Below are 57,010 nucleotides of genomic sequence, written 5' to 3'. Positions count from 1 at the left end.
CGCGGCTGAATAGGCGGCCACTGGCCGTCCGGCGACTGCGGGTGCGTGGTGGTCGACCACGCCGTTCCCCGGGCCCCTTTCGGGGCGCTCGTCAGCAGCTCTTCTTCGGAGATGCCGTCGGTTCGGGTGCCGTCAGGGCCGCCAGTGCCTGGTCCGCCGCCGCGGGTGAGGTAAGGCCCTTGAAGGCGTCGCCGATGATCAGGTCCACGGCGGCGCCCTTGCGGCCGGCGGCGGTGCGCTGTTCGGCCCCGGCGAGGTGGGTGCCGAGCACCGCCAGTGAGGTGTTCCGGGCCTCGGGCGGGCCGAGGAGCATCCCGGCGTTCTTGACCTTCTTGTCGAACTCCTTGGTCGCGTTGCCCACGTCGCCGATCTTGAAGCCGCGTCTTTTCAGTGCGTCCGCGGTGTCCTTGGCCAGCCCGGTGCGCTGGGTGGCGTTGTAGACGTTCACGGTGATGTCGCCGGGCCTGGGCAGGGCCCTGACCCGGGCCGCCGGTGCGGCCTTGGTCTTGCGGCACTCGGTCTTGGCGGCTGCCACCGTGCCCTTCTTGCCGCCGGTGAAGACGTCGATGAGCTGCAGGGTGCCCCAGCCGAGCAGGCCGAGCACGGCGGCGGACGCCACCACGGCGGCCACGAGCCTGCCGTGCCGGCGCGGCGGACGCATCCGAGGGTATTTGTCCCCCGTGATCCGGTACTGGCCGCCCATGCCCGGGGGAGTCAGCATGCTCATGGGCGCAGCGTAGTGCGCCTGAGCGGCGATGCCTATTAGATGATCAGTAGACGCCGCTCAGCGGAACCCGAAAGGGTCAAGGGCCAACGGCCCTGTCGCGCCGGGTCAGTCGAGTTCGAGCACGCGTGCGTGCAGCACCTGGCGCTGCTGGAGGGCGGCGCGGACCGCGCGGTGCAGCCCGTCCTCCAGGTAGAGGTCGCCCTGCCACTTCACGACGTGCGCGAAGAGGTCGCCGTAGAACGTCGAGTCCTCCGCCAGCAGGGTTTCCAGGTCGAGCTGCTGCTTGGTGGTCACGAGCTGATCGAGGCGGACCGGGCGCGGCGCGACGTCCGCCCACTGCCGGGTGCTTTCCCGGCCGTGGTCGGGGTACGGCCGGCCGTTTCCGATGCGCTTGAAGATCACACGGAAAGCCTACCGGTCAAGACGTTCCGGGCGCAGCCATGGCGGCGGAGTGTGCCGCTTGAAAAGATGCCGCGAAAGGGTCATAGGGGTGGCTATCGTCCGCTGCGGTGCGCCGGAACAAGGACGCGGCCGATTTCCTCCGTTCGGCCGAGGACGGCCGGCGGAGGCGGTGGCCCGCCTCCGCCGGCGCCGCTTCAGCGGCCCGGTTGCCCGGGCGGCCGCTGCGGTTCCTCCTTCTGCTCCGGTCTGGGTGCCGTCGCACGTCTGGCCTCCGCGCGCAGCAGGGCGCGCAGGACGGCGTAGGGATCCATGGGCATGGCTGTGCTCCTTGCGTCGAGCCGACCGACCTGTCGTGGGGGACGCGGGTCTGTCAGCAGCGCAGGACCACCGTGCGCGGCAGGGACGAGGGGTACGCCACCCGTGGCGCGGCGGGGCGCGTCCGGGCCGTCGGCCGGACGGGTGCCGGGTCGGCGAGGGGAGCCGGGCGCTCGGGCACGTCGGCCCGGTGGACGGCACGGGCGGGTGGGCGTACGAGGATGTCGAAGACGTCGTGCTCGAAGGTCTCGGCCGACACGCCCAGCGCGGGGGCCGCCTGTACCTGTGCATGGACGCCGGGCACCCACAGGGCGAGGAGCAGCACGAGCACCCGCAGCCAGGTCCGGCTGCGGGGACGGCTTGCGGTCCTGCTCACAGCAGGTGTCTCCCCGGGGCGACAGCGGAACGCAGCATGCGGGGCGCGAGATCCGCCCGCTCGGCGTAGGAACGGGGCGCGCGGTTGACGCCCGTGTCGCGGCGTCCGTGCCCCCGGATCACAGGTCCGTCCGGGATCACAGCGTCTGCGGGACCGCCTTGGCCCGGCCCCGGATGCGGAACGCGGTGACGATCTCGGTGATCCCCACGACGACCAGCCAGATGCCGCCGACCAGGGTCAGCACACCGACCGACCGGAACGGCGAGTCGATCAGCACGATTCCGGCGATGAAGGTGATGACCCCGAGGAAGATCTGCCAGCCCCGGGCGGGCATCCGGGAGTCGTGCAGGGCGGCCAGGGTCTGGGTGATCCCGCGGATCAGCCAGCCGATGCCGATCCACAGGGCGAGCAGCAGGATCGACTGCATGGGCCCGCGGAAGCAGAACAGGCCGAGCAGGATCGACAGGGCGCCGCTGATGAAGGCCAGTACGCGCAGCGAGGTCGTCTTGTGCGTGCCGAACGCGGAGGCCAGCTGGAAGATGCCGCTGATCACGAGGTAGACGCCGAAGAGCACGCCGGCGACGAGCAGGGAGGCACCGGGCCAGATGAGGACCAGGATGCCGAGGATCAGCGAGGCGATCCCGGTGACCAGGACCACCTGCCAGGCGGCCCGGGACAGGGCGTGCAGAGGGCCCTCGAACGGCGGCTCGGGCTCATGGCGGGCGTGCGGCCCGCCGGGCGGCTGTGCGGCGTGGGCGCGCTGGTCGTCGTACTCACGGCCCCACTCGGGGCCGCTGTTGGGTGCTTCGGTCATGGTCCATGCTTGGACCGGCGGGGCGGGAGCTGCCAGCAGAGAGGGGCTGGTCGGGTGACGTCCGAGAGGTTTACGCGTCCCGGACGTCCTGCGTGCCGGAGGCCTTCGCCGCCCTTGCCGCCGCCTTCATCTCCTGCTTGTGCGCGCGGACCTTCGCCAGTGACTCGGGTCCGGTGATGTCGGCGACGGAGCGGAAGGACTTGGGCTCGCCGTACGCGCCCGCGGCCTCCCGCCAGCCCTTCGGGGTGACCCCGAGCTGCTTGCCGAGCAGCGCGAGGAAGATCTGTGCCTTCTGCTTGCCGAACCCCGGCAGTGCCTCCAGCCGCTTCAGCAGCTCGGCACCGCTGCCGGCGTCCCGCCAGACCGCCTCGGCGTCCCCGTCGTGGTGCTCGACGAGGTACTGGCACAGCTGCTGGATGCGCTTGGCCATCGAGCCGGGGTAGCGGTGCACGGCCGGTTTCTCGGCGAGCAGCGCGGCGAAGGCCTCCGGGTCCATCGCGGCGATGTCGTGCGCGTCGAGATCCCCGCCGGTTCCGGCGCCGAGCCGGTCGGCGATGGTCCGGGGTCCCTTGAACGCCCACTCCATGGGGATCTGCTGGTCCAGCAGCATCCCGGTCAGCGCGGCGAGTGGACTGCGCCCGAGGAGCGCGTCCGCCTCGGGATCCTGGGCGAGGTGCAGCGTGACGTCCATGCGTCGATCATGCCTCGCCCGGGATCCGTCCGCCGCCGGGCAGCCCGCTACCGGGTCATCGCGGTGCTGGGCAGCGCGGCCCCGAGGCCGGAGGCACTGTCGGTCGTGCGGACAGTGAGGCCGGCGCTCTTGCCGGAGATGGCGGCCGAGCCGTTCGTCACCGGTCCGCCTGCCGACCCGCGGGCGATCCACACCAGGCCGTCGGTGTTCTCACCGGGCGTGCCGACGACGACCTCGGCCTCGCCGTCCTTGTTGAGGTCGGCGAGGTGGACGGCCCAGCCGAAGTGATCCTTCGTCTCGGCGGTGCCGGGGACGCCCGCCGTGTTCTGGGTGTAGGCGGTGGCCTCGGCGCCGGTGAGCCCGGCGGCGGAACCGCGCAGCAGAACGGCCTCACCGGCCCACTTGGCCGAGCCGACGGTCTTCCACGGCACGCCGACGAGCACGTCGGCGTACTTGTCGCCGTTGACGTCGCCGACGCTGAGCGACGAGCCGAACTGGCCGCCGTCCTTGCCGACGCCGGGGACGCCCGGCGTGTCCTGGTGGATGGCGACGGGCTGCTGGTCGGCGGTGATGCCGTGCGCGCCGCCGTACAGGACCTGGATCTCGCCGCCGCTGTGGGCGCCGTGCGGGTCCTGGGTGAAGTGGGTGTCGTACTGGATGCCAGTGACGAGGTCGCCGTAGCCGTCGCCGTTGACGTCGCCGACCTGCCCGTTCCAGCCGTGGGCGAGCGGCAGCCGGGTCATCGGTGCGGCCGGATCGTCCTGGCCGACGGAGAGGGGCCCGCTGTAGGCCTGGACCGGGCCGGGCAGCGAGAACAGCTCGGCCTTGCCGTCGCCGTCGACGTCACCCATGACCACACTGTGGTTTTCGCCCTTGCCGAGGTAGCCGGAGACGGGCTTCCCGCTGCGGGTGAAGGGCCCGGTGTAGGTGACGCTCTGGCAGTTGCTGCCGACGGACAGCTCGGGGGCGCCGTCGCCGTTCATGTCCCCGGTGGCGAGCGACCGCCCGAAGAGGCAGTACGTCCGGTCCGGGCCGTAGCCGGCGGGCGGAGCGATGTCGGCGCCGCCCTTGAGGCCGCTCGGGCCGCCCCAGATCACCGTCACGGTGCCGCGCAAGCCCTGCTGCAGGCCGAAGTCCTCGCGCGGGGTGCCGACGATCAGGTCCGCATACCCGTCCCGGTCCAGGTCGGCGGTGGTGACGGTCTGGCCGAAGCGGTCGTTCTTCTCCGGGGCCCCCGGAATCCCGGCCGTGGCCGGGGTGATGACCTGACGGTGGGCCGTGCTCACGCCCGAGGCCGAGCCGTACAGCACGACGACCGCGCCGGCCTTCAGCACGCCGCCGCTCGCGGCGTCGGGCGCACCGATGACCAGGTCCCGGTACCCGTCCCCGTTGAAGTCGTCCTGGACGGCGGCGGTGTTGGCCCCCTTGTAGGGCGTGGCGGCGGCGGACGCCACCGGGGTCAGCGGAACGGCGGCGACGGCGGCCAGCACGGTGCCCGCGGTCAGAACTCTTCGCACGAAATCTCCCCCACTAGTAACGGACGTCCCACTCGACCCATGAAGTACTCGAATGGTTGTCCGCCTGCGGAAGCGAACCTCGGCCGGGGTCGGCCATGCATCGCGTACGATTCCTTCCCGCAAGGAACTTAGGCAAGGCTTACCTAAAACAAAGGGGGGCTCCCTGGTGACCACCGAGACCTACCGCGACGCCTGGGGCATCCCCCACCTGCGCGCCTCCAGCGCCCGTGAACTGGCCCATGCCCAGGGCCGGGTGACCGCACTGGACCGCGCCTGGCAGCTGGAGGTCGAACGCCACCGGTCCCAGGGCACCTCCGCCTCCTTCCTCGGCGCCGGCGCCCTGTCCTGGGACGTCCTCGCCCGCCGGGCCCGGCTCGACGACACCGCCCGCCGGTGCTTCGCCGCGCTGGACCGCCGGGACCCCGAAACGGCCGACTGGGTCCGCGCATACGTCGACGGCGTCAATGCGGGCCTGCCCGAAGGCGCCCGCCGCGCCTGCGAGTTCGGCCGCACCGGCCTCGCCCCCGGCCGCTGGCAGCCCTGGACCCCGCTCGGCGTCTGGCTCGCCACCCACCTCCTCTTCGCCGGCTTCCCGGCCAAGCTCTGGCGCGAGCAGGCGATACGGCACCTCGGCCCCGACGCCGTCCGCCTGTTCGCCACCGACGGCCCCGGCACCGCCGGCAGCAACGGCTGGCTCGTCACCGGCGCCCGCACTGCCTCCGGCCACGCCCTGATCGCCGGCGACCCGCACCGTTTCATCGAGGACCCCGGCGTCTACCAGCAGATCCGCCTGGCCTGCCCCGAGTTCGACGTCATCGGCCTTGCCGTGCCCGGCGTCCCCGGCATCGCCCACTTCGGTCACACCGGCACGGTCGCCTGGGCCATCACCAACGCCATGGCCGACTACCAGGACCTGTACCGAGAACGCCTGCGCCGCACGGGCACCGGCGTCCAGGCCCTCGGCCCGGACGGCCGCTGGCACCGGGCCACGCGGCACACGGAGACGGTCGACATCGCGGGCGAACCGCCGATCGCGATCGAGGTGATCGAGACGGACCGGGGGCCGGTGATCATCGGGGGGCCGGAGGGGCTGGAAGCGGGTCTCACGTCGACACGGCCGTACACCCCGCAGGCCGCCGACGTCGAGAACTCCCCACAGGGGCCAACCGCGCCCGACCACGAAGGCAGTACGGGTGCTGCCGGTGGGAACGCAATCCGAGCCGAGGACGAAGCCGAGGCGGGATCCCCTCGCGCCGAAGCGCCGCAGGCACTCGCTCTCCGCTGCCCGCCGCGCGTCACCGCAGACCTCGGCTTCAGCGCCCTCCTGCCCCTCCTCCGCGCCCGCACCGTCGAAGACGTCGACCGTGCCCTCGACGCCTGGGCCGAGCCCGTCAACGTCGTACAGGCCGCGGACACCCGGGGCGGCACCCTGCACCGCGTCGCCGGCCGCGTCCCCGTGCGCGCCCGGGCCAACCGCCTCCACCCCGTCCCCGCCTGGCACCCCGGCCACGAATGGCACGGCTGGCACGAGACGCCGTACGCGCCCGTGCCGGACGGCATCGCGGTGATGGCCAACCAGCGCGGCCCCGCCACCCCCCTCGGCGTCGAGTTCGCCCCACCGCACCGCGCCGACCGCATCCGCGCCCTCCTCGACGCGCACCGCACCTGGACCGCCGACGGCATGCCCGCGATCCACACCGACACCCATCTGGCCTCCGCCGCGCCCCTGCTGGACCATCTCTCCGCCCTCGCCGGCCTCAGCCCCGCAGCGGCCCGCCTGCGTGCCCGCCTGCTCGCCTGGAACCGCCGCATGGACGCCGACAGCACCGACGCGGCCGCCTACGCCGCCGTACGCTCCGCGGTCGTACGCCGTCTCGCCGCCCACCCGGTGTTCGCCCCGCTCGCCGAGCCCCCGGCCTACCCGGAGGTCCTGCTCCCCTGGCTGGCCCTCGTCCCGCGCATCGGATACGCCCTGGAACACCTGCTGCGCGCCAGGGAGTTGTACGGCATCGACCGCCCGGCGACCGTCCGTGCGGCCCTGGAGGAGGTGGCCGCCGCACAGCCGGCCGGCACCTGGTCCACGACCCACCGCCTCGCCCCCTGGCGCGCACTCCCGCAAGCGCCGGAGGACCCCGGACCCGGGCTCGCCGGTGACCACGACTGCGTGCTCTGCACCTCCGCCGTACCCGGTCTCACCGACCGCGCGGCCCGTGGCCCGGCCGCCCGGTACGTCTGGGACCTGGCCGACCGCGCGGGCAGCCGCTGGGTGGTCCCCTTCGGCGCCGACGGCGTCCCCGGCGCCCCCCACCACCGTGACCAACTCCCCCTGTGGCTCAAGGGGGAACTGGCCCCCGTCGTCACCGACTGGACCCTGCTGACCCTGCTGGAACGCACCGAGGAAACCCATGACTGACCGCTTCGAGGAAGCCTTCGCCCAGCACGTCGACGGCTTCGGCACCATCCGCGTCCGTCCCCTCGACCCGGCGTGCGACGCGGACGTGATCCACGGCTGGGTGAGCGAGGAACGCGCCGCCTTCTGGGGCATGAACGGCCTCACCCGGGACCAGGTCGCCGACGTCTACACCCACATGGCCGGCCTCGACACCCACCACGCCCACCTCGTCACCAAGGACGGCACACCGGCGGCTCTGCTCCAGACGTACGAGCCGGCCGCGGACCGGGTCGGCGAGTGCTACGACGTCCTCCCCGGCGACCTCGGCGTCCATGTGCTCCTCGGCCCCGCCGGCCCCGACGGCCGCCGTCCCGGCTGGACCGCCGCCCTGCTGCACGTGATGACGGCCTACGCGCTGTGCGTCCTGGACCGGCGCCGGCTCGTGGTCGACCCGGACGTACGCAACACCAAGGCGATCGCCCGCTTCGAACGCCAGGGATTCGTGTGCGGCCCCGTGGTCGTCCTGCCCGAGGTGGACGTCCCCGACGTGTACCTGCCCGAGAAGCACGCCCAACTCGCCTTCCTGGAACGGGCGGTGGCCTTTCCGGAAGGCTAACCTTGCCCGCGTGACGACGACGCCCGAAGAGCTGATCGCCCACTACGGCCTCGAACCCATCCCCCGCGAGGGCGGCCTGTTCCGCCGCACCTGGCAGGGGCCGGAGGGGACCGACGGCCGTCCCGCGGGCTCGGCCATCGTCGCCCTGCTCACCTCGGACGACTTCTGCGCCCTGCACCGCCTGCCCACCGACGAGATCTGGCACTTCTACCTCGGCGACCCGCTGCATCTCCTGCTGCTCGCCCCCGACGGCACCACCCGCACCGAAACCCTCGGCCCCGCCCCGCTGTCGGGGCAGCACGTCCAGCTGACCGTGCCGGCCGGCACCTGGATGGGCGCACGGGTGGCGCCGGCCGGCGCATGGTCGTTCTTCGGCTGCACGATGGCCCCGGGATTCACCTACGCGGACTACGAACACGGCGACGCGGCCGAGCTCACGGCGCGTTACCCGGCCGAGGCCGCCCGGATCACGGAACTGTGCCGTCCATGAGCCTGCTCGACGGACAGACCGTCCTGGTGACCGGCGCGGGCGGCGGCATCGGCCGCGCCATCGCGCTGCGCTTCGCCGAGGAGGGCGCGGCGGTGGCCCTTCACTGCCGTACGGCGGTGGACGCGGCCGGGGAAGTGGCGGCCCGGATCCGGGAATCGGGCGGCGAGGCCGTCGTACTCCAGGCGGATCTGACGGACGACGACGCCTGCCACCGCCTCGTCCGGGAGGTGACGGACTGGTCCGGCGGCCGGCTGACCGCCCTCGTCAACAACGCGGCCGTCCAGCCCGTCCAGCCCCTGCCCGGTATGACGGCGGACGAGTGGCGCACGGTCGTCGACACCGACCTCACCAGCGTCTTCTCCTGCACCCAGGCCGCCGCCGCGCACCTGCGCGCACACGGCGGCGGCACCATCACGCACATCGCCTCCATCGAGGCCGCCCGCCCCGCCCCCGGCCACGCCCACTACAGCGCGGCCAAGGCGGCGGTCGTCATGCACGCCCGCGCGGCCGCCCTGGAGTACGGGCCCGACGGCATCCGTGTCAACAGCGTCTCGCCCGGCCTGATCGACCGGGAGGGCCTGGCGGAGTCCTGGCCGGACGGCGTACGCCGCTGGCTGGCCGCCGCCCCCACCGGCCGCCTCGGCCGTCCCCGGGACGTGGCCGACGCGTGCGTGTTCCTGGCCTCGCCGCTCGCGAGCTGGATCACCGGCCACGACCTGACCGTGGACGGCGGTGTCTCGGCCCGCCCGACGTGGTGAGCACTCCGGCCGGTCTCTGCGTACTCGTAGGCAGGGCACGCGGCGAGGCGTGTTCACCCGAGGGCTGTGGCGAGGCCTGCTCGCACGAGGGCATGCGGTGACGGAGGGGACGAGGTGCGCTTGCGCGACCGACACCGGCGGTGGCCACGACGGCTGACCCTGCTCTGCGCGGGCCTGCTGTTCCTCCTGCTCGGCACGGCCGCCCCCGCGTCGGCGCACGCGGCCCTGCGCACGAGCGACCCCGGCGACGGCAGCGTCGTACGTACGGCCCCCCGGCACGTCACCCTGACCTTCACCGAGTCGGTCGGCCTGCTCACCGACTCCTTCCGGGTCTACGACCCCCGCAACCACCGGGTGCGCACGGGCCCCGCCGGCCACGCCCCGGGCCGCTCGGACACGGCCCGCGTCTCCCTGCCCGCCCACCTCGCCACCGGCACCTACACGGTCGCCTGGCGGGTGGTGTCGGCGGACAGCCACCCGGTGTCCGGCGCGCTCACCTTCTCGGTCGGCAAGCGCACGGCGACGACCGTGAGCGCGGTCCCCGACGCCACGGAGAACCCCGCCACGGCGGCCCTGTACAACATCGCCCGCTGGCTCGCCTACCTCTGCCTGGCCCTCCTCCTCGGCACCACCGCGTTCGTCGCGTACTGCCGCCCGCCCGTCGCGGCCCCGCTGCGCACCCCCGCCCTGGCCGCCGCCTGGACCCTCCTCGCCTCGACGGCCGTCCTGTTCGTCCTGCGCACCCCCTACGAGGAAGGCACCTCCCCCGCGCAGGCCCTCTCCCTGCGCGCCCTCGCGCACGCGGCCACGACCCGCCCCGGCGCACTCCTGCTCGCCCGGCTGGCGCTGCTGCTCCTGGCGGCAGCCGCCGTGGCCCTGCTCAGGGCCCGCCGCAGAAGGCTTCCCCGCCGCGCCACCCTCGCCGTGGCCGCGGCCCTGTCCCTGCCCCTCGTCCTGACCTGGTCGGCGGCCGAGCACGCCTCCGCGGGCCTGCAAGTCCCGCCGGCGATCACCTCCGCCACCCTTCACCTGCTGGCCATGGCGGCCTGGCTGGGCGGCCTGGCCGCGCTGCTGAGGATGCTGCAGCGCACCCCCGCCCTCCCGGCCTCGGTCCCGGCCCGCTTCTCGCGCCTGGCCTTCGCCTCGGTGACGGTCCTGGTCCTGACCGGTGTCTACCAGTCCTGGCGGGGCCTCGGTTCCTGGCAGGCGCTCACGGACACGACGTACGGGCGCACCCTGCTGGCCAAACTGGCGGCGGTCACCGCGCTGCTGCTGGCGGCGGCCTGCTCCCGCACCTGGACAGCCCGCCTGACGCAGGCCCGGGCCGGCAAGGCGGCACCCGCCGCCCGCGTCCCCGAACCGGCCACGGGTCCCCCGCTCCCGCCGGAACCCCCCGCCCCGCCCCCGCAGCTCCCCTTCCACCTCCTGCGCCGCTCGGTACTGGCGGAGGCGGCCGTCGGCGTGGTGGTGCTGGCCCTGACGACGCTCCTGACGAGCACGGTGCCGGGCCGGACGGCCACCGAGGCCGCGGAGACCGCGGAGACGGCGGCACCGGCGAGCGGCATCCCGACGGCCTCCGTCACCACGGTCCCCTTCGATGTCGGCACCCCCGGCGGCCACGGCAAGGTCCAGGTCACCCTGGACCCGGGCCGGGTGGGCCGCACCTCCGTCCAGGCGGTGGTCTACGGCCCCGACGGCGGCCTGTCCTCGGTCCCCGAACTGCGGGTCACCTTCACCCTGGCCGGACGGCGGATCGGCCCCCTGGACACCAGGGTCACCGACCGGGGCGGTTACTGGGCCTCCGACTCCTTCGACCTGCCCCTGCCGGGGACCTGGACGATGAAGGTGACGGTACGGGTGTCGGACGTGGACCAGGTGACGGTGCCGGTACCGGTGCGGGTGCCGCGATAGACCAAAACCTCCACCCGAATTGGTAAAGGAATTGATAGGTTCGCTGGTGCGGCGCTTGATCGGTCGTCGCACGGGCTGACGGGTGTCAGGGGGGAACACATGGCGTGGGAAGAGTGGGAGAGGGCCAAGGCTGCGACAGCGCAGGGCGGCGGCGCCCGGATGCAGCTGAACCAGGCCGGGCTCGGAGGATCCGATGACGCGGATCTCGTCGTGCACCAGGACGACTTGGGGGCCGTGGGCCACGAGGCGTTCGTTCTCCATGGTGAGCTGAGCAAGAAGGCCGACATCGCCGCGGCCGGCGCCGGCCGTCACGCGTCCGGATCCACCATGCAGGCGGCTGCCGAACTGAAGAGCAGCCACCTCGGGCTCGGTTCGGAACTGGAGACGACCGTCGAGATCTGGACCTCCCAGGTGAAGCACGTGCTGCAGGCGTGTGCGCACATCTCCAACCACCTCGACTACAGCAAGAAGCTGCACGCGCGGGACGACGCCCGGATCGCCGCCGACATCAGTGGACGTAACGGACCGGTGCCCGTCTCGGTGCTGAGCGAGTACTTCAAGTAGGGCAGGTAGGAGAGGACATGGGGGACTTCACCTACTCGGATCTCATGGCTCTGGACCTCGGCAAGCTGGGCACGGCGGTGTCCGACTGGAAGTCGATGGCCGAGGGCCTGGCCGAACTGGCCACCGACACGCGGGACGGCATGCTCAAGAAGTCCGAAGGGGCTCGCTGGAAGGGTGTCAACGCGGACGTCACAAGGGAGTTCGTACGCAAGACGGCCAAGGAGATCGCCGATCTCCAGTCGGAGGCGGAGAGCATCGCCGCCGTGCTCGCGGACACCCACGCGGAGCTGACGACGTACCAGAAGCAGGCGAAGAGCCTCACCGACGCGGCGCGCAAGGGCAACCCCGCCCACGACCCCCCGGACCCCCCTCTCTTCGTCACGGACGGGCCGGGCGGCACGGTCCGCGTGATGGAGGCGATGTGCACACCCAAGGGCCCGAACCAGCGCACCAAGGACTACATCCAGTGGTATGCCGACACGCTCACCGGAATCGTCCAGCACGCCGCCGAGGTCGACGCCGCGGCGGTACGGGCGCTGCGCAAGAGCCACGGCAACGACCCGTACAACGCCGGGCACGCCAAGTACACCTCCCTCGACGAGGAGCAGCTGCCCCGCGCCGAGGAACTCGCCGCGCTGGGCGGTGACGCCGACGCGAAACAACGCGCCGAGCTGAAACGCCTGTGGGGGTCGCTGAGCCCCGAGGCGCGGGCCCGCCTCTGGCTCGCGAAGAAGGACGACCTCATGGCGGCCGGCATCCTGAGCCCGACCATGCCGCAGGTCGCGGCCGACGCCGGGGCGGGGGCGCACGGATCGGAGTCACCCGGATTCGACGAGTGGGCCACCAAGCGAAAGATGGAACTGCTCGCCGAGGGCGCCGACTGGAAGGGCATGACGGACGCCTCCCGCAACATGGCCCACTACCTCGGCAACAGCGGCTCCCCGATGGTCCTGCCCGTGGACAAGATGATGGCGGACGTCCCGGAGTTCAAGACGTACGTCGACGACATCGTCCGGCACCACCAGAACGGCTGGCGCCAGCAGGCCCTGCAGCAGTTCCGGGAGAACGGCGGCAAACCGGTCGCCATCCCGGTGGAGGCGAAGCTGCCCGACGGCTTCTACTTCAGCAAGGACATCAACGAGAACTGGTTCTACGCGGTGGGCGGCGCCAACACCAACGTCACCGGCGTCGTGACGGCCGTACCGGATGCGCACGGCAACCCGAAGATCTCCGTCGACTACCAGGCGAACGTCTGGGACCGCTACAACTGGGACGAGGGCAAGGGCGTCAACGTGGGCCCGATGAAGATCCCCGACGGCCAGATGGCCAAGCTCCACCGGGTGGGACTCGCCCAGGAGTACGACATGGCGGGGAGCAGCAGCACGCACCACTACGATCTCGGCTCCTCGCAGCCCAACCAGTCCCCGCCGCCGGGCCCCGACGAAAGCAGGGACGGACGCACGGACCCGGGCCGGGAGCAACAGCAGGGCCGTACGACGCACAGGTCACCCGGGAGGACGGCCGGCCGATGAACGACGCCCACGACAACACAGGCGGCCACCGCCGGACGCGCGCCGCCGGGGCGGCCCTCGGCACGCTGGCCCTGCTGGGCGCCCTGACGGCGACAGGCTGCTCCGTACCCGACTCCAGTACCGGCCCGGCCGGTGACCGCGCCGCCCGGCAGACCGCGGACGACAGGTGGGTCGAGGGCGTCACGCCGGGGTGGATGAGCGGGCACATGGGCGTCGACATCCCGGCGGCGGCCCAGGACGCGCGGGCCGGCTATCAGGTGACCTCCCGCTTCGACACTGGTGTGCTCACCTTCACACTGACCAGGTCCCAGGCACGGGCCTTCCTGGCCGCCTATCCGCCGGCCGGCGAACTGCTGGAGCCCACGGCCGCCGTGACCGACGTGCGGACCCACGACTTCAGACACCTGGGTGTGCCGGAGCCGGAGTCGTTCAAGAAGGGCATGCGCTACGGCTCCGTCTGCCCCGGCGCCGACCCCAAGCCCACCGCGAGCCCGGACCCGCTCGCCGATCCGTACGGCACCTCGGACACCGGCTGCGTCAGCCTCTACGCCCACGACTACGCCCCGGACCGCACCCGCATCTACCTCCGCGACCACTACGAGCCGGGCATCAGCCCCCTCCCGACAACCCCACCCACTTCCTCCCCGAGCCGCTGACCCCTCCCCACCGGTCGCGGGTTCGGGAAGGGCCTGCTCGGACAGACATACATACGCCGAAGGGCCGGACCGCTGCTGCGGTCCGGCCCTTCGGGCTGGCGGAGGATACGAGATTCGAACTCGTGAGGGGTTGCCCCCAACACGCTTTCCAAGCGTGCGCCCTAGGCCTCTAGGCGAATCCTCCGCCGGAAACATTACATGACCGAGGGGAGTGCTCGCGAACCCGTTCCCGCAGGCCCGCATCCGTTACAGCCCACGGGCCGCGATCGGGTACTGTGGGCGCAGCCCCTCACGCGGCGCTATCTGACTGAACTCCCCCAGGGCCGGAAGGCAGCAAGGGTAGGTCGGCTCTGGCGGGTGCGTGGGGGGCCCTTGCGTTCCCGGGGCGTCCGCGGCCGGGGCCGGTTGTCAGTGAGCGCCTATAACCTCGTATGCGTGTCGTCTCTCGCGCTGTACCGCCGCTATCGCCCGGAGACCTTTGCCGAGGTCATCGGGCAGGAGCATGTCACCGACCCGCTGCAGCAGGCGCTGCGGAACAACCGGGTCAATCACGCGTACCTGTTCAGCGGTCCGCGCGGCTGCGGCAAGACGACCAGCGCGCGGATCCTCGCCCGCTGTCTGAACTGTGAGCAAGGTCCCACGCCGACGCCCTGCGGGGAGTGCCAGTCGTGCCGGGACCTGGCCAGGAACGGGCCCGGCTCGATCGACGTCATCGAGATCGACGCCGCTTCCCACGGTGGTGTGGACGACGCCCGTGAGCTGCGTGAGAAAGCCTTCTTCGGCCCCGCGGGCAGCCGGTACAAGATCTACATCATCGACGAGGCCCACATGGTCACGTCGGCCGGCTTCAACGCGCTGCTGAAGGTCGTGGAGGAGCCGCCGGAGCATCTGAAGTTCATCTTCGCCACCACCGAGCCCGAGAAGGTCATCGGCACCATCCGGTCCCGGACCCATCACTACCCCTTCCGGCTGGTCCCGCCCGGCACCCTGCGGGACTACCTGGCCGAGGTGTGCCAGAAGGAGAACATCCCGGTCGAGGAGGGCGTCCTCCCGCTCGTCGTGCGCGCCGGCGCCGGTTCCGTGCGTGACTCCATGTCCGTCATGGACCAGCTGCTCGCCGGCGCCGGAGCGGAGGGTGTGACGTATGCCATGGCCACCTCCCTCCTCGGCTACACCGACGGCTCGCTGCTCGACTCCGTCGTCGAGGCCTTCGCCACCGGCGACGGGGCCGCCGCCTTCGAGGTCGTGGACCGCGTCATCGAGGGCGGCAACGACCCGCGGCGCTTCGTCGCCGACCTGCTGGAGCGGCTGCGGGACCTGGTGATCCTCGCCGCCGTTCCGGACGCCGTGGACAAGGGGCTCCTCGACGCCCCCGCCGACGTCCTGGAGCGGATGCAGGCCCAGGCCTCCACCTTCGGCGCCGCCGAGCTGAGCCGCGCCGCCGACCTCGTCAACGAGGGCCTGACGGAGATGCGCGGTGCCACCTCGCCCCGCCTCCAGCTGGAACTGATCTGCGCCCGCGTGCTGCTCCCCGCCGCCTACGGAGACCAGCGGTCCGTGATGGCCCGCCTCGACCGTCTCGAACGCGGCGTCCACTTCTCGGGCGGCACCGGTGCGCCCGCCATGGGGTACGTGCCCGGGCCCGAGGCCCACGCCGCCGGTGCCCCGGCATCGCCCGCCGGTGCTCCGGTATCGCCCGCGAGCGCCCCCGTGCCGCCCGGCGGCGGCCCCGCGGCGGCCCGCGCGGCGGTGCGCGCGGCCAACGGTCCGGGGGCCGGGGGGCCGGGCGTGGGCGGATCCGTCCCGGCCGGTCCGGGCGCAGGTGGTCCTGGTGTCGCTGGTCCGGGTGCCGGTGGTCCGGAGGCCGCTGGTCCTGGCGTCCCTGGTCACGGTGCCGGTGGCCCGGGCGTTGACGGTCCCGGCTCCGGCGTCGGTGGTCCGGCTCCGGCCGCCCCCGCACCCACAGCCCCCGCCCCGGCAGCGCCGACCCCGGCCACCCCCACGACGGCCCCCGGCCCCACCCCCACCGACCAGGCCCCGGTACGGCCGTCCGACTCCCCTGGTGCGCCCGCTGCCTTCCCGGCCCCGGCCGGTGCTTCCACCCCGTCCCCCGCCGCTCCCGGCGCCTGGCCCACTGCCGCTGCTGCCGGCAGCGGTCGGCGCCCCGGTGGCTGGCCCACGGCCGCGGCACCGGCGGGCGGTCAGCAGGGTGGGCAGCAGGGCCGGCCGGCTCCCGGCCAGGCACCCGCTGCGCCGCAGCACCAGGCGGGCGGCGCCGCGCAGACGGCCCCCGCGGCTCCGGCGGCACCCGCACCGGCTCCGGCAGCAGCTCCCGCGGCCGGCGGCCTCGATCCGCGTGTGCTCTGGCCGAACATCCTGGAGGCCGTCAAGAACCGCCGCCGCTTCACCTGGATCCTGCTCAGCCAGAACGCCCAGGTGACCGGTTTCGACGGCACCACCCTGCAACTCGGCTTCGTCAACGCCGGCGCCCGGGACAACTTCGCCGGCAGCGGCAGCGAGGACGTGTTGCGGGCGGCGCTGGCCGAGCAGTTCCACGTGCAGTGGAAGATCGAGGCGGTCGTCGACCCGTCCGGCGGCGGATCCGCACCCCAGTCCGCCGGCGGCTTCGGCGGCGGAGGCGGTTACGGCGGCGCTTCGGCCGGGAGTGGCGGTTACGGCGCCCCCGCCTCGCCCCGCCCTGCTCCCCAGCCGGCCCCGCAGCCGTCCGCACCCGCGCGGTCCGGCCCCGCTGCCGTTCCTGCCGCACCCGCCCCGCGGCCCACGGCCGCCCCGGAGCCGCCGCCGGTCTCCCTGGAGGACGACATTCCGGAGGACGACGACCCGGACCTCGACGAGTCGGCACTCTCCGGCCACGAACTGATCGTCAAGGAGCTGGGGGCGACGGTGGTGGAGGAGTTCTCCAACGAATAGGCCGGACCGGCTACGAATGGGCCGGACCGGACGAATGGGCTGGGTCGGCAACGAACAGGCAGGACCGGCGCGGGCCCTTTGGAGGAAAGTCCAACAAACCCGGGCCCCGGTCTTCGGCAACCTTGCCATTAGGCTGACCCCGTGAAGGTCCTCGTCATCGGCAGCGGCGCCCGCGAACACGCCCTGTGCCGCTCCCTGTCCCTCGACCCCGACGTCACCGCGCTGCACTGCGCCCCCGGCAACGCCGGCATCGCGGAGGTCGCCGAGCTGCACCCGGTCGACGCGCTCGACGGCAAGGCGGTCGCCGAGCTGGCCGCCGGCCTCGGTGCCGACCTGGTCGTCGTCGGCCCGGAGGCCCCGTTGGTCGCCGGTGTGGCCGACGCCGTCCGTGCGGCCGGCATCCCGGTGTTCGGTCCGTCGAAGGAAGCCGCGCAGCTGGAGGGCTCCAAGGCCTTCGCCAAGGACGTCATGGCGGCGGCCGGGGTGCCGACCGCCCGTTCCTACGTGTGCACGACGGCCGATGAGGTCGCCGAGGCCCTGGACGCCTTCGGCGCCCCCTACGTCGTCAAGGACGACGGCCTCGCCGCCGGCAAGGGCGTCGTCGTCACCGATGACCTGGACGCCGCCAAGGCCCACGCCGCCGCCTGTGAACGCGTGGTCATCGAGGAGTTCCTCGACGGCCCCGAGGTGTCCCTCTTCGCGATCACCGACGGCGTGACGGTCGTACCGCTCCAGCCCGCCCAGGACTTCAAGCGCGCCCTGGACGGCGACGAGGGTCCGAACACCGGTGGCATGGGCGCCTACTCGCCGCTGCCGTGGGCCGAGCCGAAGCTGGTCGACGAGGTGCTGCAGACGGTCCTGCAGCCGACCGTGGACGAGCTGCACCGCCGCGGCACCCCGTTCTCCGGCCTTCTCTACGCGGGCCTGGCGATCACCAGCCGCGGTGTCCGGGTCATCGAGTTCAACGCCCGCTTCGGCGACCCGGAGACCCAGGTGGTGCTGGCCCGGCTGAGGACCCCGCTGGCCGGGCTGCTGATGGCCGCCGCCACCGGCAACCTCGCCGATCTGCCGCCCCTGCGCTGGAGCGAGGACGCGGCCGTCACCGTCGTCGTCGCCTCGCACAACTACCCCGGCACCCCCCGCACCGGCGACCCGATCACCGGTCTGGACGAGGTGGCCGCCGAGGACGCCCCGCACGCGTACGTCCTGCACGCCGGGACGAAGCGGGACGGCGACGCCGTGGTCAGTGCGGGCGGGCGCGTGCTGTCCGTCACCGCCACCGGCAAGGACCTGACCGAGGCGCGCGAGCGGGCGTACCGGGCGGTGGGCCGGATCCGTCTGGAGGGCTCCCAGCACCGCACCGACATCGCCGCGAAGGCGGCGCGGGCAAGCGCCTGACCCGCCCCCCTGCCGCCGGCACGACACCCAGGCCCCGGATTTCCGAATCCGGGGCCTGATCTTTGCTGTCTGTCACCCACCTCTGACCAAAGCCATTCCATCGAGTGAGCAATCGCCCATACGGCTGACGGGGGCCGGGGCCCCAACTAGGGTGCCGCGCAAGCGTTCCGGCACTTGGCCCACCGGCATTGCGATGTCAGTGGCGGGTGCCACAGTGGGGGAGTGAGCACCACCAGATCGGCACGGCATCGGCAGCGAGGGGGTGAGGTCGGCACGTGACCGGAATCGGTGCGGAGGCGGGCGCGCAGGCCGCGCGTTCCCGGGCCCTCGCCGTACTGCGGGTCCGGGGCCGCGCGCTGGGCGTGGCCCTGCTGCCCGCGGCTGCCGCGGTGATCCTGCTGACCGGCGTGTCCACCGGCCACTTCGTCGGCCGGGGCTGGGACGCCGCGCGCTGGGCCGTGGGCGTCCTCGCCGTGCTGGTGCTGCTGGCCGCCGTCGGCATCGCGCTGGTCGTGGCCCGGGCGCGTCCCGCAGTCAGCCCGACGGTGCCCATCCCGGAGCAGTCCGCCCCGGACCTGTACCGGTTGGTGCGCGACCTCGCCGACCGCCTGGACGTCCCGGCCCCCTCGGCCATAGCGCTCACCCCGGACTGCGACAGCTGGCTGGAGGACCGCACACACGCGGCCCACGGCCCGCCCCCGCGTCCCGCGCCCGACGAGATAGCGGGCCCGGGCCGCCGCCGGGCCCCCGTCGCGCCGGTGCTCGTCATCGGCTCCCCGTTTCTGTGGTGGATGCGCGTCGGGGAGCTGCGCGCGGTCCTCGCCCCGGTCATCGCGGGTACGGGCCCTTCGGCGCACCCGGACATAGCGGCCGCCCGGCGCTTCGTGCGCGGTCTGGACGCCGCGGTCGCGGTCGCCTCCGCACCGGGCCGCTGCCTGGTGGCCCGGGGGGTGTGCGCGGCCCTCGGCGGGGTGGCCCGGCTGCTGCTGCGCGGCTGCCGGGAGCACGCGACGCAGATGGAGCGCGGGGTCGCCGCGGCGGCGGCCGAGCGGGCCCAGGCCGTCGACTACGGCCTGAGGATCGTCGCCCAGGAGCAGGTCGGCCTCGCCTACGCCGGCTGGGACCGGCTGCTGACCCGGGTCGCACTGCCCGCCTGGCGGATGGGCCGCTGGCCCTCCGGGCTGGACGCGGGCGTGGTCGCCGCGCTCACCGAGCTGTCCCGGCGGGACCGCCTGGCCGAGGGCTTCACCTCCCGGCTCGGCGAGCGCCCCGCCTGCGACCTGCTGGAAGAGCCCGGCGCGGTGGACGAGGCCGCCTCGCTGCTCGCCGCGCGGCTGTTCCACGGCGGTCCCGCGGAGTCCGGTCCGGACTGGGCGCCGGTGGACTGGCAGGCGTACCCGGAGGAGGTCGTGGACCGCACCTGGCGTGCCGACGCGGCCCGTCTGCACCGCGTCCTGGACTCCCTCGGCGTCCGCGCCTCGCTCGACCCCGCGACCCCCGACCCCGGCGGCCCCACCCTGGCCCGCGTCCTGGACCACCTGACCGTGCCCGCCACAGAGGCGGCAGCCCCCCGAACCCCCCACAGCAACCCGCGAGCCGCCAAGGGCGAGCACGGCCCCCTGGGGCCGCCGGCCCCGGTGACCGACCCGTACGCCGCCGAGGGCGAGCGCGGTTCCCCCGGGCCGCCGGCCCCGGCGCCCGACCCGTACGCCGCCGACGGTGAGCACGGCTCCCTGGAGTCATCCGCCCCGGCGCCCGACCCGCGAGCCGCCGAGGGCGAGCACGCCCCCCTGGAGTCATCCGCCCCGGCGAGCTACCCGTACGCCGCCGAGGGCGAGCACGACCCCCTGGAGCCGCCCGCCCCGGCGCCCGACCCGCACATCCCCGACGGCGAGCACCCCCCACAGGCGCCGCACGTGCCCGATGGCGAAAGCCGCGGGGGTGGGATGCGGATCCCCGCCGAAGGTGAGGGCGAGGCGCCGCAGGGGGAGCGGAGCGCCGCCCTTGCCGCCGGTCTGAGCGCCGCGCTGGCCCGTGAGGAGCACGGGGTGCCCGGGGGCGCGACAGCCACCGGCCGGAGCCCCGAGAGCGCCCTGTGGGACGACGGCGGGCTGCCGCTGTTCCCGCTGCAGCCCCCGCGCACCGCCCGCGACCTGCTCACCGACCACGTCACGGCGATGGTGTGCTGCGCGGCCATCGACACCGCCGGCGCGGTCCCCGCCCTGGACTGGCTGGACGGCCCCTCCCTGCTGCTCGGCGGTGAGCGGGCCGCCGACCTCACGACCAGGGTGCTCAGCCTGGTCGAAGAGGGAGACCCGGGCCCGCTGCGCGATTGGCTGGCCGCTTCCGGCATACGCCCCGAGAAGCCCGTTCGGCTCGTCTGACGGAAGCCCTGTCTTCCAGTTCAGGTCAATTCGCAACGAGTAGTGACCGAGCCCGTGCGTTATGTGATGTGCTGGGAGCGACCACGCACCTGGCAAAGGCGTGCGACATACGACAGCACGGCCGAGCCCGGGGCGCACCACCGAGCACCGCGAGCACCACCGATACAGGACGACACGGGGGCATGAGGGAGGGGACGGCCATGGCCTCGGACCACATTCGCCGCTGGGAGTCCGGAGCGCTCGCGCACGCCGTCACGGATCCTTTCGGCCAGGGTCCTCTGCCCTGGCTGCGCGGCAGTGAGACCTACTTCGACGACACCGGTCACGTCGTGCCCTGGTACGTCGATGCGAGCCCGCAGCAGCTCACCGACGGCAGGCCCCGGGTGCCCGCGCCGCGTGCGGGTGCAACCGGGCCCCGCGCCGCCGACGACGTGCACCGCCAGATCAAGGGCTTCACCTCCACCGGCGCGGTCAGGCCGGGCGAGGCGATCGACTTCCACGTCACGGTCGACCCGCCCCAGGAGTTCAGCGTCGACGTCTACCGGATCGGCCACTACGGCGGCGACGGCGCCTCCAAGATCACCACCAGCCCGCGGCTGTCCGGCATCGTCCAGCTCCCGCCACTCGCCGCCGACCGCACGGTCTCCTGCCACCACTGGTGGCTGTCCTGGCGCCTCCAGGTGCCCTCCCACTGGCGCATCGGCGCCTATGTGGCCGTCCTCACCACCGCCGACGGCTACCGCTCCCACGTGCCGTTCACGGTCCGCGACGACCACCCCGCCGACCTGCTCCTGCTGCTGCCGGACATCACCTGGCAGGCGTACAACCTGTATCCGGAGGACGGCCGCACCGGCGCCAGCCTCTACCACGCCTGGGACGAGAACGGCCGGCTGCTCGGCGAGGCCGACGCTGCCACCACGGTCTCCTTCGACCGCCCCTACGCGGGAGCGGGCCTGCCCCTGCATGTCGGGCACGCCTACGACTTCATCCGCTGGGCCGAGCGCTACGGCTACGACCTCGCCTACGCCGAAGCCCGCGATCTGCACGCCGGCCGCGTCGACCCCACCCGCTACCGGGGCCTGGTCTTCCCCGGCCACGACGAGTACTGGTCGGTGCCGATGCGCCGGGCCGTCGAGGACGCCCGGGACCGGGGCACCTCGCTGGTCTTCCTCTCCGCCAACACCATGTACTGGCAGGTGGAGCTGGGCCCCTCCCCGTCCGGCGTCCCGGACCGGCTGCTGACCTGCCGCAAACGCAAGGGCCCCGGAAAGCCGGTGCTGTGGCGCGAGATCGACCGGCCCGAGCAGCAGCTGGTCGGCATCCAGTACGCGGGCCGCGTACCCGAGCCGCACCCGCTGATCGTCCGCAACGCCGGCCACTGGCTGTGGGAGGCGACGGGCGCGCACGAGGGCGACGAGATCGAGGGCCTGGTCGCCGGCGAGGCCGACCGGTACTTCCCGCGCACCCCGCTGCCCGAGCACGAGGAGCGCATCCTGCTCGCCCACTCCCCGTACACCGACGGCGAGGGCGCCCTGCGCCACCAGGAGACGTCCCTGTACCGGGCCCCCTCCGGCGCCTGGGTCTTCGCCTCCGGAACCTTCGCCTGGTCCCCGGCCCTGGACCGCCCCGGCCATGTGGACCCCCGTATCCAGCGCGCCACGGCGAATCTGCTGGACCGCATCTGCAAACGCGACTGACCCGCTGTCCGGCTCGGGGGTTCCATACGGGACAATCAAGCCATTGGACAGAACCACGGGGAGGAACCGTGTCCGGATTCGTAGAAAAGCCCGAGCCGATCCAGGTTCCGGGCCTGGTGCATCTGCACACCGGAAAGGTGCGCGAGCTGTACCGGAACGAGGCGGGCGACCTCGTGATGGTCGCCAGCGACCGCATCTCCGCCTACGACTGGGTGCTGCCCACGGAGATCCCCGACAAGGGCCGCGTCCTCACCCAGCTCTCCCTGTGGTGGTTCGACCAGCTGCGGGACCTGGCCGCCAACCATGTGATCAGCACCGAGCTGCCCGAGGGCGCCCCCGCCGACTGGGCGGGCCGCACGCTGGTCTGCAAGTCCCTGAGGATGGTCCCGGTCGAGTGCGTGGCCCGCGGCTATCTCACCGGCTCGGGACTCGTCGAGTACGACGAGTCCCGTACGGTCTGCGGCCTCGCCCTCCCCGAAGGCCTCGTCGACGGCTCCGAACTGCCCGCCCCGATCTTCACCCCCGCCACCAAGGCCGAGGTCGGCGAACACGACGAGAACGTCTCCTACGAGGAGGTCGCCCGCCAGGTCGGTGCCGAGACCGCGGCCCAGCTGCGCCAGGCCACGCTCGCCGTGTACTCCCGCGCCCGGGACATCGCCCGCGAGCGGGGGATCATCCTGGCCGACACCAAGTTCGAGTTCGGCTTCGACGGAGACACCCTCGTCCTCGCCGACGAGGTCCTCACCCCGGACTCCTCCCGCTTCTGGCCGGCCGACCAGTGGCAGCCGGGCCGGACGCAGCCGTCGTACGACAAGCAGTTCGTCCGGAACTGGCTGACCTCGGCGGAGTCCGGCTGGGACCGCAAGAGCGAGCAGCCCCCGCCGCCGCTGCCGCAGGACGTCGTGGAGGCGACCCGGCAGAAGTACGTGGAGGCGTACGAGCGGCTGACGGGCATGAGCTGGTCCTGACCCGCGAGCGGTGACGCAAAAGGCCCCCGGGAGACCGGGGGCCTTACTGGAGCGGACGACGAGGCTCGAACTCGCGACCTCAACCTTGGCAAGGTTGCGCTCTACCAACTGAGCTACGTCCGCGTTGCGCCGTGGCGCGAGAGCAACTATACCCAACCTCGCTCCCGTGCGAGACGCACTGCCGCATGACGGTTTTCCGCGCCGAGCTTCGTGACGGCCGAGGAGAGGTAGTTCCGTACGGTCCCCGGGGACAGTGCGGCCCGCTCGGCGATCTCCGCGACCGGTGCTCCGTCGGCCGCCAGCTCCAGCACCTCGGCCTCCCGCGCGGTCAGCGGGGAGTCCCCGGCGGAGATCGCGTCGGCGGCCAACTCCGGGTCGACATAACGGTTTCCGGCGTGCACCGTCCGGATGATCTCGGCGAGCCGCTGCGCGCTGACCGTCTTCGGGACGAACCCCCGCACACCGGCCGCGAGTGCCCGTTTCAGATGGCCCGGCCGTCCGTGTCCGGTGACGATCAGCACCCGGCAGCCGGGCAGTTCGGCCCGCAGGGATGTGGCGACCTTCACACCGTCGGCGCCCGGCATCTGAAGATCGAGCACGGCGACATCGGGTGCGTGGGCCCGCGCCATCGCCAGCGCCTCGGGTCCGCTGGCCGCCTCCGCGACGACGAGGAGATCGTCCTCCAGCGACAGCAGCGCGGCCAGCGCGCCGCGGATCAGATGCTCGTCGTCGGCGAGCAACAGCCGTACCGGAGTGCTCATGACGTGACTTCACTCACTTTCTGTTCCAGTGGCACCTCTGCCACCAGCCGGAACCGGGCCTCGGGCACCGCGCCCGCCTTCAAGGTGCCGCCGACGACCGCCAGCCGTTCCCGCAGCCCGGCGAGCCCGGAACCCCCACCCCCGTGGGGGGTTCCGGGCAGCCCGTCGTTCTCCACCGTCAGCACCACACGCCCCTCAAGCACCCGCAGACACAACGTGCAGCGTCCGGCGTCCCCATGCCGCAGCACATTGGTGGTCGCCTCGCGCACCACCCAGCCGAGCGCGGACTGCACCTCTGCGGGCAACCCCGCCGTCTCCGCGCTGACCTCGCAGTCGATCCCGGCGGCCGTCAACACACCCTGGGCGCCGGTGAGTTCGGCCCCGAGGTCGGCCTCCCGGTAGCCGCGTACGACGGCCCGTACCTCGCGCTGGGACTCCTGCGCGATGCGCTGCACCTCGATCATCTGCTCCACGGCCTCCGGCCGCCCCCGCCGGGCCAGTTGCACCGCCAGCTCGCTCTTGAGCGAGATCACGGACAGGTTCCGGCCCAGCACGTCGTGCAGATCCCGCCCGAACCGCAGCCGCTCCTCCGCGACGGCGAGCCGGGCCTCCACCTCACGGGCCCGCTCCCCCTCCCACAGCACGGAGAGGGTCCAGGCGCCGCAGCGGCCGGCGAGCAGCGCGAAGACCGCCTGGAAGACGATCGTCGCGACGGTCGCCACCAGGCCGAAGCCGTCACGGTCGGCGAGCCCGACGGCCGTGGTGAGCAGCACCGTGAACACCGCGGACCGGCGCAGAAACACCCCGACGGGGACCATGAACCCGTAGAGCAGCGCGAACGGCAGCACGACGCCGCCGATCGTGAACCGGACCGTCATCCCGCTCGCCGCGTTCAGCCCGGCGAGCGCCACGATCAGCGCCAGCGCCAGCCCCAGCAGGACGGCCGGTGTGCGGTGCGCCCCGGCCGGCAGCTCGGCACGCCCGAGATAGTGGCTGAGCACGGGCCTGGTGAGCCGGTTCGCGACCACGCACTGCAGGATCGCCACGAGGACGAGGAGGGCGCCGAGCCCACCCGCCACCGGCCGGTGGGCGAGACCGCCGGGCAACGGCAGCAGCACCCAGAAGCACATGATGAACCAGATCGTGCCGTACCAGGTGAAGACGCTGGTCAGCTCGACCCGCTCCGCCTTGCTCCGCCGCCCCCAGTGCCGCTGCTGCCATCCTCGTATCCGGCCCACCATGCGCGCCCGTCCCCCGTCGCTTCCGTGCTCAGCGCCGCGGTTCCCACCGGAACCGCCGCCGTACAGCAAACACCGCGATGAAGATCCAGGCCAACGCGGTGACAAGGGCGCCGAGTGCCTCGCCGGCGCTCAACTGGCCCGTCCAGCCGCCGCGGACGAGCCGGATCGCCGGGGACAGCGGGAGCAGTTCGCAGACGGTGGCCAGCTTGTCCGGCAGGAGCTCGGTCGGGAACGTGATCCCGGATCCGAGCATCGACAGGAACATCAGCGGCAGCGCGGTGACCTGGCTGCTCTCCACGGTCCGGGTGAAGGACGCGGTGAGCGCGGCGAGCGCGGCACTGACCAGGTAGCCGGCCAGCAGTCCGGGCAGGATCAGATACGGCGCCCTGGGCGCGCCGGTGGACAGCAGGGCCGCGCATCCGACGCACAGCACGAGCGCCTGGGCGAGTCCGATGCCGAGCGCGGGCAGGGCGGTGCCGGTGAGGATCTCGGCGTCGGAGAGCTCGCCGGTGCGCAGCCGTTTGAGGACGAGTTCCTCGCGTCGGGCGACGTAGGCGTTGACCAGCGAGGTGTACACGGCGAAGAGGAAGGAGAAGCCGATCGCGGCCGTCAGCAGAGTGGTGCCGACGGTCAGTCCCTGCTTCCTCAGGTCCAGCTGATCGATGGCCGGCCGCACGCTGAACGGCAGCAGCAGTGGCACGGCCAGCGCGGTGAACACGACCCCGCGGTTACGGCCGAGCAGCACGAACTCGGCCCGCCCCAGCGCCCCCAGCCGCCGCCCCACCACCCCCCAGCCACCACTGCCCACACGATCCCGGCCACTCACCCGCGTACCGCCCACTGCCCGTACGCCGTCCCCGGCCGCCACCCGAACCCCACTCGTCCCGCTCACCGCGCAACCCTCCGTCTCCGCTCCGGCCCCGTTCACCCCGCTGCGCCCCCTCGGACGTGTCCCGGTTCCGCTCATGCCGCCGCCCGTGGTGCGTGCTCGCGGGCGATTCCGAGGAATGCCTCCTCCAGTGACGCCGAGCGCATGTCCAGGGCGCGCAGCTCGACCCCGGTCCGCTCGGCCCAGGTCAGGACGCCGGTCGCGGTCCGCTGCAGCTGGGTCGTGCGCAGCCGTACGACCCTTCCGTCGCTCTCGTGGGAGCAGACGCCGAGGTCGGCCAGGGGCGGCAGGTCGCCGAGGAAGTAGCCGTCGGGCAGTTCGAACGTCATCCGGGAGGGGCGGCCCGCCGTGACCTCGGCCGGGGTCCCGGAGGCCGCGATCCGGCCCTCGTGCAGGATGGCGAGCCGGTCGGCGAGGCCCTCGGCCTCCTCCAGGTAGTGCGTGGTGAGCAGCACGGTCGTACCCGCGTCGCGCAGCCTGCGCACCAACTCCCAGGTGTCCCGGCGGCCTTCCGCGTCGAGCCCGGTCGTCGGCTCGTCGAGGAAGAGCACCTCGGGATCGCCGAGCAGGGCGAGCGCCAGGTCGAGCCGGCGCCGCTCACCACCGGAGAGCTGTTTGACCCGCACCCCGTGTTTGCCGGCCAGCCCGACCAGCTCCAGCACCTCGGCCTCCGGCCGGGCCCCGCTCGTGCACCCCGCCCACATCCTGGCTGTCTCGGCGACGGTCAGTTCGGCCGGGAAGCCGCCCTCCTGGAGCATCACGCCGGTGCGGGGGCGTACGGCCGCCCGTTCCCGGCAGGGATCGTGTCCGAGGATGCGGACCCGGCCCCCGGCGGGTGCGGCGAGGCCCTCCAGCAGTTCGACCGTCGACGTCTTGCCCGCCCCGTTGGTACCGAGCAGGGCGAAGATCTCCCCGCGGGCCACGGAGAAGCTGATTCCGCGTACGGCCTCGAACCCGCCCCCGTAGACGCGCCTGAGATCGGTGACCTCAATCACGTGTTCGTGTTCGTCGTAGTGCATGAAGCCAGCGTCGCGGCGCCCGGGGCGGGACGGCAGTGCGCGCTGTCATCGCCCGGCATGACAAATGTCAGAGGCCAACCGGAACGTGCCGGAGGCACAGGCGCACGAAAAAACCCCGGTCGCGAGGACCGGGGCTTTCCCTGGAGCGGACGACGAGGCTCGAACTCGCGACCTCAACCTTGGCAAGGTTGCGCTCTACCAACTGAGCTACGTCCGCACTGCTCCCGACCGGCTCCCACCGATCGGTGCGAGCACCAGCCTACCTGATCCACACGAGTGGTTGTGACCGGTGCCGGAGCGGGTGACAGGAATCGCACACTGCGCCTTCCCCCTGGAAGGGGGATGTTCTGCTACTGAACTACACCCGCACGCTCCTCGGGGTTTCGGCCTTTTCGGCCTCGCCCCTCGGCGTGCTCCAGACATTAGCTGATCAGCAGGGGGGTCGCGCAAGTCGGCTCCCCTTGCTGTCCGATATGCCCAAGTGCACGGTCCTCAGGGTCCGCTGACGGGCCCTGAGGACTGCCCCTTCGCGGGCTTCACTGCGCGGCGCTGAAGGCCTCGTAGACCTTCTTGGGGATGCGTCCGCGGGCCGGGACGTCCATCTTGTTGGCCTGGGCCCAGGCACGGACGGCCGCCGGATCGGGGGCGACCTCCGTCTGCTTGTACGCCTTGCCGGAGCGCGACCGCTTGCGGCCGGCCTCGACGTAGGGCGCGAGCGCCTTGCGCAGTTTCTTGGCGTTGGTTTCGTTCAGGTCGATCTCGTACGACTTGCCGTCGAGTCCGAAGGCGATCGTTTCCGCCGCTTCCGAGCCGTCGATGTCGTCAAAGAGCGTGACCACGACCTTTTGCGCCACGAATATCGGTCCCTTCGTGCGGCACGTCGATACAGCTCAACAGCGATGACGTGCCGAGTATCGGCTATTGCCAATTCATTTGTACAGTGCCCGGCAATGCAAAGTGAAGCCCGACTAAATCCGCCCGCGTGTCCGAACACAATAGGCAGGCCGGGTGGACTGTCGAACTTTCCCAGAACTTTTCGCGGCGGTACGGCTTCGACACCCGATCGTGATGCGCCTCACGTAGTTTCCTACAACTCTACTCGCGTAGAAATTTTGTGCGGGTAGTCTGAAGGAACCTGCTCAGCACCACACATCGGGAGTGCCAGTGGCACGCGTCGTAGTCGACGTCATGCTCAAGCCGGAGATCCTCGACCCCCAGGGCCAGGCGGTCCAGCGTGCGCTGCCGCGTCTGGGTTTCGAAGGGATCTCGGACGTACGTCAGGGAAAGCGTTTCGAACTGGAAGTTGACGGGCCCGTTGACGAGGCCGCGCTCGCCCGCATCCACGATCTTGCGGAATCCTTCCTCGCCAACACGGTGATCGAGGACTTCACCGTCAAGGTGGAAGAAGTCGCGGAGGCGGCCAAGTGACCGCTCGTATTGGCGTCGTCACTTTCCCGGGCAGCCTCGACGACCGGGACACCCAGCGCGCGATCCGCCTTGCGGGCGCCGAACCGGTCGCCCTGTGGCACAAGGACAAGGACCTCAAGCAGGTCGACGCCGTGGTCCTCCCCGGCGGTTTCTCCTACGGCGACTATCTGCGGGCCGGCGCCATCTCCCGCTTCTCGCCTGTGATGGAGACCGTCATCGAGCAGGCGAAGGCCGGCCTGCCGGTCCTCGGCATCTGCAACGGCTTCCAGGTCCTCACCGAGGCCCACCTCCTGCCGGGCGCGATGCTCGGCAACGACCACCTCCACTTCATCTGCCGCGACCAGAAGCTGCGGGTGGAGAACGCGGAGACCTCCTGGACCGGTGACTACCGCCAGAGCCAGGAGATCCACATCCCGCTGAAGAACATGGACGGCCGGTACGTCGCCGACGAGTACACGCTCGACAAGCTGGAGGCGGAGGGCCGTGTCGTCTTCCGGTACCTCGACTTCAACCCCAACGGCTCGCTGCGCGACATCGCCGGCATCACCAACGAGGCGGGCAATGTCGTCGGCCTGATGCCGCACCCGGAGCACGCCGTGGAGCCGCTCGTCGGCACCGGCCGCACCGACGGCCTCCCCTTCTTCACCTCGATCCTCAAGAAGCTGGTCAACGCATGAGCCGGACGCCTCTGGACACGGTCGAGCACGCGGCCGCGACCCCCGACGTCGAGCTGCCCTGGGCCGAACTCGGCCTGAAGAAGGACGAGTACGAGCGCGTGGTCGAGATCCTCGGCCGCCGGCCCACCGGTGCCGAGCTCGCCATGTACTCGGTCATGTGGTCCGAGCACTGCTCGTACAAGTCCTCCAAGGTCCACCTTCGCCAGTTCGGCGAGAAGGCCCCCGAGAACGACGCCCTGCTGGTCGGCATCGGCGAGAACGCCGGTGTCGTCGACGTCGGCCAGGGCTACGCGGTCACCTTCAAGGTCGAGTCGCACAACCACCCGTCGTACGTCGAGCCCTACCAGGGCGCGGCCACCGGCGTCGGCGGCATCGTCCGCGACATCATCGCGATGGGTGCCCGCCCGGTCGCGGTGGTCGACCCGCTGCGCTTCGGTGCCGCGGACCACCCGGACACCAAGCGGGTGCTCCCGGGCGTGGTCGCGGGCATCGGCGGCTACGGCAACTGCCTGGGCCTGCCGAACATCGGCGGCGAGGTCGTCTTCGATTCCTGCTACCAGGGAAACCCGCTGGTCAACGCCGGTGCCATCGGCGTGATGCGACACGAGGACATCCACCTCGCGAAGGCGTCCGGCGCGGGCAACAAGGTCATCCTCTACGGCGCCCGGACCGGCGGCGACGGCATCGGCGGCGCGTCGATCCTGGCCTCGGAGACCTTCGACGACGCCAAGCCGTCCAAGCGTCCGGCCGTCCAGGTCGGCGACCCCTTCCAGGAGAAGCTCCTCATCGAGTGCACCCTGGAGGCCTTCAAGGAGAAGCTGGTCGTCGGCATCCAGGACCTGGGCGCCGCGGGCCTGTCCTGTGCCACGTCGGAGCTGGCGTCGAACGGCTCCGGCGGTATGCGCGTGACGCTGGACGACGTCCCCCTGCGCGACTCGACCCTGTCTCCTGAGGAGATCCTCATGAGCGAGTCGCAGGAACGCATGTGCGCGGTCGTGGAGCCGGAGAAGGTCGACCGCTTCCTGGAGATCTGCGCCAAGTGGGACGTGATCGCCACGGTCATCGGTGAGGTGACGGACGGCGACCGCCTGGAGATCTACTGGCACGGCGGCAAGATCGTCGACGTCGACCCGCGTACGGTCGCCCACGAGGGCCCGGTGTACGAGCGCCCGTACGCCCGCCCGTCCTGGCAGGACGCCCTCCAGGCCGACGACGCGAACAAGCTGCCGCGTCCGTCGTCGAGCGAGGAGCTGAAGGACCAGGTCCTGAAGCTGGTCGGCTCCCCCAACCAGGCGTCGAAGAAGTGGATCACGTCCCAGTACGACCACTTCGTGCAGGGCAACACCGTCCTGGCCCAGCCGGAGGACTCCGGCATGATCCGCATCGACGAGGAGACCGGCCTCGGCGTCGCCATCGCTACCGACGGCAACGGCCGCTACGCCAAGCTCGACCCGTACACGGGCGCGCAGCTGGCGCTGGCGGAGGCGTACCGGAACGTGGCGACGACGGGCGCGAAGCCGCTCGCGGTGTCGGACTGCCTGAACTTCGGCTCGCCCGAGGACCCGGCGGTCATGTGGCAGTTCGCGGAGGCCGTACGCGGTCTGGCGGACGCCTGCCAGCAGCTGGGCACCCCGGTGACCGGCGGCAATGTGTCTTTGTACAACCAGACGGGCGAGGCGGCGATCCACCCGACGCCGGTCGTGGCGGTCCTCGGCGTGATCGACGACGTCGCCCGCCGCACGCCGGTCGCCTTCCAGGAGGAGGGCCAGCTGATCTACCTCCTCGGCGACACCCGTGAGGAGTTCGGCGGCTCGGCCTGGTCCCAGGTGATCCACGACCACCTCGGCGGCCTGCCCCCGGCCGTGGACCTGGAACGGGAGCGCCTGCTGGCCGAGATCCTGGTCTCGGCCTCCCGCGACGGCATGATCGACTCCGCGCACGACCTGTCCGACGGCGGTCTGGTCCAGGCGGTCGTGGAGTCCGCGCTGCTCGGCGGCAAGGGTGCCCGGCTGGTCGTCCCGGACGGCCTGGACGCCTTCACCTTCCTGTTCTCCGAGTCGGCCGGCCGCGCGATCGTCGCCGTGCCGCGCTCGGAGGAGGTCCGCTTCAACGACATGTGCGGTGCGCGGGGCCTGCCGGCCACCCGGATCGGTGTCGTGGACGGTGCGGCCGTGGAGATCCAGGGCGAGTTCACGCTCACGCTGGAGGAGCTGCGGAAGGCGCACGAGGAGACGATTCCGGCGCTGCTGGCGTAGTGGTCGTACGCCGGTGAAGGCCCCGTCCGGGACGCCGGGCGGGGCCTTTCTCATGCGGTGACGGGTTCCTTCGCCGGTTCCGCCCCGGCCGGGCGGGCCTTCGGCAGGCGCAGGGCGAGCAGCAGGCACAGCGCCATCACCCCGGCGCCGCACAGGAACACCGTGTCCATCGCGGAGACGTACGCCTCCACACCGGCAGCGTGTGCCGCTCCCCGCAGGGCGGCCAGGGAGCCGATGTCGCCGGGGCCGTCGTACAGGCGGTTGAGGAGGGTGCCGAAGAGGGTGGCGCCCAGCGCCGTGCCCAGGGTCTGGAAGAAGCGGACGGCGGTGGTGGCTACGCCGAGCTGGTGCCGGGGTGCCGCCTCCTGCACCACCTGGATCAGCTGGCCGAGGAGCTGGCCGAAGCCGATGCCGACGAGCAGCAGGGCGGCGCGCAGCTGCCACAGCGAGGTGCCGGTGCCGGTGGTGGCGAGGAGCAGGAAGGCCGCCGTGGCCACGGAGGCACCGCTGATCACGAAGGTGCGCTCGGACCAGCCGCGTTCGGTGAGCCGGCCGGCGGCGATGCCGACGGTCATGATGCCGACGGCCATCGGGATGAGGAAGAGCCCGGCGGATGAGCTGGCGATGCCGCGTGCGACCTGGAGATAGACCAGGACGTAGTACATGGCGCCGGTCATGGCCACGCCCATCAGACCCTGGATCGCGAACCCCAGCCGCAGTTCGGGCACGCGGAACAGCGAGGGCGGCAGGATCGGTTCGGCGGTGGTGAACTGGCGGCGCAGGAAGAGCGCGAGCGCGATCACCGAGGCCAGGGCGACGCCGAGGACCTGCGGTGACGTCCAGGCGTACTGCTTGCCGCCCCACTCGGTGACCAGCAGCAGCGTGGTGGAGAACGCGGCGGCGAGGGCCGCGCCGGGGAAGTCGATCGCGCGGTCGGCGGTGTGGCGGGGGAGCTTGAGGACGACCACGGCGGTGGCCAGGGCGGCGATGCCGAGGGGCAGGTTGAGGTAGAAGGCCCAGCGCCAGCTCGCGTGGTCGGCGAGGAAGCCGCCGAGCCACGGCCCGACCGCCATGCCGCCGCCCGCGACGATCCCGCCGGTCCCGGCACCCTTGTTCTTCTTCTCGTCCGGCCCCTTCAGCTGGGCGATCACGACCATCGTGACGCTCATCAGCCCGCCCGCGCCGATGCCCTGCACGGCCCGGGACGCGATCAGCCAGCCGATCGACGGGGCCGCTCCGCACAGCGCCGAGCCGGTCAGGAAGGCGCCGAGCGCGCCGAGGAAGACCCGCTTGGCGCCCAGCACGTCGCACAGCCTGCCGTAGAGCGGGAGCATCGCCGCCGACGCCAGCGAGAAGGCGCTGACCAGCCACGGGATCGTGGCGATGCCGTGCGAGGGGTCGAGGTCGCGGACGATCGGGACGGTCGCCGCGGACACGATCTGCATGTCCAGGACGGCCAGGACGATCGTGACGAGGCAGACGAGGAAGCCGATCTTGCGCTGGGTGTCGGTCATGGGCATCACACTGCCCCACGACTATGTACCCGGTCAATGTTTTGTCTGCGATTACATTTAATCCGAGCACAATGTTCATCTTGGTAATCTGACGCCATGGCTGAGGCGATGGGGCTGCGCGAGCGCAAGAAGCTGCAGACGGCGATGCGGATCTACCGGGTCGCGGTCGGCCTGTTCGTCGAACGCGGCTACGACAACGTCTCCGTGCAGGAGATCGCCGACGCCGCCGAGGTCTCCAAGATGACCGTCTTCAACTACTTCGGCACCAAGGAGGACTTGATCTTCCGGCCGATGGAGGAGCACTTCGGCGACACGGCCCGCGCGGTGCGCGAGCGGCAGCCGGGAGAATCCGCCCTGGACGCCGTACGACGGCAGTTTCTGGAGATGGTCGAGTCCCGCGACCCCTCGATCGGGCTGAACCCCGAGCCGACCGCCCGCCAGGTCCGGCAACTCGTGCGCGACACCCCCGTCCTGATGGAGCGTGCCTTCGTCAGCTTCCAGAAGGGCACCCGTGAGCTGGCCGCCCTGCTGGCCGCCGAGACCGGGGACCTGATGCAGGCCACGGTCGCCGCCGCCACCCTGAGCGCCGCCCGCAACGCCCTCATCGAGGAGCACCACCGTCGTATCGCCGAGGGCGAGAGCCCGGAGCAGGTCGCCGCCGACGCCGTGGAACGGGCCAGGACCGCCTTCGGCCTGGTCGAAAACGGCCTGAAGGGCTACGCGGTCAAGGCATAGGGTCGCTGCCATGTCCCCGGCCAAGAAGCGCGCCCGCAGCTACGACCCCGTCAAGACCCGCGCGGCGGTCCTCGCCCAGTTCGGACACGTACGGGAGGCCGTACGCGGCCTGTCACCGGAGCAGCTCGCGCTGCCCACGCGGCTCGGCGAGTGGACCGTACGTGACCTGATCGCGCACATCGGCATGGCGCTCACCGCGATCCCCCGGGCGCTCGCCCTGCCCGAGCCGCCGAAGGCGGACGCCGTTCTGCTCGACTGGCCCTTCGCCACCGCGGCCAACGCCGCCGCCATCGACGCGTTCACCCGGGAGATCACCGCCGGACACCCCGACCCCGACGCCTACCTCGCAGACATCGAGCAGGCCCTGCGCGCCCTGCTCGCGGAGCACTCCGGCAGCCGGATCCTGCGGACGAGCGCCGGCGCGATGCCTCTGGACGACTATCTGGTCACCCGCACCGCCGAACTCGTCGTCCACACCGACGACCTGAACGCCGCCGTGCCCGGCCTGGAGGTGCCCTACGACCGCCAGGCCCTGGCCGCCGCCACCCGGCTGCTCGCCGACGCCCTCGCCGTCAAGGCGCCCGGCGGTTCCACCGAGGTCCGCGTGCCGCCGTACGCCGTGGTGCAGTGCGTCGAGGGGCCCCGGCACACCCGCGGCACCCCGCCCAACGTGGTCGAGACCGACCCGCTGACCTGGATCCGGCTCGCCACCGGGCGCCTGGCCTGGAAGGACGCCCTGGAGGAGGCCAAGGTGAGGGCCGGCGGGGAGCGGGCGGACATCGGGGGGCTGCTGCCGCTCATGTCGTAGAGCCCCAGGCGGAACCGGTCGTACCGCCTGGCCGTCGAACCCATATGAACCGGTACAAGCAGCGCATGACCCTGACGGCGGCCGCCGTGCTCGTCCCGCTCACGGTGGCCTGTGGCATCGGAAAGGCGGACAGTGGTCCGGTGGGCGTCCAGCAGTCACGGCTGACCGGCATCGACTGGCGGGTCGACAGCATCACCGCCGGCGGCACCACCCGGCACGCACCCGCCGCCGCCCGGCTCCGCATCGACGACGACGGCAAGGCGGCCGGCAACCTGGGCTGCAACCAGTTCAGCGCCCGGGCCACCGTGCACGGCGACCGGATCACCTTCGGCGACCTGCGCACGACCAGGATGGCCTGTGCCCCGGACCGCATGGACTTCGAGCGCGCCCTCGCCCGCGCGCTCACCACCGGCACCCTCGTCGCCAAGGCGGACGACGGGAAGCTGACGCTCACCGACGGCGACGGCGACCGCATCCACCTCAGCCGCAGCGCGCCCGAATGATGTGCGACGCCTCACTCGCGCATCGGGCGAAAAGAGCCTTCGACCGCCGCGGGGCAGGCCCCCCACGGCCGCCCGCGCACCAGCGGCACCGCGCTGACCAGCGCAAACGAGGAAACCCACAAGGTGATCGCGACCGCTGTGTCGGTTACGGCCACGTATCCCCAATTCGGACCAGTGGTCGACCTCGCCTACACTCGGTGGCGTGCCACGTGGTGACGGTCGACTCAATCACGATCTGCTTCCCGGCGAGAAGGGCCCCCAGGACGCTTGCGGCGTCTTCGGTGTCTGGGCTCCGGGTGAAGAGGTCGCAAAGCTCACGTACTTCGGGCTCTACGCCCTCCAGCACCGGGGCCAGGAATCCGCGGGAATCGCGGTCAGCAACGGCTCCCAGATCCTCGTCTTCAAGGACATGGGCCTGGTCTCCCAGGTCTTCGACGAGACCTCGCTCGGTTCGCTCCAGGGTCATATCGCGGTCGGACACGCCCGCTACTCGACCACCGGCGCCTCCGTGTGGGAGAACGCCCAGCCGACGTTCCGCGCCACCGCGCACGGCTCGATCGCGCTCGGCCACAACGGCAACCTGGTCAACACGGCGCAGCTCGCCGAGATGGTCGCCGAGCTCCCGAACGACAACAACAGCCGGTCCACCCGGGTCGCGGCCACCAACGACACCGACCTGCTGACGGCGCTGCTCGCCGCACAGGTCGACGAGGACGGCAAACCGCTCACCATCGAGCAGGCCGCCCACCAGGTCCTGCCGAAGGTGCGGGGCGCCTTCTCGCTCGTCTTCATGGACGAGCACACCCTCTACGCCGCCCGTGACCCGCAGGGCATCCGCCCGCTGGTCCTCGGCCGGCTGGAGCGCGGCTGGGTGGTCGCCTCCGAGACCGCCGCCCTGGACATCTGCGGCGCCAGCTTCGTCCGCGAGATCGAGCCGGGCGAGTTCGTCGCCGTCGACGAGAACGGTCTGCGCAGCTCCCGATTCGCGGAAGCGAAGCCCAAGGGCTGTGTCTTCGAGTATGTGTACCTGGCCCGCCCGGACACCGACATCGCCGGCCGGAACGTGTACCTCTCCCGCGTGGAGATGGGCCGCCGGCTCGCCAAGGAAGCCCCCGTCGAGGCCGACCTCGTCATAGCGACCCCGGAGTCCGGCACCCCGGCCGCCATCGGCTACGCGGAGGCCTCCGGCATCCCCTTCGGCGCGGGTCTGGTGAAGAACGCGTACGTCGGGCGGACCTTCATCCAGCCCTCGCAGACCATCCGCCAGCTGGGCATCCGCCTGAAGCTGAACCCGCTGAAGGAAGTCATCAAGGGCAAGCGCCTGGTCGTCGTCGACGACTCGATCGTGCGCGGCAACACCCAGCGGGCCCTGGTCCGCATGCTCCGCGAGGCCGGCGCCGCCGAGGTCCACATCCGGATCTCGTCGCCGCCCGTGAAGTGGCCCTGCTTCTTCGGCATCGACTTCGCCACGCGCGCGGAGCTGATCGCCAACGGCATGACCATCGAGGAGATCGGCACCAGCCTCGGCGCCGACTCGCTCGCCTACATCTCCATCGACGGCATGATCGAGGCGACCACCATCGCCAAGCCGAACCTGTGCCGCGCCTGCTTCGACGGCGAGTACCCGATGGAGCTGCCGGACCCGGAGCTGCTCGGCAAGCAGCTGCTGGAGACCGAGCTGGCCGCCGGCCCGGCAGCCACCGCTGCCAGCGACGCGATCCGTCGCCCGTAACACCCTGCAGTACGACACGAAAGTCACAGTCATGTCTGAGACCACTGGTGCCAGCTACGCAGCGGCGGGCGTCGACATCGAGGCGGGCGACCGCGCCGTAGAACTCATGAAGGAGTGGGTGAAGAAGACCCAGCGCCCCGAGGTCCTCGGCGGTCTCGGCGGCTTCGCCGGGCTCTTCGACGCCTCCGCCCTCAAGCGCTACGAGCGCCCCCTGCTGGCCTCCGCCACGGACGGCGTCGGCACGAAGGTCGACATCGCGCGCCGCATGGGCGTCTACGACACCATCGGCCACGACCTGGTCGCCATGGTCATGGACGACATCGTGGTGTGCGGCGCCGAGCCGCTGTTCATGACCGACTACATCTGCGTCGGCAAGGTCCACCCCGAGCGCGTCGCGGCCATCGTGAAGGGCATCGCGGAGGGCTGTGTGCTCGCCGGGTGCGCCCTGGTGGGCGGTGAGACGGCCGAGCACCCCGGCCTGCTGGGCGAGGACGACTTCGACGTCGCCGGCGCCGGTACGGGCGTCGTGGAGGCCGACCGGCTGCTCGGCGCGGATCGCATCCGTAAGGGTGACGTGGTGATCGCCATGGCGTCCTCCGGGCTTCACTCGAACGGGTACTCCCTGGTCCGCCACGTCCTGCTGAACACGGCGGGCCTGGCCCTGGAGACGGAGGTCGCGGAGCTCGGCCGTACGCTCGGCGAGGAACTGCTGGAGCCCACGAAGATCTACTCGCTGGACTGTCTCGCCCTGACCCGCACCACGGATGTGCACGCCTTCTCGCACATCACCGGCGGCGGACTCGCGGCCAACCTGGCCCGCGTCATCCCGGACGGGCTGCACGCGACCGTCGACCGCTCCACCTGGACCCCGGGCGCGATCTTCGACCTGGTCGGGAAGACCGGGAACGTCGAGCGCCTGGAGCTGGAGAAGACCCTCAACATGGGCGTCGGCATGATGGCGATCGTCCCCGAGGAGTCCACCGAGGTGGCCCTCGCGACGCTGGCCGACCGTGGGGTCGACGCCTGGGTCGCCGGCGAGATCACCGAGCGGGGCGAGAAGGAGACCGGCGCGGAAATGGCCGGAGACTACGCCGGCTGAACCTGCGGGTAGCACAGAACCCGGTCGGTGGCAGTGCCACCGACCGGGCGAGTGCTCAGTGCAAGGTCAAGCGCCGCGACGATGTTGTGAGGGACCGTCGTCTTCATCCTCGTCGTCGTCCTCGTAGAGGTCGGCGTAACGAGAGTAAAGATCGTCCTCTTCATTCTCATCGTCCTCGAACGGCTCGCTGTTCGGCGGCTGGCTCGAAGTCGATGCGCCCAGTTCACTGGCCAGCCGTGACAGGTCAGTCCCACCGCTGTTGTACTTCAGCTGGCGGGCGACCTTCGTCTGCTTGGCCTTGGCCCGGCCGCGCCCCATGGCTCGACCCCCTCGGTGACGGGGCTTGATGGCCCCAGAGTCTGACACGCGTTCATGATCTGGAACGGACCCTCCGCGGAGAGGCCGGTCCGTAGGGCTTCCACGGTACCTGAGCCCGCGCCCATACGGTACGTCGCCCGCAGCACGCGCGTGTGCCCAGGACCTTCGAGGCGCCCCGTCCTCGCTGGTCAGTGGCGATTTTAACCACTTATCGGGGAACGACCCGCCGGTGGAAGTGAGAGTTCTCTCTAAGTTCCCGCCGACGGGTACCGCTCACCTGTGCGACCGGGTCAGTGCGCAGCGTGTCCCGCGCGCGCCTCGGCCATCCGCTGCTCGGCGATCCGGTCGGCCGCCGCGGCCGGCGGGATCCCGTCCTCCTTCGCACGTGCGAATATGGCCAGCGTGGTGTCGAAGATCTTCGCCGCCTTCGCCTTGCACCGGTCGAAGTCGAACCCGTGCAGTTCGTCGGCCACCTGGATGACCCCGCCGGCGTTCACCACGTAGTCCGGCGCGTAGAGGATCCCGCGGTCGGCGAGGTCCTTCTCGACGCCCGGGTGGGCGAGCTGGTTGTTGGCCGCGCCGCACACCACCTTGGCGGTGAGCACCGGCACGCTGTCGTCGTTCAGGGCGCCGCCGAGCGCGCAGGGGGCGTAGATGTCCAGCCCCTCGACCCGGATCAGCTGCTCGGTGTCGGCGACCGCCGTCACGCCCACGGGGTACTGCTCGAGGATCCGCTGGACGACGTCCGCGCGTACGTCCGTGACGACGACCTCGGCGCCCTCGTCGCGCAGGTGCTTCACCAGGTGGTGGCCGACCTTGCCGACGCCGGCGACGCCGACCTTGCGGCCGCGCAGCGAGGGGTCGCCCCACAGGTGCTGGGCGGAGGCGCGCATGCCCTGGTAGACGCCGAAGGCGGTGAGCACCGAGGAATCGCCGGCGCCGCCGTTCTCCGGGGAGCGGCCGGTGGTCCAGCGGCACTCACGGGCCACGACGTCCATGTCGGCGACGTATGTGCCGACGTCGCACGCGGTGACGTAGCGGCCGCCGAGCGAGGCGACCATGCGGCCGTAGGCGAGCAGCAGCTCCTCGGTCTTGTCGCGCTCCGGGTCGCCGATGATGACGGCCTTGCCGCCGCCGTGGTCGAGACCGGCCATGGCGTTCTTGTACGACATGCCGCGCGCGAGGTTGAGGGCGTCGGCTACGGCCTCGCTCTCGGTCGCGTAGGGGTAGAAGCGCGTGCCGCCGAGGGCCGGACCCAGGGCGGTGGAGTGGATGGCGATCACGGCTTTCAGGCCGGTCGCCCGATCCTGGCAGAGCACGACCTGCTCATGGCCCCCCTGGTCCGAGTGGAACAGGGTGTGCAGGACATCAGCAGGTGCGCCAATTACGTCGGTCACTGTGGTGACTCCTGTGTAAAGAGCGGCGAGTGGGGCTCAGCCCCCGTGCGGGTGGCGGGTGCTGGTGGCATGAGCGTAGAGCCTTCGCACGACCACCATCCGCGCAGTGTTCAGGATCACTCGCGCGGGCCTCTTGTGCACGCATGACCGTGGCACGATTTGCAGTGGTTTTGCAGCGGTTTTCGAGCGGGGCCCGATGGGGAGGGAGCAGGCGTGCCGAAGGTGTCCTCCGTCGTCGTCCCCTATGCCGCGTATCTGCGCGTGTACGAGCCGCTGGGCGCCTTCCCGGAGCCGGAGCGCAGCCACTGGGCGCGGTACGCCCGTCGCTCCGACCGCCCCTCCTACCAGGACGAACTGCGCCGCTCCCTGGCCGACTTGCTGCCCACCCCGCCGGTCGCGGTGCCGGTGCACGAGAGCAGTGACGCCTTCGTGGCCGAGGTCGACGGCGTGGTCTGCGTGTGCCCGTGGCGGACCCGGCTGCGCGGCTGGCAGGCGCTCGACGAGCTGGCGGAGGAGCTTCCGGCGCCGGTCCTGGACGCGGTGCTGCCCCCGGTCGTACGCCGTCAGGCGGCGCAGGACTACGAGCGCTGGCTCGCCCGCAACCCCGACGCCCGCCCGTGGATCCGTACGGCGACCTGGCAGGTGCCGCTGAACTGGTTCGTGCTGGTGTCCGACGAGGAGCGGCGGTACGAGAAGGGCACCGCGGAGGTGCCGCCGCTGCTGCGTTACCGCACGCCGATGGTGCAGGCCCGCAGGCGGGTGGCACGCGCGCTGCGCACGCTGAAGGACAGCGTCGAGGAGAGCCCGCTGATCGACGGCCTGCTGGACGTCGGCCGCTGGCTGGAGGAGTTCCACCCGCGCTCGCTGGTGGAGCTGGACTACGGCGGCCTGGTGCACGTCCTGCCGGCCGGCGAGCTGGAGGGCGACCACTCGGCGGCGGAGGTGGCCGAGGGCATCGCGGCGCTGCGCCGGGGTGACGGGGCGGCGGCCGGAGAGGCCTATGTGCGGCTCGCGGAGCGGTGGCGGGCGGTGCGGGACCGGCGTTCCGCGAACTGAGTGACGCAGTCGAGTGACGTAGGTCACGGCTCGAATGGCGTCGCACGACGTACGGTCTACGGCACTTGCTCATCTGACGGGACGTTGGTCCCGATCTGGACTTTTGTCCCAAGGGTGACGGACGGCACTTACAAGAGCCTTGCCCTAAGTGCCGCCCCTCATGCCAAAATAGGACAAGGAGTCCGGGGAGGGCTCCGTCCGTCCAACTATGCTCCATCGTGGGCGGATTCTCGGCATTGCGCGCTTTGGGGGGTCTCGTGGCTCCTGATCGTCCTGTGACTGATCGTCACAGTGGCGTGACTGTCCGCTATGGCATGGTCCATCGGCTTCCGTCGCTGATGAACACCTGGGAGGGCAATTCCATCGGTTTGGCCGACGCGGCTGGACAGATGGTGTAGTTGTAGTGCCGAGGACAAGCCGTTCGTCCTATAACCGACTCGACTCGCGTCCGCCATTTCGGGCAACGCGGGTCAAGGTGCAGAATTTAGAGGAAAGAACCGAGAAGGTTCGGTTCTCCCGAGGAGGCCGCTCATGACCGCTCGCACCCCTGATGCCGAGCCGCTGCTGACCCCGGCTGAGGTCGCCACCATGTTCCGCGTCGACCCCAAGACGGTCACGCGGTGGGCGAAGGCCGGCAAGCTCACGTCCATCCGTACGCTCGGCGGGCACCGCCGCTACCGCGAGGCCGAGGTCCGCGCTCTGCTCGCGGGCATCCCGCAGCAGCGCAGCGAGGCCTGAACCATCGCATAACCGGGCAATACGGCTGGTCCCCCAACCCGCCGAGGCGCCTGGAACGCTAGCTCCAAGCGACGCGGGACCTGCCCCAACAGGCCCCTCGCCCAAGCCGAAGAGAACGTTGTAGGCAGCGACACAGGGTGCGTCGTAGATCGCGCTGGACTCCGCCGGGTCCAGCGCGATCTTTTTTGTGCGCTGGTCGGGTGGTGGGTGGATCGCTGTGAGCGGCCTTGTCGGAGTCTGGGCAGGGCTGCCGGAACCGCTGTGCATGACCCCGGGGGCCGGTGCAATTGCACATATTAAATTGAACAGTTGTAGGGCGGGGGTAAGTACCGGCCTTTCAAAAACTCATGCGGTGACTCCCGTCACATGCCCCGGCGGTTGTTGCCGACGGCATGTGTGCGCTAGCGGAGTGGCCTGTTCCAGCGTCCCTCATGCGGTGGGCAGTTGGGGCCGGCGTCGGTCATGCGCTGCGGGGACTTTCGTCCTCGGCTTCCTCGTCGCTCGGTTCCGTGACCCGGGGGCCGGCGTCCATGGCCAGCCTCAGCAGGTGGTGACAGATGGGGCAGTGGCGGGTGAGATGCCGGTAGGACGAGGCAGCCGACAGGTGCGCCCTCAGCAGCGCCCGCGTCTCGTGCCTGGCCGATGCCGCCATATGCCACCTCCGCGGACCGCACAGGGGAACGGGCCCTGGTCCTTGGGTACCGGCGCAATGTGCCGCCGTCAAGGGCGGGGGGCTCCGCCGGTTCAGTCGATCACGAGCACCGCCACCGAAGCCGGTGCGCCCCCTGGAGCCCTCTGGGTGCCGCCGCCCCCAGCCCCGGTCGACTCGAGAAGCTGACGGCCTGGGGAAGGGCTCGCGTCCGTTGTCGGATGCTCCGCCGCGGGCGCGGCCTCCGCTGTGACTGGGGGGCATGAGAAAGGGCCCGCGTCCGTTGCCGGATGCGGGCCCTTCTTGTGCGGTCCTGACGGGATTTGAACCCGCGGCCTCCACCTTGACAGGGTGGCGAGCACTCCAAACTGCTCCACAGGACCAGGTTTCGCGGCGCTCGGCTTGCTGCGTTGCGCTGCGAGAAGAGACTGTACAGGAGGGGAGCCCGCCTGGTCGAACTCACCCTCTGTGTGCGTACGGTTACGGGACGGCCGCGTCGATCGCCTTCACGATCCGCTTGTCGGAGACGGGGTACGCGGTGCCCAGGGCGTGGGCGAAATAGCTGACCCGGAGCTCCTCGATCATCCAGCGGATGTCCAGGACCTGCTGCGGCACCGGGCGGCCCTGGGGGAGCTGCTCCAGGAGCCAGGCGTACTCGTCCTGCATCTCGTGGACCTTCTCCATGCGGGTGGTGTCCCGCTGGACGCCCGTCGGCATCTGCTGCAGGCGCCGGTCGGCGGCCACCAGGTAGCGCATGAGGTCGGGGAGGCGCCGTATGCCCGCCCACGTCACGAAACCGGGCTTCACAAGGGCGTCCAGCTGCTTGCGGACGTCCGTCAGGTTTGCGAGGAGCGCGGGGCTGCGCACGGCCTTCAGACGGCGCTCACAGGCCTGCCAGGCCGTGAGGACCTGCTGCACCTGGGCGACCGCACGGACCGTCGTGTCGACGATCTCCGCCCGCACCTTGTCGTAGAGCTTGCGGTACGACTCCTCGTCCCACACCGGGCCGCCGAAGTCCGCGATCAGCTTGTCGGCCGCCGCCATCGCGCAGTCGTCGAACAACGCCTGGACGGAGCCGTGCGGGTTGGCGGAGAGCGCCAGCTTCTGGGCGTTCGTCAGCTTGTCCGACGCGAACTTCGCCGGATTCACCGGGATGTTCCGCAGGATCAGGCGCCGGGTGCCCTTCCACATCGCCTCGGCCTGTTCCGCCTCCGTGTCGAAGAGCCGGACCGAGACCGTGTCGCCGTCGTCCACCAGCGCCGGGTACGCCTTGACCGGCTGGCCGGCGCGGCGGGTCTCGAAGACTCGGGTCAGCGTGCCGATCGTCCAGTCGGTCAGGCCCTTGCGCTCCAGGGACTCGCCGCCCTCGCGGGAGGCCGTCGCCGCTGCCGCCTGGGACAGCGCCTGCCTCGCCTTCGGCTTCAGCCTGAGCTTCAGCGCCTCCAGGTCCTTGTCCTCGGCCAGTTTCCGGCGCCGTTCGTCGACGATACGGAAGGTGATCTTGAGGTGGTCGGGGAGCCTGGACCAGTCGAAGTCGTCCGCCTCGAAGGGAACGCCGACCATCCGCTTCAGCTCGCGCGCCATCGTCACCGTCAGCGGCTCCTGCAGGGGCACCGCCTTCTCCAGGAACGCCCTCGCGTAGTTCGGCGCGGGCACGTAGTGACGGCGGATGGGCTTCGGCAGGGAGCGGATCAGCTCTGTCACGACCTCCTCGCGCAGGCCCGGGATCTGCCAGTCGAAGCCCTCGTCCGTGACCTGGTTGAGCACCTGGAGCGGGATGTGGACCGTCACACCGTCCGCGTCCGCACCCGGCTCGAACTGGTACGTCACCCGGAACTTGAGCTGCCCCTGCCGCCAGGAGTCCGGATAGTCGGCCTTGGTGACCGCCTCCGCCGACTCCCGGATGAGCATCTCCCGCTCGAAGTCCAGGAAGTCCGGCTGCTCGTGCCGCTTCCGCTTCCACCAGGAGTCGAAGTGCGCGCCGGAGACGACGTGTTCGGGTACCCGCTGGTCGTAGAAGTCGAAGAGCGTCTCGTCGTCGACCACGATGTCCCGGCGCCGCGCCCGGTGCTCCAGCTCCTCGACCTCACTGAGGAGCTTGCGGTTGTCGGCGAAGAACTTGTGGTGCGTACGCCAGTCGCCCTCCACGAGCGCGTTGCGGATGAACAGCTCGCGGCTCGTCTCCGGGTCGATCCGGCCGTAGTTCACCTTCCGCTGGGCGACGATCGGGACGCCGTACAGCGTGACCTTCTCGTACGCCATCACGGCCGCCTGGTCCTTCTCCCAGTGCGGTTCGCTGTACGTCCGCTTGAGCAGGTGCCCGGCCAGCGGTTCGACCCACTCGGGCTCGATCCTCGCGTTGACCCGCGCCCAGAGCCGGCTCGTCTCCACCAGCTCGGCCGACATCAGGAACTTGGGCTGCTTCTTGAACAGCGCCGAGCCCGGGAAGATCGCGAACTTGGCGTTGCGGGCGCCCAGGTACTCGTTCTTGTTGCCGTCCCGTACGTCCTTCATCCCGATGTGGGAGAGCAGGCCGGCGAGGAGCGAGACGTGGACGCGGTCGGCCGGGGCATCCTCCTCGTTGAGGTGGATCCCCATCTGCTTGGCGACCGTGCGCAGCTGGGTATAGATGTCCTGCCATTCGCGAATGCGCAGGAAGTTCAGGTACTCCTGCTTGCACATCCGGCGGAAGGAGCTGGAGCCGCGTTCCTTCTGCTGCTCGCGGACGTACCGCCACAGGTTCAGGTAGGCGAGGAAGTCGCTGGTCTCGTCCCTGAAGCGGGCATGCTGCTGGTCGGCCTGGGTCTGTTTGTCGGCCGGGCGCTCGCGCGGGTCCTGGATGGACAGCGCGGCGGCGATGACCATCACCTCGCGGACACAGGCGTTCTTGTCCGCTTCCAGCACCATCCGGGCCAGGCGCGGGTCGACGGGCAGCTGGGCGAGCTTGCGGCCGGTGTCGGTGAGCCGCTTGCGCACGTCCTTCTGGGTCGGGTCCAGCGCGCCCAGTTCCTGGAGCAGCTGGACGCCGTCGCGGATGTTGCGGTGGTCCGGCGGGTCGATGAACGGGAACTTCTCGATGTCGCCGAGGCCGGCCGCGGTCATCTGCAGGATGACGGAGGCGAGGTTCGTACGGAGGATCTCGGCGTCCGTGAACTCCGGCCGGGCGAGGAAGTCCTCCTCGCTGTACAGCCGGATGCAGATGCCGTCGCTCGTCCGGCCGCAGCGGCCCTTGCGCTGGTTGGCGCTGGCCTGCGAGATCGGCTCGATGGGCAGCCGCTGGACCTTGGTGCGGTGGCTGTAGCGGCTGATCCGGGCGAAGCCGGGGTCGATGACGTACTTGATGCCGGGGACGGTGAGGGAGGTCTCGGCGACATTGGTGGCCAGAACGATCCTGCGCCCGGTGTGCGGCTGGAACACGCGGTGCTGCTCGGCGTGGGACAGCCGGGCGTACAGCGGCAGCACCTCCGTGAAGCGGTACTTCTTCTTCTCCAGCGCGTCCGCGGTGTCCCGGATCTCCCGTTCGCCGGAGAGGAAGACGAGGATGTCGCCCGGGCCCTCGGCCTGGAGTTCCTCCACGGCATCGCAGATCGCGGTGATCTGGTCCCGGTCGGCGTCGTCGCTCTCCTCCTCCAGGAGGGGCCGGTAGCGCACCTCCACCGGATACGTCCGGCCGCTGACCTCGATGATCGGAGCGTCGTCGAAGTGCCGCGAGAAGCGTTCGGGGTCGATGGTCGCCGAGGTGATGACGACCTTGAGGTCCGGCCGCTTGGGCAGCAGCTGCGCCAGATAACCGAGCAGGAAGTCGATGTTGAGGGACCGCTCGTGGGCCTCGTCGATGATGATCGTGTCGTAGGCGCGCAGCTCGCGGTCGGTCTGGATCTCGGCGAGCAGGATGCCGTCCGTCATCAGCTTGATGAACGTGGCGTCGGGGTTCACCTGGTCGGTGAACCGCACCTTCCAGCCGACGGCCTCGCCGAGCGGCGTCCTCAGTTCGTCCGCGACCCGCTCGGCCACGGTCCGGGCGGCGATACGACGGGGCTGCGTGTGCCCGATCATGCCGCGCACGCCACGGCCCAGCTCCATACAGATCTTCGGGATCTGCGTGGTCTTTCCGGAGCCGGTCTCACCGGCGACGATGACGACCTGGTGATCGCGGATGGCCGCCGCGATGTCTTCCTTCTTCTGGCTGACCGGCAGCTGCTCGGGATATGTGACGGCGGGCACACGGGCACGCCGCTCACCGATCCGTTCCTCGGCCCTGCCGATCTCGGCCTCGATCTCTTCGAGGACGGCGGCGCGGGCCTCCGGCTTACGGATCTTGCGCGCGCCCTCAAGCCGCCGGCCGAGCCGGTGCGCGTCGCGCAGCGACAGCTCGGTCAGACGGGGGGCGAGGGTGCCGAGGACGGGGGCGGGATGCGTAGACATACGCGGTCCAGGATCTCACCCCGTCCGAAAAACACGCGAACGATTTGCTGCGTTGCCTAGGGGGCGGGCCGGGCGGGCGGTGCGGAGACCGGCGGTGCGGCGGCCGACGCGGCGTTCTGCTGCCCCAGCGCGATCGACCTCGCCGTATTGGAAACGGCCTTGATGCCCAGGTAGGCGGTCGTCATACCGCTCATGGCGGTGAACGCGGCGGTCAGGATGCCGACGATCACGGACTTGTCCCCGTCGAGCCGCCACACCCCGAAGATCGCGACGGCGACGATCGCAAGATTGCTGACCACGACCGCGAGCAGCCCGTAACGCGCCCGGACCTTCTCCAGCTGGGTGTCGGCCGGCAGAGTGGCGGCCTGATTCTGGCTCATCTCCCCGTTCCCCCTGTTCAGCAGCGTCCAGCCCCGTACGACGAAGGCCCCGTTCGCTGAACGGGGCCTTCTGGCTGTGGCTGGGGCCGGGGTCGAACCGGCGACCTTCCGCTTTTCAGGCGGACGCTCGTACCAACTGAGCTACCCAGCCACGGTGTTTCACGTGAAACACCAGCGGTCCTGACGGGATTTGAACCCGCGGCCTCCACCTTGACAGGGTGGCGAGCACTCCAAACTGCTCCACAGGACCAAGCGTGCATGCAACAGTGTCGCACACGGTATTGCGTGCCCCCAACGGGATTCGAACCCGTGCTACCGCCTTGAAAGGGCGGCGTCCTAGGCCGCTAGACGATGAGGGCTATCGGCCCGCCTGGGCGCTTCTCAGCGCGTCGGGGACGTGAGAAGCATATGGGATGGCGGGGGGTATCGCCAAAACGGTTTACGGCGAGGGCGCGGTGGAGGCGCGCGAAGGGGCCGTCGGAGCCGGTGTGACGCCTCGTTGCTCGCGGTGGTGCCGATGGCCGAGGGCGTCGTCGGCCAGGTGGCGGCTGACCTCGGCCGTCGTCTCGCCCAGCCCGCCCAGTTTGATCGCGTCCCACGCCTGCAGACGGCGGTTGTCGCGGTCGAAGTAGAGGATCGAGGCCTCGATGGGGGCGGGGTACGTGCGCTCCACCGCACGCAGCCCGCTCCCGCCCGTGGAGCCCTCCATGCGCAGCCGGGTGCCGTAGGGGAGCGTCTCGTCGCCTTCGTGGTGCAGATGGCCGCACAGCACCAGCGGCACCTCACCGTCCGTCTCACGGGCCGCGGAGGGCTCGTGTGCGACCGCGGCATCGACCGGCTTCCCGGCCGCCCGCTGGTCGCGCAGGGCGCTGGCCAGCCGGTCACCGGCCAGCTGCTCGGCCGCGTCTCCGCCGGGCTCGACCGAGCGGTCGGGGGTGAACTGGGGATCGCCGATGCCCGCGAAGCGCAGGCCCGCGACGGTATCGGCCCGGCCGTCGTCCAGGACATGCACGTTCTTCATCCGCTCCAGATAGCGCTGGGTGGTCCGGGAGTCGTGATTGCCCCGCACCCACACATAGGGCACCCCCAGGTCCCGGATCGGGTCCAGGAAGCCGTTCTCCGCCGCCGTGCCGTGGTCCATCGTGTCGCCGGAGTCGACGATCACGTTCACCTTGTACTGCTCCACCAGCGAGGCGATGATCTTCCAGCTCGCCGGGTTGAGATGGATGTCCGACACGTGCAGGACCCGGACGGTGGAGGGGTCCGGCTGGTAGGCCGGGAGCGTGGAGGTGACGTCGTAGAGCTTCGTCACGTTCGTCACCAGGCGGGCCAGCTCCTGCTGGTAGACGCCGAAATCGGTGACGATGCTGCGCGCGTTGCCGACCACCTGCGGCGCCGAGCTGAGCAGCCCGGAGAACTTCGGCTCCAGGATCGACTTCGGGTTCCAGGTGGCGTACGCGCTCGCCCCGGACGCCGCCAGCAGGGCCAGCGCGAGGCCGCCGGCGGCGAGGGCGCGGCGGGGGCTGCGGTAGACGGCCAGGCCGAGGGCCGTGGCACCGGCGACCACGGCGACACAGGAGCGTACGGCCAGGTCCAGCGTGCCGTGCTCGACATCCTTGGCGACCTCGTCCTGGAGGCCGGAGATCCGCTCCGGGTGGTCGACCAGGGCCTGGGAGCGGAGCGGGTCCAGCTGGTCCACGTTCACGTCGAGGCGGACCGGTGCCACATGACTGTCCAGGGAGAGCGCGCCCAGGGGCGAGATGTTGATCCTCGTGCCGCCGGTCAGGGACGGGCGCAGCGCCATCGTCGTGTTCATGGGGCCGACCGGGGTCCGTACGTTCCCCACGATCAGCAGGCCCAGCCAGGCGCCGAGCAGAACGACGGCCGTGAGGCCGAGGGCGCGGAGCCAGGGGCGGGGGCGAGGGGCGAGCTCCGGGTCGGGCAGGGGGCGGCTGCCGTGGCGGGCGGTGAGCATGCGGCTCGTCATCGTCATGCGGTTCGTCATCGTGCGGAGTGCTGCGACCGGGACGCGGACCATTGGTGCCGTATGCCCACGGCCCCGTGCGGATATGCGGAAATACGCCCCTGTCGGCCTCGTGCGGGCCGCGCCCGGCCCGTCCCTCCCGCGAGCCTCTCGTACCGGACAATGACCGTGTGCTGGAGATGACGCGCGAGGAGTTCGAGGAACTGGTCGCCGAGGCGCTCGACCGGATCCCGCCGGAGCTGATGCGGCTCATGGACAACGTGGCGGTGTTCGTGGAGGACGAACCGCCCGCCGACGACCCCGAGCTGCTGGGTCTGTACGAGGGGACACCGCTGACCGACCGCGGCGAGTGGTACGCGGGGGTGCTGCCGGACCGGATCACCATCTACCGCGGACCCACACTCAGAATGTGCACCAGCCGCGCGGACGTCGTCGCGGAGACCGAGGTCACCGTGGTGCACGAAATCGCCCACCACTTCGGCATCGACGACGCCCGCCTGCACGCGCTCGGTTATGGGTGAGGGTGGATGGGCTGTGGATGCCGGGGCCGATCGGTGATGCGGGTGTATGTGATCGGTGATGGGTGCGGGGAAGGGGCGGGGGCGCGTGTCCTCTTGTGGGTAACGGGAGTTGGGGAGGTTGACTCCTTTCCTCGCCTCGGAGGTGGCCGCCGTGCGCCCCTTGCCCGTACCCGTCCGGCTCACCGTCACGGTGCTGGCCCTCGCCGCTGCCGCCGGCTGTGTGAACGTGGGTGACGCCGCGGGCCCGGCCAGGCCCTCCCACTCGGCGGGGCAGCACGACGGCAAGGCGCCCGACGGCGGCCCGGTGGTCGGTGCCGGCGGCCTCGGTCACAACGGCGCGGCGGTCGACGGCAAGCACGGGCGCGGCGGTAAGGCGAAGCCGGAGAAGCGGGCCTCCGCGTCGGCCACCCCGTCCGGCCAGGGCAGCGCCCCGGCGGCCTCGGCGAAGCCGCCGAAGACCGAAGAGCCCGTGGACCCGGAGCCGACCAAGGCCCCGTCGGCTCCGCCGGTCACCTCCGCCCCGCCCGAGCCGCCCCCGGCCTCCACCCCGCCCCCGGCGACCTCCGAGCCGCCGTCGGCCGAGCCGTCCTCCTCGGCGCACGAGGAGACCGGACCACAGCTCGTCCAGCGGGAGCCGGCACCCACGGCCGGCGCACCGGCGTGAGCGGCCGAGCGGACGATGGGCCGACGCACGAGCACCGATCCGGTCCGCAGCCGCTGAGCCGACCCCACTGGCACCGTGCCGACCCGGCGGACATCGAGTCGGCTCAGCCGGCGCCGAGCCGGTCCGCGGGCGACGAGCCGCCCTTCCCGCCCATCCAGTCGCCCCCGGCTGCCGACCTGACCTGCGGCGATGAGGCTCAGTTTGCCTTCAGGGGTGGTGGGTGCGTATGGTGGTAGATCGTTTGATCCCATTTGCCCGGCGCCACCACAGAGCGCGCCGTGTGGCGCGTACTCTCCTTTGCCGTGGCGGACCGCATTGAGGCGGTCGTGAGCGAATCACGGAGTTGACGGGCGCGTGCCGAAGAGACTCCGGAAGGTTTCGCATTCGCATGTCCGTGTCCAGTGTTGATCAGATCGTCGTGTCCGAGAACGAGCTCGAGAACGAACTCGTCGACGTGACGACCGAGGTCACCGAGGCCCCCGAGGCCGACACCACCCAGACCCCCCAGACCACCTTCGCCGACCTCGGCCTGCCCGAGGGTGTCGTGCGCAAGCTCGCGCAGAACGGCGTGACCACCCCCTTCCCGATCCAGGCCGCGACCATCCCGGACGCCCTGGCCGGCAAGGACATCCTCGGCCGGGGCCGTACCGGCTCCGGCAAGACCCTCTCCTTCGGTCTGCCGACCCTGGCCCAGCTGGCCGGCGGCCGCACCGAGAAGAAGCGGCCCCGCGCGGTCATCCTGACCCCGACCCGCGAGCTGGCCATGCAGGTCGCCGACGCCCTCCAGCCGTACGGCGACGTCGTCGGCCTGAAGATGAAGGTCGTCTGCGGCGGCACCTCCATGGGCAACCAGATCTACGCCCTGGAGCGCGGCGTCGACATCCTCGTCGCCACCCCGGGCCGCCTGCGCGACATCATCAACCGCGGCGCCTGCTCCCTGGAGGACGTGCAGATCGCCGTCCTGGACGAGGCCGACCAGATGTCCGACCTGGGCTTCCTGCCCGAGGTGACGGAACTGCTCGACCAGGTCCCGGCCGGGGGCCAGCGCATGCTCTTCTCCGCCACGATGGAGAACGAGATCCAGACCCTGGTCGACCGCTACCTGAACAGCCCCGTCTCCCACGAGGTGGACGCGGCCCAGGGCGCGGTGACGACCATGTCGCACCACATCCTCATCGTGAAGCCCAAGGACAAGGCGCCGGTCACGGCCGCGATCGCCTCCCGCAAGGGCCGCACGATCATCTTCGTCCGCACCCAGCTGGGCGCCGACCGTGTCGCCGAGCAGCTGCGCGACGCCGGCGTGAAGGCCGACGCGCTGCACGGCGGCATGACCCAGGGCGCCCGCACCCGCACCCTGGCCGACTTCAAGGACGGCTACGTCAACGTCCTGGTCGCGACGGACGTCGCCGCGCGCGGCATCCACGTCGACGGCATCGACCTGGTGCTGAACGTGGACCCGGCCGGCGACCACAAGGACTACCTGCACCGCGCCGGCCGTACCGCCCGTGCGGGCCGTACCGGCACGGTCGTCTCCCTCTCCCTGCCGCACCAGCGGCGCCAGATCTTCCGCCTGATGGAGGACGCCGGCGTCGACGCGGCCCGCCACATCATCCAGGGCGGTGCCGCCTTCGACCCCGAGGTCGCCGAGATCACCGGCGCCCGCTCCATGACCGAGGTCCAGGCCGAGTCCGCCGCCAACGCCGCCCAGCAGGCCGAGCGTGAGGTCGCCCAGCTCACCAAGCAGCTGGAGCGCGCCCAGCGCCGTGCGACCGAGCTGCGCGAGGAGGCCGACCGGCTGGTGGTCCGGGTCGCCCGCGAGCGCGGCGAGGACCCCGAGGCCGCGGTGGCCGAGGCGCAGGCGACGGCGGCCGAGGAGCTCGCCGTGGCCCAGGAGCCGGCGGAGCGCGAGACCGAGCGCGAGGAGCGCCCGGCGGTTTCGGCGCCGTACGAGCGCCGGGAGCGGCGCGGCTTCGACCGCCGCGACGACCGTGGTGAGCGTGGTGAGCGTGGCTTCGACCGTCGCGAGGAGCGCGGCGAGCGGGGCGACCGGGGTGGCCGTGGCTTCGAGCGGCGTGACGAGCGCCGCCCGTTCGACCGCGACCGCTCCTTCGAGCGCCGTGACGACCGGGGCGGCCGCGGGTTCGAGCGCCGTGACGACCGCCGTCCGTTCGACCGCGACCGCAGCGAGCGCAGCGACCGCGGTGGCCGCTCCTTCGAGCGCCGTGACGACCGTGGCGGTTTCGAGCGTCGTGACGACCGCGGTGGCCGTGGGTTCGAGCGCCGTGACGACCGCCGTGACGACCGCCGTCCGTTCGACCGCGACCGCAGCGAGCGCAACGACCGCGGCGACCGCGGTGGCCGTTCCTTCGACCGCCGTGACGACCGTGGCGGTTTCCGTCGGGACGAGCGCGGCGGGCACCGGGGCAGCGACCGTCCGTTCAACCGCGACCGCCGCGACGACCGCCCGGGCTTCCGCTCCGGCGGCCACGAGCGCCCCTACGGCCGCCGTGACGACCACCGCGGCAACGGCTCCTTCGGTCGCCGTGAGGACAAGCCGCGCTGGAAGCGCAACGGCTGACGCCGAGTGACCTGACGAGGGCCCGTACGACTCCGGTCGTACGGGCCCTTTTCAGTCACTGCGTGACGCATGTCACGCACCCAGGGAGGGAATTGCTGGGGGCATGACAGAAGACGCGAGAGCGAGCGGGACCCACGGCCTCTCGGACGAGGAGCGGCTGGCCCAGCTCGGCTACACACAGGTCCTGGCCCGCCGGATGTCGGCGTTCTCCAACTACGCCGTCTCGTTCACGATCATCTCGGTCCTGTCCGGCTGCCTGACGCTCTACCTCTTCGGCATGACCACCGGCGGTCCGGCGGTGATCACCTGGGGCTGGGTGGCGGTGGGACTGCTGACCCTGTTCGTCGGACTCTCCATGGCCGAAATCTGCTCGGCGTACCCGACCTCGGCCGGCCTGTACTTCTGGGCCCACCGCCTCGCACCACCCCGCTCGGCGGCGGCCTGGGCCTGGTTCACCGGCTGGTTCAACGTGCTGGGCCAGGTCGCGGTGACCGCGGGCATCGACTTCGGCGCGGCTTCCTTCCTGGGCGCGTACCTGAACCTCCAGTTCGACTTCGAGGTGACACCGGTCCGCACGGTCCTGCTGTTCGCGGCGATCCTCGTCCTCCACGGCCTGCTGAACACCTTCGGCGTGCGCATCGTCGCGTTCCTGAACAGCGTGAGCGTGTGGTGGCACGTGCTGGGCGTGGCGGTGATCGTCGGCGCGCTGGCGTTCGTCCCCGGTCACCACCAGTCGGCGTCCTTCGTGTTCACCCACTTCGTCAACGAGACGGGCTGGGGCAGCGGCCCGTACGTCGTCCTCCTCGGCCTCCTCATGGCCCAGTACACCTTCACCGGCTACGACGCCTCCGCCCATATGACCGAGGAGACCCACGACGCGGCCACGGCCGGCCCGAAGGGCATCGTCCGCTCGATCTGGACGTCCTGGATCGCCGGGTTCGTGCTCCTGCTGGGCTTCACGTTCGCGATCCAGTCCTACGACGGGGAACTGACGTCCCCGACGGGCGCGCCCCCGGCCCAGATCCTCCTGGACGCACTCGGTGCCACGACCGGCAAACTCCTGCTCCTGGTCGTGATCGGCGCCCAGCTCTTCTGCGGCATGGCGTCCGTCACCGCCAACAGCCGCATGATCTACGCCTTTTCGCGCGACGGCGCACTGCCGTTCTCCCATGTCTGGCACACGGTCAGCCCGCGCACCCGCACCCCCGTGGCAGCGGTCTGGCTGGCCGCACTGGGCGCCCTGGCCCTCGGCCTGCCCTACCTGATCAACTCGACGGCGTACGCGGCGGTGACCTCGATCGCGGTCATCGGCCTGTACATCGCGTACGTCATCCCGACCTTCCTGCGGGTCCGCAGGGGCGCCGCCTTCGAACGCGGGCCGTGGCACCTGGGCCGCTGGTCGTCCCTGATCGGTGTCGTCTCGGTGACCTGGGTCGTGGTGATCACGATCCTCTTCATGCTCCCGCAGGTCTCCCCGGTCACCTGGAAGACCTTCAACTACGCCCCCGTCGCCGTCCTGGTCGTCCTCGGCTTCGCGGCGGCCTGGTGGCTGGCCTCGGCCCGCCACTGGTTCCTCGCCGGGGAGCGGGCCGCTACCCCGACGCTGGTCGAAAAGTGACCATCCGGCACGCTCCTCCCGTTCCGAACCCCACGTGACGCGGCCGGGTCACCGATACCCGATCGGAGACTCGGCCTCGTCCGGCTATGCTCGGACAGGCAACATCGCCTGGGCCCTTAGCTCAATTGGCAGAGCAGTGGACTTTTAATCCATTGGTTGTGGGTTCGAGTCCCACAGGGCCTACGGACGACGGGCGGGGGATATGGCCCCTGACCTGCGGTGCAGCGCCTGAGCCGGCTTCGGTCGGCTCGGGCGCTGTCTCGTTTCCGGGTGCTTGCGGGAGCGGTGCCCGATCGGATGTGCCGTGCGAGGATGCGGCGGAAGGTCTTCGAGACTGCCTCGGGGGGAGCCAGGAGCCGTCCCCCTTCGCCAGTGGCCCGAAGATCGTCGGTCCGGAACCCGCGACCGGTGCCATGGCCGACGGCGCGGTGCACGAGCGACGAGGAGCTCCGGGGCCGATCGGCACTCCCCGAAGCGACGGACACGGTGGTGTCCGGCCGGGTGGACGGCTACTCCTGGCCGTGAAGCTCCCGGCGTGCCGCCGTGCGGATGGCCTGTGTGTACGGGGCGTCCGCGGCGCGCGTTTCCTGGTCGAGGTCGTCGAAGGGGACCAGGGCCTTGTGGTTGCCGTTCACCGTCTGCATCCAGGCACACCAGGCGTTGTGCACGTCCTCGTCGGTCACCTGCTCCCCCTTGGCCTGCAGCAGCACGGCATAGAGGCGGAACAGGGCGTCGGAGTCCGCGGGAGGCTCGGCGTGCGGGGGCAGACAGGACCGGATGCGGTCGGCGAGAGCGTCCAGGTAGGTCACACGGACAGTGTGCCCGCAAACAGGATCAGGTGCGCCACGGCGAACACGAGGGGAACGACACGCTCGGACGTGCCCAGCTCTGCGTAGCGCCCCCGCCGGCCGGGAAGCGGATCACGCCGGAGAATGTCCCACTCGTCTCCGAAGACCCTCGCTGCGAGGCCTTCCTCCAGCTTGAGAATGACCTTGAACTTCGCCCGGTTGAGATCGCGGTAGCTGCGCAGCTGCATCCACCAGGTGACGGACAGGGTGATGCCCGCCGAGGCCACGGCCAGCGGCACCCACCAGGGCGACCGCTCGAACTGGGGTGTGCCGAAGCCGACCAGGGTGACCAGCGCGGACTGCACCGTCAGAAAGAAGGCGTTGGCGCTGCCTCGACGGGCGGAGACACGGTCGGCCATCTCCACGGCGAGTGTGTACAGCTCCAGCAACTCCGGCCGCTGCTCCGGCCGGGGATTCGCCGTCACCCGTCCTCCCCTCATTGGTGTCGTGGGTCCAGCGCGGTCAACTGGTCGACAACCGGCTGCAGTTCACGCTTGACCAGGCGGCTGAGCGACCAGGTGCTGGGCAGGCGGAGGGTCGTGGGGTCGAACCGTACGAACCGGGCCTCCCAGCCCGGCCCGAAGACGATCAACCCCTTGAGGGTGAAGTCCCAGCGCAACCGCTTCCGCCCGCCGTTCAGGAACACTTCCCAGCGGGGCCGCTCGGGGCGCGCGGGCGGCGGGTAGTCCGGCAGATCGGGCAGTGGAGGCCACAGCCCCGTGCCCGGCGCCCCCGGTTCGGCGTGTGACCGCCGCTCGTACTCCTCGGCCACGGCCTCGCGGAAGCGGTCGTAGGTCGGGGCGTCGCAGTAGGCCAGCAGGAACAGCCGCGTCGGCGGCACGAGGCGCACCGCCTCGGTGAACTCCCATACGGTGCCCGGTCCGGGACCTGCCGACAGCAGCACGGCGTGCGCGCCTGCGATCAGCCTGCTCACCGTGGACTGCCAGTCGTGCAGGGGCAGGTAGCCGCGTGCCGCGCCGGGCAGTGGGAGTTCCTCGCCGGGCCGGCCGATCGCGATGACACGGCCGAACCGCCGGAAGCGGCGGACCAGGGACTCCTCATGCGTCAGCCCCGAGATGAAGAAGAGGGCCTGGAGGTTCACCCCGCCACCCTGGATGTCATCGGGCAGCGCGCTCATGACCTCGTCGTTGGAGAACGGGCGCAAGTACAGGAGGTAGTGGGTGCCGGGCAGGCGCTCCAAGGAGTCGACGACGTCGGTGAGATGCTGCTTGCCGCGCACCACCGCCAGCCGGCCCGTCATGAAGGCGACCACACCGGCGAAGACCGCCGTCACCGTCCCCAACAGGCGCAACCACCAGCGGACATGGGGGATGGAAGCCCACTGATCGCTTCCCAGGCTCCTCCTGAAGGCCGTGAACCCGAGCAGGCCCGCAGCCGCACCCACGATCCGCAGGGTCCACCCGCCCCAGACCAGCACGCGCCCTCTGGCCGCCCGCTGCACACCACGCGGCGGCGGTTTCCTCACCAGTTGGAAGTTCCGGCTCCTGTTCATACACGCGGCCCCCCCGTGCGTCCCCCGTGTCGCTTCCGTCAGCCGTGGACACTTCGGAAGATACGCCAACAGGGCAGTGTTTACAGGAAGTTGGCCCTGCTCGCACGACCTTCACACGGAACGCGAACAGGCCGCGACCTCCACGGTCGACGGCCTGTCCACGCTCAAGAAGGGGTTACCGCCAGCACAGCGAGCTAATCGTGTGGGTATCGCAGATGTGGCCGTCGGCGGCCGCAGCGGTACCGGCGGGGATCGCAAGGGCCGCAAGGAGCGCGGCGATGAAGAGGGCGGAGATGTGTCGCATGGCGAACGGTCCTTTCTGGGTCCTCCGGCAAGACAGGTGTCTTGGGGGAATGAGCCCAGGCTTGCGTAGACCCGCACGCTCCGCATGTCGAACGAACACGGTCCGTGACCAGGGTGGCGGGGGGGGGGGGGGGGGGGGGGGGGGGGGGGGGGGGGGGGGGGGGGGGGGGGGGGGGGGGGGGGGGGTGGGGGGGGGGGTGGTAGTTGTGGGGGGTGGT

50 protein-coding genes, 9 tRNA genes and 1 other RNA gene (1 of these 60 only partly in view) are annotated in these 57,010 nt (G+C 71.3%); 30 read left to right on the top strand and 30 right to left on the bottom strand.

Annotation, left to right across the window (positions count from 1 at the left end):
• A protein-coding gene (gene upp / locus ACZ41I_RS33935; RefSeq protein WP_468515847.1) for a uracil phosphoribosyltransferase crosses the window boundary here: on the top strand, positions 1-13 show its end. The gene continues 623 nt to the left of window position 1, outside the view; 13 of the gene's 636 nt are visible here — the last part of the coding sequence; its start codon lies off the left edge, out of view; its stop codon occupies positions 11-13.
• Between the two features lie 78 nt (positions 14-91).
• On the opposite strand, the gene ACZ41I_RS33930 is transcribed toward upp, so the two are convergent.
• The 7 genes from ACZ41I_RS33930 to ACZ41I_RS33900 form a co-directional block, all read right to left on the bottom strand.
• Complete coding sequence (locus tag ACZ41I_RS33930) at positions 92-727, bottom strand: LytR C-terminal domain-containing protein (protein ID WP_363216405.1); 636 nt, start codon at positions 725-727, stop codon at positions 92-94.
• Positions 728-832: 105 nt separating this feature from the next.
• Positions 833-1,129, bottom strand: coding sequence for a type II toxin-antitoxin system VapB family antitoxin (locus tag ACZ41I_RS33925; protein WP_004943146.1), 297 nt, complete (start codon positions 1,127-1,129; stop codon positions 833-835).
• A 194-nt stretch (positions 1,130-1,323) separates the two neighbouring features.
• Positions 1,324-1,446 carry a hypothetical protein gene (locus tag ACZ41I_RS33920; protein WP_363219029.1) on the bottom strand — a complete coding sequence of 41 codons (123 nt, stop codon included), beginning with the start codon at positions 1,444-1,446 and terminating at the stop codon, positions 1,324-1,326.
• Positions 1,447-1,499: 53 nt separating this feature from the next.
• On the bottom strand, positions 1,500-1,820 hold the full coding sequence (locus ACZ41I_RS33915; RefSeq protein WP_363219030.1) for a hypothetical protein: 321 nt from the start codon (positions 1,818-1,820) through the stop codon (positions 1,500-1,502).
• 136 nt (positions 1,821-1,956) lie between these two features.
• Positions 1,957-2,634: an HdeD family acid-resistance protein gene (locus tag ACZ41I_RS33910; RefSeq protein ID WP_363219031.1), complete on the bottom strand. Its 678-nt coding sequence runs from the start codon at positions 2,632-2,634 to the stop codon at positions 1,957-1,959.
• Positions 2,635-2,704: 70 nt separating this feature from the next.
• Positions 2,705-3,325, bottom strand: coding sequence for an HhH-GPD-type base excision DNA repair protein (locus tag ACZ41I_RS33905; protein WP_468515846.1), 621 nt, complete (start codon positions 3,323-3,325; stop codon positions 2,705-2,707).
• 47 nt (positions 3,326-3,372) lie between these two features.
• Positions 3,373-4,842, bottom strand: a complete 1,470-nt coding sequence (locus ACZ41I_RS33900; RefSeq protein WP_468515845.1) for an FG-GAP and VCBS repeat-containing protein — start codon at positions 4,840-4,842, stop codon at positions 3,373-3,375.
• Positions 4,843-5,008: 166 nt separating this feature from the next.
• Here ACZ41I_RS33900 and ACZ41I_RS33895 point away from each other — a divergent pair, with 166 nt between their 5' ends.
• The 8 genes from ACZ41I_RS33895 to ACZ41I_RS33860 all read left to right on the top strand — a co-directional run bounded on the left by ACZ41I_RS33895 (position 5,009) and on the right by ACZ41I_RS33860 (position 13,761).
• Positions 5,009-7,255 (top strand): penicillin acylase family protein, encoded by a 2,247-nt coding sequence (locus tag ACZ41I_RS33895; RefSeq protein ID WP_468515844.1) that lies wholly within the window; start codon positions 5,009-5,011, stop codon positions 7,253-7,255.
• Positions 7,248-7,850: a GNAT family N-acetyltransferase gene (locus tag ACZ41I_RS33890; RefSeq protein ID WP_468515843.1), complete on the top strand. Its 603-nt coding sequence runs from the start codon at positions 7,248-7,250 to the stop codon at positions 7,848-7,850. Before ACZ41I_RS33895 ends, ACZ41I_RS33890 begins: the two co-directional genes overlap by 8 nt.
• Before the next feature lie 10 nt (positions 7,851-7,860).
• Complete coding sequence (locus ACZ41I_RS33885) at positions 7,861-8,340, top strand: cupin domain-containing protein (RefSeq protein WP_363219036.1); 480 nt, start codon at positions 7,861-7,863, stop codon at positions 8,338-8,340.
• A complete protein-coding gene (locus ACZ41I_RS33880) occupies positions 8,337-9,098 on the top strand; it encodes an SDR family NAD(P)-dependent oxidoreductase (RefSeq protein ID WP_363219037.1) in 762 nt (253 codons plus the stop codon). Before ACZ41I_RS33885 ends, ACZ41I_RS33880 begins: the two co-directional genes overlap by 4 nt.
• 114 nt (positions 9,099-9,212) lie before the next feature.
• Complete coding sequence (locus tag ACZ41I_RS33875) at positions 9,213-11,009, top strand: copper resistance CopC/CopD family protein (RefSeq protein WP_468515842.1); 1,797 nt, start codon at positions 9,213-9,215, stop codon at positions 11,007-11,009.
• 99 nt (positions 11,010-11,108) lie between these two features.
• Positions 11,109-11,573: a hypothetical protein gene (locus ACZ41I_RS33870; RefSeq protein WP_468515841.1), complete on the top strand. Its 465-nt coding sequence runs from the start codon at positions 11,109-11,111 to the stop codon at positions 11,571-11,573.
• Between the two features lie 17 nt (positions 11,574-11,590).
• Complete coding sequence (locus tag ACZ41I_RS33865; RefSeq protein ID WP_399767113.1) at positions 11,591-13,105, top strand: hypothetical protein; 1,515 nt, start codon at positions 11,591-11,593, stop codon at positions 13,103-13,105.
• The gene (locus ACZ41I_RS33860) at positions 13,102-13,761 is read left to right on the top strand and encodes a hypothetical protein (protein WP_468515840.1); all 660 of its coding nucleotides are present in this window, start codon (positions 13,102-13,104) and stop codon (positions 13,759-13,761) included. Before ACZ41I_RS33865 ends, ACZ41I_RS33860 begins: the two co-directional genes overlap by 4 nt.
• Positions 13,762-13,857: 96 nt before the next feature.
• On the opposite strand, the gene ACZ41I_RS33855 is transcribed toward ACZ41I_RS33860, so the two are convergent.
• A tRNA-Ser gene (locus ACZ41I_RS33855) sits at positions 13,858-13,945 on the bottom strand.
• Positions 13,946-14,042: 97 nt separating this feature from the next.
• Here ACZ41I_RS33855 and ffs point away from each other — a divergent pair.
• From ffs to ACZ41I_RS33825, 6 genes are all read left to right on the top strand, one after another.
• An RNA gene (ffs, locus tag ACZ41I_RS33850) (signal recognition particle sRNA small type) lies at positions 14,043-14,137 on the top strand.
• A gap of 59 nt (positions 14,138-14,196) precedes the next feature.
• Positions 14,197-16,692: a DNA polymerase III subunit gamma and tau gene (locus ACZ41I_RS33845; protein WP_468515839.1), complete on the top strand. Its 2,496-nt coding sequence runs from the start codon at positions 14,197-14,199 to the stop codon at positions 16,690-16,692.
• A 141-nt stretch (positions 16,693-16,833) separates the two neighbouring features.
• A complete protein-coding gene (purD, locus tag ACZ41I_RS33840; protein WP_468515838.1) occupies positions 16,834-18,090 on the top strand; it encodes a phosphoribosylamine--glycine ligase in 1,257 nt (418 codons plus the stop codon).
• A 275-nt stretch (positions 18,091-18,365) separates the two neighbouring features.
• Positions 18,366-20,474: a M48 family metalloprotease gene (locus ACZ41I_RS33835; RefSeq protein ID WP_468515837.1), complete on the top strand. Its 2,109-nt coding sequence runs from the start codon at positions 18,366-18,368 to the stop codon at positions 20,472-20,474.
• A 200-nt stretch (positions 20,475-20,674) separates the two neighbouring features.
• On the top strand, positions 20,675-22,171 hold the full coding sequence (locus tag ACZ41I_RS33830; protein ID WP_399767127.1) for a N,N-dimethylformamidase beta subunit family domain-containing protein: 1,497 nt from the start codon (positions 20,675-20,677) through the stop codon (positions 22,169-22,171).
• A gap of 68 nt (positions 22,172-22,239) precedes the next feature.
• Positions 22,240-23,139 (top strand): phosphoribosylaminoimidazolesuccinocarboxamide synthase, encoded by a 900-nt coding sequence (locus ACZ41I_RS33825; RefSeq protein ID WP_363215633.1) that lies wholly within the window; start codon positions 22,240-22,242, stop codon positions 23,137-23,139.
• 47 nt (positions 23,140-23,186) lie between these two features.
• Here ACZ41I_RS33825 and ACZ41I_RS33820 read toward each other — a convergent pair.
• From ACZ41I_RS33820 to ACZ41I_RS33785, 8 genes are all read right to left on the bottom strand, one after another.
• A tRNA-Gly gene (locus tag ACZ41I_RS33820) sits at positions 23,187-23,262 on the bottom strand.
• A 23-nt stretch (positions 23,263-23,285) separates the two neighbouring features.
• Positions 23,286-23,900 (bottom strand): response regulator transcription factor, encoded by a 615-nt coding sequence (locus ACZ41I_RS33815; RefSeq protein WP_363215634.1) that lies wholly within the window; start codon positions 23,898-23,900, stop codon positions 23,286-23,288.
• Complete coding sequence (locus tag ACZ41I_RS33810; RefSeq protein ID WP_399767132.1) at positions 23,897-25,141, bottom strand: sensor histidine kinase; 1,245 nt, start codon at positions 25,139-25,141, stop codon at positions 23,897-23,899. Before ACZ41I_RS33810 ends, ACZ41I_RS33815 begins: the two co-directional genes overlap by 4 nt.
• 28 nt (positions 25,142-25,169) lie before the next feature.
• The gene (locus ACZ41I_RS33805; protein WP_468515836.1) at positions 25,170-26,033 is read right to left on the bottom strand and encodes an ABC transporter permease; all 864 of its coding nucleotides are present in this window, start codon (positions 26,031-26,033) and stop codon (positions 25,170-25,172) included.
• Positions 26,034-26,104: 71 nt separating this feature from the next.
• Positions 26,105-27,049 (bottom strand): ABC transporter ATP-binding protein, encoded by a 945-nt coding sequence (locus ACZ41I_RS33800; protein WP_363215636.1) that lies wholly within the window; start codon positions 27,047-27,049, stop codon positions 26,105-26,107.
• A 141-nt stretch (positions 27,050-27,190) separates the two neighbouring features.
• A tRNA-Gly gene (locus ACZ41I_RS33795) sits at positions 27,191-27,266 on the bottom strand.
• A 79-nt stretch (positions 27,267-27,345) separates the two neighbouring features.
• Positions 27,346-27,417: transfer RNA gene (locus tag ACZ41I_RS33790), tRNA-Gly, on the bottom strand.
• A gap of 168 nt (positions 27,418-27,585) precedes the next feature.
• Positions 27,586-27,903 (bottom strand): histone-like nucleoid-structuring protein Lsr2, encoded by a 318-nt coding sequence (locus ACZ41I_RS33785; protein WP_031164632.1) that lies wholly within the window; start codon positions 27,901-27,903, stop codon positions 27,586-27,588.
• A gap of 310 nt (positions 27,904-28,213) precedes the next feature.
• Here ACZ41I_RS33785 and purS point away from each other — a divergent pair, with 310 nt between their 5' ends.
• Genes purS through purL form a run of 3 tightly spaced genes read left to right on the top strand, consistent with a single transcriptional unit; the run spans position 28,214 to position 31,409 of the window.
• Positions 28,214-28,477 carry a phosphoribosylformylglycinamidine synthase subunit PurS gene (purS, locus tag ACZ41I_RS33780; RefSeq protein WP_015659417.1) on the top strand — a complete coding sequence of 88 codons (264 nt, stop codon included), beginning with the start codon at positions 28,214-28,216 and terminating at the stop codon, positions 28,475-28,477.
• Complete coding sequence (gene purQ, locus ACZ41I_RS33775; RefSeq protein ID WP_363215637.1) at positions 28,474-29,154, top strand: phosphoribosylformylglycinamidine synthase subunit PurQ; 681 nt, start codon at positions 28,474-28,476, stop codon at positions 29,152-29,154. The genes purS and purQ overlap by 4 nt, the downstream gene beginning before the upstream one ends.
• The gene (purL, locus tag ACZ41I_RS33770) at positions 29,151-31,409 is read left to right on the top strand and encodes a phosphoribosylformylglycinamidine synthase subunit PurL (RefSeq protein WP_468515835.1); all 2,259 of its coding nucleotides are present in this window, start codon (positions 29,151-29,153) and stop codon (positions 31,407-31,409) included. Before purQ ends, purL begins: the two co-directional genes overlap by 4 nt.
• Before the next feature lie 50 nt (positions 31,410-31,459).
• Here purL and ACZ41I_RS33765 read toward each other — a convergent pair whose 3' ends face one another.
• Positions 31,460-32,923: an MFS transporter gene (locus ACZ41I_RS33765; protein WP_468515834.1), complete on the bottom strand. Its 1,464-nt coding sequence runs from the start codon at positions 32,921-32,923 to the stop codon at positions 31,460-31,462.
• A 96-nt stretch (positions 32,924-33,019) separates the two neighbouring features.
• On the opposite strand from ACZ41I_RS33765, the gene ACZ41I_RS33760 reads away from it, so the two are divergent.
• The 5 genes from ACZ41I_RS33760 to purM all read left to right on the top strand — a co-directional run bounded on the left by ACZ41I_RS33760 (position 33,020) and on the right by purM (position 37,800).
• Positions 33,020-33,658: a TetR/AcrR family transcriptional regulator gene (locus ACZ41I_RS33760; protein WP_363215640.1), complete on the top strand. Its 639-nt coding sequence runs from the start codon at positions 33,020-33,022 to the stop codon at positions 33,656-33,658.
• Positions 33,659-33,668: 10 nt separating this feature from the next.
• Positions 33,669-34,466, top strand: a complete 798-nt coding sequence (locus tag ACZ41I_RS33755; protein ID WP_468515833.1) for a maleylpyruvate isomerase family mycothiol-dependent enzyme — start codon at positions 33,669-33,671, stop codon at positions 34,464-34,466.
• A gap of 65 nt (positions 34,467-34,531) precedes the next feature.
• Positions 34,532-34,969, top strand: coding sequence for an META domain-containing protein (locus ACZ41I_RS33750; RefSeq protein WP_399767152.1), 438 nt, complete (start codon positions 34,532-34,534; stop codon positions 34,967-34,969).
• Positions 34,970-35,171: 202 nt separating this feature from the next.
• On the top strand, positions 35,172-36,701 hold the full coding sequence (gene purF / locus ACZ41I_RS33745) for an amidophosphoribosyltransferase (RefSeq protein ID WP_363215643.1): 1,530 nt from the start codon (positions 35,172-35,174) through the stop codon (positions 36,699-36,701).
• 31 nt (positions 36,702-36,732) lie between these two features.
• Positions 36,733-37,800 carry a phosphoribosylformylglycinamidine cyclo-ligase gene (purM, locus tag ACZ41I_RS33740; RefSeq protein WP_468515832.1) on the top strand — a complete coding sequence of 356 codons (1,068 nt, stop codon included), beginning with the start codon at positions 36,733-36,735 and terminating at the stop codon, positions 37,798-37,800.
• 66 nt (positions 37,801-37,866) lie between these two features.
• Here the strand turns inward: purM and ACZ41I_RS33735 are convergent, their stop codons facing one another.
• On the bottom strand, positions 37,867-38,118 hold the full coding sequence (locus ACZ41I_RS33735) for a DUF3073 domain-containing protein (protein WP_069780012.1): 252 nt from the start codon (positions 38,116-38,118) through the stop codon (positions 37,867-37,869).
• 290 nt (positions 38,119-38,408) lie between these two features.
• A complete protein-coding gene (locus tag ACZ41I_RS33730; protein ID WP_363215645.1) occupies positions 38,409-39,515 on the bottom strand; it encodes a Leu/Phe/Val dehydrogenase in 1,107 nt (368 codons plus the stop codon).
• A gap of 213 nt (positions 39,516-39,728) precedes the next feature.
• Between ACZ41I_RS33730 and ACZ41I_RS33725 the strand changes: the two genes are divergently transcribed.
• Entirely contained in the window at positions 39,729-40,571 is an 843-nt protein-coding gene (locus ACZ41I_RS33725; RefSeq protein ID WP_468515831.1) for a DUF8083 family protein, read from the top strand.
• A gap of 531 nt (positions 40,572-41,102) precedes the next feature.
• Complete coding sequence (bldC, locus tag ACZ41I_RS33720; protein WP_003949541.1) at positions 41,103-41,309, top strand: developmental transcriptional regulator BldC; 207 nt, start codon at positions 41,103-41,105, stop codon at positions 41,307-41,309.
• 460 nt (positions 41,310-41,769) lie between these two features.
• On the opposite strand, the gene ACZ41I_RS33715 is transcribed toward bldC, so the two are convergent.
• The 8 genes from ACZ41I_RS33715 to ACZ41I_RS33680 all read right to left on the bottom strand — a co-directional run bounded on the left by ACZ41I_RS33715 (position 41,770) and on the right by ACZ41I_RS33680 (position 48,801).
• A complete protein-coding gene (locus ACZ41I_RS33715) occupies positions 41,770-41,961 on the bottom strand; it encodes a DUF6274 family protein (RefSeq protein WP_363215647.1) in 192 nt (63 codons plus the stop codon).
• A gap of 305 nt (positions 41,962-42,266) precedes the next feature.
• Positions 42,267-42,341, bottom strand: a tRNA-Asp gene (locus ACZ41I_RS33710).
• 97 nt (positions 42,342-42,438) lie between these two features.
• Complete coding sequence (hrpA, locus tag ACZ41I_RS33705; protein WP_468515830.1) at positions 42,439-46,383, bottom strand: ATP-dependent RNA helicase HrpA; 3,945 nt, start codon at positions 46,381-46,383, stop codon at positions 42,439-42,441.
• A gap of 56 nt (positions 46,384-46,439) precedes the next feature.
• Positions 46,440-46,763 carry a hypothetical protein gene (locus tag ACZ41I_RS33700; protein ID WP_363215649.1) on the bottom strand — a complete coding sequence of 108 codons (324 nt, stop codon included), beginning with the start codon at positions 46,761-46,763 and terminating at the stop codon, positions 46,440-46,442.
• 77 nt (positions 46,764-46,840) lie between these two features.
• A tRNA-Phe gene (locus ACZ41I_RS33695) sits at positions 46,841-46,914 on the bottom strand.
• Between the two features lie 24 nt (positions 46,915-46,938).
• Positions 46,939-47,013, bottom strand: a tRNA-Asp gene (locus tag ACZ41I_RS33690).
• A gap of 36 nt (positions 47,014-47,049) precedes the next feature.
• Positions 47,050-47,122: transfer RNA gene (locus ACZ41I_RS33685), tRNA-Glu, on the bottom strand.
• Positions 47,123-47,202: 80 nt separating this feature from the next.
• Positions 47,203-48,801 carry a metallophosphoesterase family protein gene (locus tag ACZ41I_RS33680; RefSeq protein WP_468515829.1) on the bottom strand — a complete coding sequence of 533 codons (1,599 nt, stop codon included), beginning with the start codon at positions 48,799-48,801 and terminating at the stop codon, positions 47,203-47,205.
• A 116-nt stretch (positions 48,802-48,917) separates the two neighbouring features.
• Between ACZ41I_RS33680 and ACZ41I_RS33675 the strand changes: the two genes are divergently transcribed.
• The 5 genes from ACZ41I_RS33675 (at position 48,918) to ACZ41I_RS33655 (ending at position 54,311) form a co-directional block, all read left to right on the top strand.
• Positions 48,918-49,268 (top strand): metallopeptidase family protein, encoded by a 351-nt coding sequence (locus ACZ41I_RS33675; RefSeq protein WP_363215650.1) that lies wholly within the window; start codon positions 48,918-48,920, stop codon positions 49,266-49,268.
• Between the two features lie 151 nt (positions 49,269-49,419).
• Positions 49,420-49,932, top strand: a complete 513-nt coding sequence (locus ACZ41I_RS33670; RefSeq protein WP_363215651.1) for a hypothetical protein — start codon at positions 49,420-49,422, stop codon at positions 49,930-49,932.
• Positions 49,933-50,320: 388 nt separating this feature from the next.
• Complete coding sequence (locus ACZ41I_RS33665; RefSeq protein WP_468515828.1) at positions 50,321-52,510, top strand: DEAD/DEAH box helicase; 2,190 nt, start codon at positions 50,321-50,323, stop codon at positions 52,508-52,510.
• Positions 52,511-52,613: 103 nt separating this feature from the next.
• Positions 52,614-54,128, top strand: coding sequence for an amino acid permease (locus ACZ41I_RS33660; RefSeq protein WP_399767171.1), 1,515 nt, complete (start codon positions 52,614-52,616; stop codon positions 54,126-54,128).
• A 110-nt stretch (positions 54,129-54,238) separates the two neighbouring features.
• A tRNA-Lys gene (locus tag ACZ41I_RS33655) sits at positions 54,239-54,311 on the top strand.
• A gap of 326 nt (positions 54,312-54,637) precedes the next feature.
• On the opposite strand, the gene ACZ41I_RS33650 is transcribed toward ACZ41I_RS33655, so the two are convergent.
• The 3 genes from ACZ41I_RS33650 to ACZ41I_RS33640 are packed head-to-tail and all read right to left on the bottom strand — an operon-like array spanning position 54,638 to position 56,489.
• Positions 54,638-54,937: a DUF7701 domain-containing protein gene (locus tag ACZ41I_RS33650; RefSeq protein WP_363215654.1), complete on the bottom strand. Its 300-nt coding sequence runs from the start codon at positions 54,935-54,937 to the stop codon at positions 54,638-54,640.
• A complete protein-coding gene (locus ACZ41I_RS33645; RefSeq protein WP_468515827.1) occupies positions 54,934-55,401 on the bottom strand; it encodes a RipA family octameric membrane protein in 468 nt (155 codons plus the stop codon). The genes ACZ41I_RS33650 and ACZ41I_RS33645 overlap by 4 nt, the downstream gene beginning before the upstream one ends.
• Positions 55,402-55,412: 11 nt before the next feature.
• A complete protein-coding gene (locus tag ACZ41I_RS33640; protein WP_468515826.1) occupies positions 55,413-56,489 on the bottom strand; it encodes a hypothetical protein in 1,077 nt (358 codons plus the stop codon).
• Between the last annotated feature and the right edge of the window lie 521 nt (positions 56,490-57,010).

It is taken from the genome of Streptomyces sp. NPDC030799, from assembly GCF_055572255.1.
This window is presented reverse-complemented; position numbering and strand designations above follow the sequence as displayed.

Coding starts and splice junctions, on each gene's coding strand:
- ACZ41I_RS33665 (WP_468515828.1), top strand. CDS start 50,321: ATGTCCGTGTCCAGTGTTGATCAGATCGTCGTGTCCGAGAACGAGCTC.
- ACZ41I_RS33880 (WP_363219037.1), top strand. CDS start 8,337: ATGAGCCTGCTCGACGGACAGACCGTCCTGGTGACCGGCGCGGGCGGC.
- ACZ41I_RS33715 (WP_363215647.1), bottom strand. CDS start 41,961: ATGGCGGCATCGGCCAGGCACGAGACGCGGGCGCTGCTGAGGGCGCAC.
- purL (WP_468515835.1), top strand. CDS start 29,151: ATGAGCCGGACGCCTCTGGACACGGTCGAGCACGCGGCCGCGACCCCC.
- ACZ41I_RS33920 (WP_363219029.1), bottom strand. CDS start 1,446: ATGCCCATGGATCCCTACGCCGTCCTGCGCGCCCTGCTGCGCGCGGAG.
- ACZ41I_RS33905 (WP_468515846.1), bottom strand. CDS start 3,325: ATGGACGTCACGCTGCACCTCGCCCAGGATCCCGAGGCGGACGCGCTC.
- ACZ41I_RS33735 (WP_069780012.1), bottom strand. CDS start 38,118: ATGGGGCGCGGCCGGGCCAAGGCCAAGCAGACGAAGGTCGCCCGCCAG.
- ACZ41I_RS33810 (WP_399767132.1), bottom strand. CDS start 25,141: ATGGTGGGCCGGATACGAGGATGGCAGCAGCGGCACTGGGGGCGGCGG.
- ACZ41I_RS33800 (WP_363215636.1), bottom strand. CDS start 27,049: ATGCACTACGACGAACACGAACACGTGATTGAGGTCACCGATCTCAGG.
- ACZ41I_RS33930 (WP_363216405.1), bottom strand. CDS start 727: ATGAGCATGCTGACTCCCCCGGGCATGGGCGGCCAGTACCGGATCACG.
- ACZ41I_RS33865 (WP_399767113.1), top strand. CDS start 11,591: ATGGGGGACTTCACCTACTCGGATCTCATGGCTCTGGACCTCGGCAAG.
- ACZ41I_RS33660 (WP_399767171.1), top strand. CDS start 52,614: ATGACAGAAGACGCGAGAGCGAGCGGGACCCACGGCCTCTCGGACGAG.
- ACZ41I_RS33910 (WP_363219031.1), bottom strand. CDS start 2,634: ATGACCGAAGCACCCAACAGCGGCCCCGAGTGGGGCCGTGAGTACGAC.
- ACZ41I_RS33700 (WP_363215649.1), bottom strand. CDS start 46,763: ATGAGCCAGAATCAGGCCGCCACTCTGCCGGCCGACACCCAGCTGGAG.
- ACZ41I_RS33860 (WP_468515840.1), top strand. CDS start 13,102: ATGAACGACGCCCACGACAACACAGGCGGCCACCGCCGGACGCGCGCC.
- ACZ41I_RS33755 (WP_468515833.1), top strand. CDS start 33,669: ATGTCCCCGGCCAAGAAGCGCGCCCGCAGCTACGACCCCGTCAAGACC.
- bldC (WP_003949541.1), top strand. CDS start 41,103: ATGACCGCTCGCACCCCTGATGCCGAGCCGCTGCTGACCCCGGCTGAG.
- ACZ41I_RS33750 (WP_399767152.1), top strand. CDS start 34,532: ATGACCCTGACGGCGGCCGCCGTGCTCGTCCCGCTCACGGTGGCCTGT.
- ACZ41I_RS33815 (WP_363215634.1), bottom strand. CDS start 23,900: ATGAGCACTCCGGTACGGCTGTTGCTCGCCGACGACGAGCATCTGATC.
- ACZ41I_RS33890 (WP_468515843.1), top strand. CDS start 7,248: ATGACTGACCGCTTCGAGGAAGCCTTCGCCCAGCACGTCGACGGCTTC.
- hrpA (WP_468515830.1), bottom strand. CDS start 46,383: ATGTCTACGCATCCCGCCCCCGTCCTCGGCACCCTCGCCCCCCGTCTG.
- ACZ41I_RS33640 (WP_468515826.1), bottom strand. CDS start 56,489: ATGAACAGGAGCCGGAACTTCCAACTGGTGAGGAAACCGCCGCCGCGT.
- ACZ41I_RS33760 (WP_363215640.1), top strand. CDS start 33,020: ATGGCTGAGGCGATGGGGCTGCGCGAGCGCAAGAAGCTGCAGACGGCG.
- ACZ41I_RS33680 (WP_468515829.1), bottom strand. CDS start 48,801: ATGGTCCGCGTCCCGGTCGCAGCACTCCGCACGATGACGAACCGCATG.
- ACZ41I_RS33765 (WP_468515834.1), bottom strand. CDS start 32,923: ATGACCGACACCCAGCGCAAGATCGGCTTCCTCGTCTGCCTCGTCACG.
- ACZ41I_RS33830 (WP_399767127.1), top strand. CDS start 20,675: ATGGCCTCGGACCACATTCGCCGCTGGGAGTCCGGAGCGCTCGCGCAC.
- ACZ41I_RS33870 (WP_468515841.1), top strand. CDS start 11,109: ATGGCGTGGGAAGAGTGGGAGAGGGCCAAGGCTGCGACAGCGCAGGGC.
- purM (WP_468515832.1), top strand. CDS start 36,733: ATGTCTGAGACCACTGGTGCCAGCTACGCAGCGGCGGGCGTCGACATC.